Below are 57,671 nucleotides of genomic sequence, written 5' to 3'. Positions count from 1 at the left end.
GGTCCGGGCGCTGGCGAAGCTGGAACAGGTGCTGCCGTCACGGCTGCGGCGCCGGGTCTCCACCCTCCAGAACGCGACGATCCCGCTGACCCGCGGCGACGGCGCGACGGTCGCGCCGCAGACCCTGACGACGCTGGCGGGGGCGGTGACCGGGCAGGAACGGCTGCGGTTCGGCTACCGGGCGGGGGACGGCACGGAGAGCCGGCGCCTGGTGGAGCCGTACCGGCTCGTGTCGACCGGGATGCGCTGGTACCTCGTGGCGTACGACATGGAACGCGAGGACTGGCGGACGTTCCGGGTGGACCGGGTGAGCGAGCCGTTCGCGACGGGCGCGCGGTTCAGCCCGCGGGAGCTGCCGGCCGGGGGCGCGGTCGCCTACATGTCCCGTTCGATGGCGCGGGCCACCGCCGAGCTGGACCTCGACGTCGAGTTCGAGGCACCGGCCGAGTTCGTGACCGCCCGGCTCCCCGCGCACCTCGCGCCGGAGGCGACCGGGCCGGGGACCTGTCGACTGCGCACCCGTTCCGCGGACTCGCTGGAATGGGTCGCCGTCCGGCTGGCGCTGGTCGACTGCCCCTTCAGGATCCATGCGCCGGATCCCCTGATCGCCTACGTCCGGGCGCTCTCGGCCCGGCTGGGCGCGGCGGCCTCCACCTGACGGACGGCGGAAGGGGCGCGCCCGGGGAACGAACCCCGTGCGCGCCCCTGCGCCCTGTTCCCCTCGATCCGCAGCCTCCGGCGGACGACCGCGGACGCCCCTCAGGCGACCGCGTCGAAGCCGGTGTCCCGCGCCATCTTCTTCAGTTCCAGCAGCGCGTGCTTCTCGATCTGGCGGATGCGCTCGCGCGTCAGGCCGTGCTCCTTGCCCACCTCCGTGAGGGTCCGCTCCCGGCCGTCCTCGATGCCGTACCGCATCCGGATGATCGACGCCGTGCGGTGGTCCAGCTTGTCGATCAGGTCGTCGAGCTCCTCGCTGCGCAGCAGCGTCAGGACGGACTGCTCGGGCGACACCGCCGACGTGTCCTCCAGCAGGTCGCCGAACTGCGTCTCACCCTGGTCGTCGACCGACATGTTCAGCGAGACCGGGTCGCGCGCCCAGTCCAGGACGTCCACCACCCGCTCCGGCTTCGTGTCCAGCTCGGCGGCGATCTCCGCGGGCTCGGGCTCACGGCCGTTCTCGCGGTTGAACTCGCGCTGGACCCGGCGGATCCGGCCGAGCTCCTCCACGAGGTGGACGGGGAGCCGGATGGTGCGGGACTGGTCGGCTATGGACCGCGTGATGGCCTGGCGGATCCACCACGTGGCGTACGTGGAGAACTTGAAGCCCTTGGCGTAGTCGAACTTCTCGACCGCGCGCACCAGGCCGGCGTTCCCCTCCTGGATCAGGTCGAGCAGCGGCAGGCCGCTGCGCGGGTAGCGCCGGGCGACCGCGACGACGAGCCGCAGGTTGGACTTGATGAAGACGTCCTTGGCCCGCTCGCTCTCGGCGACCAGCGCCTCCAGCTCCTCGCGGGTCGCGCCGCCCGCCTCGCTGTCCACCTCGCCGTCCAGGATCTGCCGGGCGTACACGCCGGCCTCGATGGTCTGCGAGAGCTCGACCTCCTTGGCGGCGTCGAGCAGGGGGGTGCGCGCGATCTCGTCGAGGTACATGCCGACCAGGTCGCGGTCGGCGATCTCCCCGCCCACGGCGCGAACGCTGCTTGCCCGGCTGCTTCCGCCACTGGCGGACGAACGACGGGCGACGGCACGGGTTGCCATGCGAGCTCCCTTACTGAGTAGGTCGCGACACCCTTTCGGGTGCCCTGCATCCGACGGAAACAACGACTGGAATCAGGACAGAATTCCCACACGACGCATTGATTTTCGCGATCATGCAGTACCCTGTGCCGCCATCGAGGGGGGTCACATGTCGGCGGATGCCACAGACGTGCAGGTCAGAGCGGGCGCGGAGGGTGACCTGGCGTCGCTGACCGAGCTGTACAACCACTATGTCCGTGAGACCGCGATCACATTCGACACCGTGCCCTTCACCGCGGAGCAGCGACTTCCCTGGCTCCGCTCCCACCCTGAAGACGGCCCGCACCGCCTCCTGGTTGCCCGGGACGCCGCCGAGGGGGCACCGGACCGGGTCCTCGGCTACGCGACCAGCAGCCCGTTCCGCCCCAAGCCCGCCTACTCCACGTCCGTGGAGGTGAGCGTGTACCTGACCCCGCACGCCGCCGGCCGGGGCATCGGCACGCTGTTGTACGAGCGGCTCTTCGCGGCCCTCGCCACCGAGGACGTCCACCGCGTCTACGCCGGCATCGCCCTGCCCAACGAGGCGTCGGTCCGTCTCCACGCCCGCTTCGGCTTCCGTCACATCGGCACGTACGGCGAGGTCGGTCGGAAGTTCGGCCGCTACTGGGACGTGGCCTGGTACGAGAAGCGGCTGGCATAGGACCGACGGGCCCGGCCGGTGACGCGGGTTCCGCGGGTCAGCCGAACTGGACCGAGCGCTTCGCCAGCCCCATCCAGAAGCCGTCGATCACGCTCCGCCCGCCGTCCAGGTCCCCGGCCGCCTCCGCCGCGCCGAGCGTCACGAACAGCGGCGCGAAGTGCTCGGTGCGCGGGTGGGCGAGCCGGCCGGCGGGCGACTTGTGCTCGAAGTCGAGGAGCGCGTCCACGTCCCGCTCCCGCAGGGCCCGGTCGCCCCAGTCGTCGAACTCGGCGGACCAGCCCGGGACGCCGCCGCCCGGGTGCCGCAGCGCGGCCAGGTTGTGGGTGAAGAAGCCGCTGCCCACGATCAGCACGCCTTCGTCCCGCAGCGGTGCGAGCCGCCGGCCGATGTCCATCAGCCGCTGGGGGTCGAGGGTGGGCATGGAGATCTGCAGGACGGGGATGTCGGCACCGGGGAACATTTCGACCAGCGGCACGTACGCGCCGTGGTCCAGCCCCCGGTCGGGGATGTCCTGGACGGGCGTGCCGGGCGCCTGGAGCAGTTTGCGCACGGAGGCGGCGAGCCCGGGCGCGCCCGGGGCCGCGTACTGGACGCGGTAGTAGTGCTCGGGGAAGCCCCAGAAGTCGTAGACAAGCGGCACGGTCTCGACCGCGCCGAGCGCGAGCGGGGCCTCCTCCCAGTGGGCGGAGACCATCAGGATGGCCTTGGGGCGGGGCAGCCCGGCGGACCAGGCGGCCAGCTCGCCGGGCCAGACCGGGTCGTCGGCGAGCGGCGGCGCACCGTGCGAGAGGTAGAGGGCGGGCATCCGTTCCAGCGTGGCGTCCATGACGACCGCCTCCGTTCCGGGTCCGAGGAAGTTCTTTGAAAGTTCAAGCTCTGCGCTCGCGCCGAGCTTAACCCCGATGTAGTTCAACTTTCAAGGATGGGTCGTACGATGGATACATGACCACGGCATCCACTGAAGGGCCCCGCTGGCTCAGCGACGAGGAACAGCACGTCTGGCGTGCCTACCTCCACGCCACCACCCTCCTCGAGGACCATCTCGACCGCCAGCTGCAGCGCGACGCCGGGATGCCCCACATCTACTACGGCCTGCTCGTACAGCTCTCCCAGGCGCCCCGCCGGCGGTTGCGGATGACAGAGCTGGCCAAGGACGCGAAGATCACCCGCTCCCGTCTCTCGCACGCCGTCGCCCGGCTGGAGAGGAACGGCTGGGTGGTGCGCGAGGACTGCCCTTCCGACAAGCGGGGCCAGTTCGCGCGGCTGACGGACGACGGCTTCGCCGTGCTGGAACGGACCGCGCCGGGACATGTGTCGGCCGTCCGGCAGGCCATGTTCGACCGGCTCACGCCCGAGCAGGTGCGGCAGCTCGGCGAGATCATGAAGGTGATGGCGGAGGGCCTCCAGCCGACGGGCCCGAACGCGGACCTGCCCTGGCTGCGCTGAGCCGAAGCCCGATCGGGCCCGGCGGCCGGTGACCCGCGCCCGGCGACCGGGGCCGGAAAGCGCCTCGCGTGCGCCACGGGCCCTCGGCTCGTGACGCACGCGAGATCGACGTGCCGTGCGGTGACCCGACGGCGGAACCGGCAACCGGTCCGCCGCCGGAACGACCGCGGGACCGGCGGCGTCGGCCGTCCGGTCCCGCGGCGGGTTCTCAGCGCCCGCAGGTGATCAGCACCCGTGGCTCCCCCGCGTCGTCAGTGCGCGACGACCGGGATCTTCACCTCGTCCTCGACACCGTCGCCGGACCCGGCCACGACGCCCGAGCCGGGCTTCCCGGTGGTGATGAGGGCGACGGCGATCGAGGCCGAGACGACCAGGATGCCGACGGCCCACCAGATGGCCGCCGAGTAGCCCTCGACCATGCCCTGGAGCTGGAGCAGCTTCTGGGCGCCGGGGGTGGTGGCACCGGCCGCGTGGTCGGCGATGTACGCGGTCGTGGCCGAGGCCGCGATCGTGTTCAGCAGCGCCGTGCCGATGGCGCCGCCGACCTGCTGCGAGGTGTTGACCATCGCGGAGGCCACACCGGCGTCCCGCGGGTCCACGCCGTGCGTCGCGAGCGACATCGCCGGCATGAAGGCCGTACCCATGCCGAGGCCGAGCAGCAGCTGCGCGGGCAGGATCAGCCCGGCGTACGAGGAGCCGATCTCCAGCTGGGTGAGCAGCAGCATCCCGACGGCGGCCGTCAGGAAGCCGGGGCCCATCAGCCAGCGCGGGGGCACCCGGGTCATCAGGCGCGTACCGATCTGGGTGGAACCGGTGATCATGCCCGCGATCATCGGGAGGAACGCGAAGCCCGTCTTGACCGGCGAGTACCCCTTCACGACCTGCAGGTAGTAGGTGAGGAAGAGGAAGAGGCCGAACATCGCGATGACGGCGAGACCGAGGGAGAGGTAGACACCGCCGCGGTTGCGTTCGGTCAGGACGCGCAGGGGCAGCAGCGGGGACTTGACCCGGGACTCGGTGATCACGAAGGCGAGCAGCAGCACGGCCGAGGCGACGAAGAGCCCGATCGTGGTGACGTCCGACCAGCCCTCGGACTCGGCGCGGGTGAAGCCGTAGACGAGGGACACCAGGCCCAGGGTGGACAGGATGACGCCGGGGATGTCGAGCGCCGAGCGGTTGCGGCCGCCGGCCGGCTCACGGATCACGAAGTACGCGCCGGCGGCGGCGACGATCGCGAACGGGATGTTGACGAAGAAGGTCCAGCGCCAGTTCAGGTACTCGGTGAGGAAGCCGCCCAGGATCAGGCCGACGGCGCCGCCGCCACCGGCGATCGCGCCGTAGATGCCGAAGGCCTTGGCGCGCTCCTTGGCGTCGGTGAACATCACCGCGAGGAGCGAGAGCGCGGCGGGCGCGAGCAGCGCGCCGAAGGCGCCCTGGAGCGCACGGGCGCCGAGCATCATCGCCTCACCGGTCGCCGCGCCACCGAGGGCGGAGGCGGCGGCGAAGCCGATCAGGCCGACGACGAAGGTGCGCTTGCGGCCCCACAGGTCGGCGATGCGGCCGCCGAAGAGCAGCAGGCCGCCGAAGGCCAGGGCGTAGGCCGTGATGACCCACTGCCGGTTGCCGTCCGAGATCCCCAGGTCCTGCTGGGCGGAGGGCAGGGCGATGTTCACGATCGTCGCGTCGAGCACGACCATCAGCTGGGCGAGGGCGATGAAGACGAGGGCCTTCCACCGACTCGGGTCGGCCTGGACCGGCGGAGCGGTCGCGGAGATTTTCGACATGGGGGTAGCCACCTCTTGGTGCGTACAAGGAGAAAACGGGCTTACTGAGCGCGCGGGGCGCGAAGGTTCGGGGTCGGGCGCGGAAGTTCAGGAAGGGGGCGCGGGCCGGGCCGGACTCACGGCCGGCCGGAGCCTCCCCGCAGGTCCTCCAGAGTGGCGGCCGAGCCGGGCAGCTCGGAGCGCGCGGGCGCTTCGAGGCCGTCCAGGAACAGCTGCAGGTGACGGTGGACGAAGCGGTCCATGTTGAGGCAGGCGGTGCCGGGCAGCGGGCGGGTGAGCTGGGAGACGGCGATCATCAGGTCGCCGACACCGACGTCGGTGCGGAGCCTGCCCGCCTGCTGCGCGCGGTCGACGAGGCCCTGCACGGCCTCCTCCAGCCGCTCGCGTTCGGCGCGCAGTTCGGGATGGTCCTTGTCGAAGGCGCCGTCGAGCATCGGGCACAGGGCTCCGATACGCTCGTCGGCCGCGGCGTGGATGAAGCGGCGAAGCGCCGCGAAGGTGTCGCCCTCCTCGGCGGCCTCCTCCGCCAGGTCCGTGGTGCGGGCCATGACGGAGACGACGACCTCCTGGACGAGGTCGGCGCGCTCGGGGAAGTTGCGGTAGAGCGTGGCGTTGCCGACTCCGGCGCGGCGCGCGATCTCGTCGAACGGGACCTGGGGTCCGAACTCGACGAACATCTCGCGGGCCGTCGTCACGATCCGCTCGCGGTTGCGCAGGGCGTCGGCCCGCGGCCGGGGTGCGCGGCGGGCGGGCGCGGTGTCGGCGGTGCTGGTCACGCCACGGCTCCTTCAGGTCGTCTCGGGTGCTCCGGGGAGCGTTCTGCGGTGCGCCGCGACGGATCGCGGCTTCCGAGGCGATCCGCGTCGTGCACGGTCCGCGCGATCCGGGGAGTGAGTCCCCGCTTCTCTCGGACACAGGCGTAAACGGGGAGCCAGTCCCCGGTTGTTCCTTCCGGTGATGTGACCTGGGTCACTCATGCGGCTTTCGTCGCGATACCCCCTGATCGGGCCAACCCCGCGCGCGCCCCCGCACCTCCCGACACAGGCTGATCGGAGCGCAGGAGACGCAGATCGATCCGCAGACCAGAAGGGCGCCGCATGGAGAAGACCCCCCGGCGGATAGGCAGACCCGTGGCCCTGGCCACGGCCTCCGCCCTCGCGCTCGCCGCCCTGGTCTCCGCCAGCACCACCCTCCCCGGACCCGCGCCTGCCTCGGCCGGCCCGGTGGCCGCCGGTCCCGGCGAGGCACCGCTCGGTCCCTGCCGCATCGCGACGACTCTGGGCGTGCAGATGTCGGAGGGACTGCCCACCGCCCCGGGGTACGCCCGCTCCACGGGCAGCGTCCGCGCCCTCAACCTGATGATCGACTTCCCGGACGCGCCCGGCGACGGCGCGGCGCTCGCACGCTACGAGGAGTTCTTCCCGCAGACCGCCGAATGGTTCCGCACCAGTTCCTACGGGCGGCTGGAGTACGCCCCCGAGGCCCCGATACCCGACTGGGTGCGGATGCCCCGGCCGTTCTCCTCGTACGGGATAGAGCGCGGCTCCCCCTACGAGCCGGGCTACCGCGGGCTCGTCGAGGACGTCGTGAAGTCGACCGACCCCCTGGTGGACTTCAGCGCGTACGACCTGGTCAACATCCTGGTCACGCCGAACGCCGGCCCCTCGGCCCTGGACACCGTGCTGTCCGTGACCTTCTCCGGCAACGACGACGCCCCGTACGCCGACGGCGTCCCCCTCGCCAACACGTCCTTCGTCTACAGCCGGCAGGACGACGGATCGGGGTCGTACTCCGAGACCGGCTACCGGGTGCTGCCGCACGAGAACGGCCATGTCTTCGGCCTGCCCGACCTCTACACCATGGACGGCGGCGGGACCGTCGGGCACTGGGACATCATGTCCGAGGACTGGGGGGCCAACAACGACTTCCTGGGCTGGCACAAGTGGAAGCTGGGCTGGCTCGACAACGACCAGGTCGGCTGCGCGTCCGGCACCGGCACCAGCGAGCACATCCTGACGCCGCTGGCCACGGCCGGCGGCCCGAAGCTGGCCTTCGTCCCGCTCGGCGAGCGCTCGGGGTACGCGGTCGAGGTCCGCACCCGGGACGGCAACGACGAGGCCGTCTGCGAGCCGGGCGTCCTGATCTACCGCGTGGAGTCGGACGTGGACACCGGCCACGGCCCGGTGACGGTCGCCGACAGCGACAGGGACAGCGGCGGCTGCACGCGCCGCCCCAACGTCCACGCGGAGCTCTCGGACGCCCCGTTCCGCCCGGGCGAGACCTTCACGGACCGGGCCAACGGCATCCGGATCTCGGTCCTGGAGGAGGACGAGAACGGCGCGTACCGCGTCCGGATCACCCGGTCGTGAGGACGCCGTCGGGGGCGTCGTGCGGGCCCTCCCCCGGGCGCCGTTCCGGTACCCGAGCGGGATTCCCGGCGGTCAGCCCGCCGTGAGCTCCGCCCTCAGCTCCCGCTTGAGGATCTTGCCGGTGGGATTGCGGGGCAGCTCGGCGTCCCGCAGGACGACCCGGGCCGGCACCTTGAAGGCGGCGAGCGTCCCGCCCACGTGCGCCCGCAGCCCGTCCACGGTCACCGTCGCCCCCGTCCGCAGCCGCACCACGGCGGCCACCTCCTCGCCGAGCACCGGGTGCGGGACGCCGAGCACGGCCGCGTCGGCGACGTCGGGATGCGCGTGCAGCGCCGCCTCGACCTCGACGCAGTACACGTTCTCGCCGCCACGGATCACCATGTCCTTGAGCCGGTCGACGACGGTGACCCGCCCGTCGCGGACATGGGCGAGATCGCCGGTACGGAACCAGCCGTCCTCCGTGAAGGCCTCCCGGGTGGCGGCCTCGTCGCCCCAGTAGCCGCGGATCAGGGCCTGCCCGCGCAGCAGCAGCTCGCCGACGCCGTCGGCGTCCGGCCGGTCGACACGGACCTCGGTGGCGGGAGTGGGACGGCCCACGGAACCGGGCCACCGGCGGTACTCGGCGCCGAAGTTGGCGAGGACACCGCCGCAGGTCTCGGTCAGCCCGTAGCCGTTGCGGGGCTCGATGCGCTCCCCGTAGCGGGCGGTGAGCCGGGCGACGATCTCGGCCGGCGCCGCCGCCCCACCGGTGTTGAACATGACGAGCGTGCTCAGCGGATCGCCGGTGCGCTCGGCGAGGTCGAGCAGCTGGAGCGCGGTGGTCGGCACGCCCGCGTAGTGGGTGACGCCGTGCTCGCGGATCAGCTCCAGCGCCCGGGCCGCGTCCCATTTGCGCATGAGGACGAGCGAACCGCCGGCGGCCATGACCGAGTAGAAGGACGTGAAGGCCGCGACGTGGAAGAAGGGGAAGGTCGTCAGCGAGACGGGGGCGGCACCCTGCCCGGGGATCGTGCCGCGCCCGAGGGCGGAGGCGGCGGCGTAGTAGCGCGGGTTCATCGCGGCCCCGGCCTGCGCGAGGTGGGTGGCGACGGCCCCCTTGGGGCGGCCGGTGGTGCCGGAGGTGTACATGAGGGTGGCGTCGTGCTCGGGCAGCACGTCGACGAAGGGCGGGCCGAGGAGGGAGTCGGTGTCACGCACGTACGCCCGGAAGCCGTCGACGGCCTCCCCCTCGGGAGCCCCGTCACCTCCCTGGCCTCCCTGGCCTCCCTGGAAGACGATGCCGGGCACCCGGTGCGCGCGGGCCCAGCTCCGGACCCGGCCGACCCGCTCGCCGTCGACCAGCAGGACGCGGGGCCGGCAGTCGTCGAGGACGTACGCGAACTCCTCCTCGGTCCACCAGGCGTTGAGCGGCACGGCGACGAGGCCGGCGAGCTGGGCGGCCCAGAAGGCGATCTGCCACTCGGGGTGGTTGCGCATGGCGACGACGGCCCGGTCGCCGGGCCGCAGACCGTAGGTGTCGACGAGGAGACGCGCGAGCCCGCAGGCCGCGTCGAAGAACTCCCGGTAGCCGAGGACCCCGTCCTCGGAGTACAGGAACGGCCGGTCGCCGTAGGCCCAGGTGGCCTCCACGAACTCGCGGAGGGTCCGCGGCCCGTCCACGTACACGCCGTCCTCGACGGCGAACGGCGCTCCCGGCGCGGACAGCCGGGCGGCCACCGCGGCGGCGGCCGCGGTCACGGCGTCCCCGCCCGGCGCGGTCACGGCTCCCGCGCCCGGGAACCGGCCGGGGACCGGGACGGCCGCGACGTGTGCCGCCCCCGGCACCGGCGCACTCGCCGGCCGCGGCTCCCCCGCCGTCTCCGGTACGTGCCCCGCCGCTCCCACAGCGGACGGATCGGTGTGCGACGCGACCACGATCGTCGTTCCCTTCCCAGCGCCTGCTCGGTCCCGGTGGGCGGGACACCCGCCCTCCCGGACCATCGATTCCGGACTGCACACATAATGCGCGAGTGAGCGACCTTCCCGTCCCCCTGGCCCTGGAGCAGATACCTCCGGGCACTCGCGCCTGGCACGCGGCGGACGCCGAGCGCTGGCGTGCCGCCGGCCCCGGGCGTTGGGCAGAACCCCTGTGGCCCTTCCTCGCCCTGCTGGCGACGGCCGTCTGGTCCATCGCGGAGGCCCCCTACCCCGTCTGCACCACCGCCATCCCCTGCACCACGGACTGGCCGGGTGTGTCCCTCGCCACGATCCAGGTGCTCACCCTGGTACTGCTGCGCCGCCACCCGGCGCTCGCCCTCCCCGGCCTGGTGGTGTCCGTCGGCGGGCTGCTCCTCGAGGACGCCCCGGACGGTTCGCCGGGCCTGCTGGCCGCGTCGAGCGTGGCGCTGCTGCTGGCCGCCCTCTACGCCGCCGCCACCCTGATCCACCGCCTGGTCTGCGCGAGGCAGCAGCAGCTGGTGGCCCTGGAGGCCGCCGACGCGGCACGCGCCCCGCTGCCCGGACCCGCCGGGACGTTCCGCCGCGCCCGGGCCTCGTTCGCCCTGGCCTCCCTGCTGCTCGCGGTGTCGGTCTTCGCCGTCTGGCAGGGGGAACGAGACGCGTCCGCGTTCGACGAGCGGGTGGCACGGGCGACGCCGGCGACCGCACGCGTCACGGGAAGCGACGTCGACGGCGGCACGCTGACCGTCCGCTCGGAGGCGCTCGGCACGCGCACGGTCGAGGTGCTCTTCCCCGAGAACCACCCCATCGGCTCGCACCTGGACCTCCTCGTCGACGGCGACTGGATCCGGCCGGCCGCCGAGCCCTACGACACCTTCGGCTGGGAGCTCCTCCTGCTCGTGTCCTCCGTGCCCGGTCTGGCCTTCCTCACCGGCGGCCTGGTGGCGCGCGGCCGCGCGGCGCGGCTGCGCGCCGAGCCGGCGCCGGTCCTGCGGGTCCTGCTCGCCTCGCGGCGGAACGACGCCCGGACGTGGCTGCACGCGGCGGACGACAGGGCCGCCGAACGACCGCTGCTCTCCTTCCACACGCGGTACGTCTCCGAGGGGGGACACCCGGAGGACGGCTTCGACGACGCCGACCGCTCGGAGGACGAGGACGACGACTTCGACGAGGACGACTTCGACGAGGCGGGAGAGGCTCCGCGGCTGCGCGAGGCGGTGCTCTACGGCCTACCGCACGCCGGCGCCGAGCTGGTGTTCGTCTCCGCCCTGGAGGAGGGCGGGCCCCTGACGGAGTGCACCGCCTCCCCCGCGCGCCCGGCAGCGCCCCTGCCGCCCGACACGACCTCGCAGCGGCGCCCCACCGCGGACGTCGTCGCGGCGCTCCCCCTCACCCGGGAGCCCCTCGCGTGGTCGGCGGACACCGGCGCGCGGATCAAGGGGCTCGGCTTCCTCCTGATGGGGGTGTTCGGCCTCGGGATCGCGTTCGACGAGGGCCTCTCCTGGCGCTCGATCGTCACCGCCCTCGGGCTGCCCTTGTACGCCTCCATGGTCGCCACCGCCCTGAACTGGCGCGTCGTCGCGGACGACAAGGGCCTCTGGCTGTGCGGCGCCTGGCGCGTCCGGCACGTCCCGTGGGACGCGGTCAAGGCGGTCTCCCACGTCGACGACGCCATCCGGGTCGGCGTCCCGGACGACGAGCTGCGCCTGTACCCCACCGGCTGGTCCTGGCTCGACCGCCGCCTGGGCCGCCGCTCCACGGCCCGGTACGCGGCGGAGACCCTCCGCGTCCTCGTCCACCACCCCGAGCTCCGCCCCCGGACCTCGGCCACCCACCACGGCCTCCCCCTGGGCCCGTACCTCGTCGCCGCCGCCGTCCTCTGGGCGGGCACCGTGCTGTTCCTCCTCTGACACCGCCGAGGCGGCGCCTCCTCGTGCGGAGCCCGCCCGACCCGGACGCTCCGCGACGGGGAGGAAGCGGCCCGGGCACCGGATCGGGACCCGTCCCGGACGGCGTGCGGAATCCGGTGCGCCTCCTGTCGGACACTCGTGCGATCATGCGGCGAACTCCGCGACGAAGATCGCGACGACACCGCTCCTGGGGGGACCGGGAATGCCAAGACCGCCGGTTACTGCGCCGAGATCCGCGCCGTACACCGCTCTGCTCGCCGCACTCACGCTGGTGCTGTCCCTTTTGCTTCCGATCCTGCCGGTCGGTCCGGCCGGAACGGCACACGCCGAGGAACTGCCGGCCCTCGCCGACTGCGTGACCGTGCCGGTGAACGAGTACGGCACCGCGCCGACGGCCACGACGTCGGCCGAGACCTGCAAGGCGTTCACCGCGGCCACCACCGGCCCGTACGACGTGTTCGGCGTCGCGCCGGTGGAGGGACGACGCGCCCGCCTGGCGGTGTACGACGCTGCCGGTGCCGCCGTCTGCGCCCCCGAGGGCGCCTGCCGGCTGACAGCAGGCGGCACCTACCGGGTGATCACCGATCAGCCGACACTGATCCTCGACCGCTCGTCGACGCAGGGCTGCTCCCCGATGGCACCCGGCCGCCACACGGGTGCTCTCGAGGCACCCGGTGCGATCGACTGCCTCACGCTGTCCCTGCCCGCGGAAGCCCACGTGGAAGCCCTCACGCCGCTGAAATCGCCGCACACGGTGGAGGTCGTCGACGGAACGGGCACGAAGATCTGCGCGGCGGGCGGGCTGGCCGCCCGCACCTGCGAGCTGACCGGCCCCGCCCCGCACCGCGCGCTGGTGTCCACCACCGACGCCGTGGCGCCGACCGGCACCTACCACCTCGCGCTGCATCGCACGGACGTGCCCGACGAGTGCCAGGCCGTCCCCGCGGGCGACTTCACGTCGTCGACCCCCAAGGCGACCGTCGCCCTGGCGGCCGACGTCTTCTCGTACTGCTTCACGATTCCGGCGGACGACCACTCCGCCCACGAGTTCATCCGGCCCGAGGCCCTCGACGGCACGTGGATCAGCACGGGGCCCGCCACGGGCGAGCCCACCCGTTGGTCCCAGGCCGAGCACACGGTCCTGGACGCGGAAGGCGTGCGTGTCTGCGACACCGACTGCGCCCTCGCGCCGGGCACCGCCTACACGGTGCTCGTCCGTACCGCCCTCCGGGACAAGTTCTCCGTCGTGCGCCGCGACGTGACCGGCACCGCCCGGGGCTGCCCGGCGCAGTCCGCCGTCCCGGCGGGCGGTTCCTCCCAGAGCGGCCCGCTCGGCTTCTCGGGCACCGTCTCCTGCCGCCAGGTGACCACCGACGACGCCGGGGACGTGGTGTACCTCGACGCCACGGCACAGGCGACCGCGTACGACGGGTCGGGCCGAGGGACCCCGTGTGCCGGGGGGTGCACCGTCACCGGCGCGACGCGCTACCAGGTGGTCATGACCGCCCCCTACCGCCCGTCACCCACGTACCGGCTGGACGCGATGCGTATCGCCACACCGGCGGGCCCGGCGCCGCAGTGTGCGAGGGTGCTGAACCTACGCGACGGCTACGGACCGGTCACGGGGACGCTGGACGACGGGCACGTCGCCGACTGCGTCTCGTTGCCCACCGCCTCGAACGACGACCTCTGGGTATGGGTCAAGGACCCCGAGGGAACGGCGTACACGGCCGTCGCCTCGCTGTGGGACGCGGAGCTGAACGACACCTGCCGCTCCGAGCGGGGCGGCTCACGCTGCACGCTCGGCGGCGACTCCGGCACGACGGCACCTTCCCCGAGCATCCTGGTGCTGGGACGGAGCGCGACCCGGACCTCCTACCGGGCCGAGGTCGAATGCAACGCGTACACCACACGCCTCTGCGGCGGGGTGCCGGTGTCCGTCTCCTCCGTCTCCCCGACGTCCGCGCCGCGCGGCTCGCTCGCGACGCTCACCGTGCACGGCAGCGCTCTGAGCATCAAGGACACGGTGCAGCTGACCAAGGACGCCAGGACACTGACGGCCAAGCCGGTCGCAGTCTCTCCCGACGGCCGGTCCCTGACCGTGACCGTGGGCCTGAGCGTCGCCGTCCCCGGCGACTGGAACGTGCGCGTCGCCGCTTTCGGCAAGGTGTATCCCGCCGGCACGTTCACCGTGACGCCGGCCGTCTCGGGCCTCGGCAGCTACGTGCCGCTCCCTCCGACCCGCGTGATGGACACGCGCTACGGCATCAACACGCACCGGGCCAAGGTCGGCCCGGGTGAGACCGTCCCGCTGCTCGTCACCCAGGGCTACGTGCCGAACGGCGTCAGCGCGGTCGTGCTGAACGTCACGGCGACCGGTCCGAGCACCGCCGGCTTCGTCTCCGTCTATCCGGACGGCACGCCCCGGACATCGGCCTCCAACCTCAACTTCAAGGCGGGGCAGACCATCCCCAACCTGGTGGTCGTGCCGGTGATCAACGGCTACGTGAACTTCTACAACAAGGCGGGCTACGTCGACCTCGTCGCCGACGTGGCCGGCTACTACGTCACGGACGGCTCGGGAGCCACCTTCAAGCCGACGGCACCGACCCGGCTGATGGACACCCGAGACGGAACGGGCGTGGCCAAGGCGAAGGTGGGGGCTCAGGGGTCGGTCACCCTGAAGGTGACGGGCACCGGCGGGATTCCCAGCACCGACGTCAAGGCGGTCGTCCTCAACGTCACGGCGACGTCGGCCACCGCGGCGAGCTTCGTCTCCGTCCATCCCGGCGACCAGATCCGCTCGTCCGCGTCGAACCTGAACTTCAGCGCCGGACAGACGATCCCGAACCTCGTCGTCGTCCCGGTCGGGAAGGACGGTGACGTGACCTTCTACAACCACGCCGGATCGGTGGACCTGATCGCCGACCTGGCCGGTTACTTCACGATGGACGCGACCGGGTCCGGGTACCGGCCGCTGGCTCCGACACGGTTGATGGACACACGGGACGGGACCGGCGTGGCCAAGGCGAAGGTCGGAGCTCAGGAGACGGTCACCCTCGAAGTCGCCGGCAGGCCCGGCATCCCGGCCACCGGGGTCACGGCAGTGATCATGAACGTGACCGCCGTCGCGCCGACCGCGGGCAGCTTCGTCTCCGTGTTCCCCGACGGAGTGGCACGCTCCTCCGCGTCGAACCTGAACTTCACCGCCGGGACGACCATCCCCAACCTGGTCGTCGTACCCGTCGTGAACGGGAAGGTGAACTTCTACAACCACGCCGGGTCCGTGGACCTGCTCGCGGACGTCGCCGGGTACTACACCTCGTAGAACCGGTACGGGGCCGCGGCCGCCGCCCGGCGGCTGCGGTCCGGCCCCGGCGACGCCACCATCCGCTCCCGGTGGTGATCACCCCAGCGGATCACCACACGCGTCCGCTAGGCTGTCCCCGGTACCTCTCCTGGCTTTCCCGCAGGAGGGGCCGGGGACACGCGCCCCGCCCCACCTGACGCCAGGGACCAGGCACCACCGACGTGTAGTCGTCTTGGGTGGAGAATCCTCGCCGGAACCTCCACACGGATTTCCACACACCCCGCCTTCGTAGCTCAGGGGATAGAGCACCGCTCTCCTAAAGCGGGTGTCGCAGGTTCGAATCCTGCCGGGGGCACAGCAAGAAGGGCCGGCACACAGGGATCTTTCCCCGGTGCCGGCCCTTCCGCATGATCGCGACCGTGCCACCTACGTGCCAGGAGGCGGCGGATCGCTCGCCTCCCGGGCCTGGCGGGCCGCCCTGAGGGCTCCTGCCGACAGGCTGGTGGGGCGCCCGCTCCGCAGATGGGTGACGTCGGCGAGTTCGGAAAGCACCGGCACTCCTGGTGGGGCAGCATCAGGTGTCGGCGACGATCGCACGAGGTGAAAGGAATCCGTTGCTCAGCCAGGCAATGGGGGCCATGCTGCCGGCTGCGTTGGCGGTCGCGCTCAGTCCCTTCCCCCTGATCGCAATCGTCCTGATCCTTTCCGGCTCGCAGGGCCGCCGCAACGGCCTGCTGTTCGCGGCCGGGTGGATCACCGGCCTCAGCATCGCGGCGACGCTCGTCGCGGTGCTCTTCGGCGGGGCCGACGACCCTGACAGCACGTCGTCGGCGATCGCGGACTGGGGACGGGTACTGGCCGGAGCAGCCCTCATTGTGCTGGGGGGACGCAAGTGGTGGAATCGCCCGCGCGCCGGTGAGCAGGTGGAGGCACCCCGCTGGATGGCCCGGCTCGACGAAGCCACGGCCGGACGGGCGCTGCTCCTCGGGGCACTGTTGTCCGGCGCCAACCCCAAGAACCTCATGCTGACGGCGTCGGCCACCGCCTCGATCGTCGAGACCGGCGTCCACGACGTCGGCCTCGCCGCAGCAGTCGCAGTCTTCGTACTGATTGCCTCATGCACCGTGGTGGGGGCCGTCGGTGTTCATCTCGTCGGCGGACAGCGCGCCGCGTCGTTCCTGGACAGCGTCAGACAGTTCATGGTCGCCAACAGCACCGTGATCACCGTGATCGTGCTGCTCCTTCTGGGAGCGAGCGTCCTCGGCGACGGACTGTCCGGTCTCGGCCGCTGAGTCCCTGCGCGCCCGCCGTCGGAGTCCGGACAGCACCCACTGAGATCCCCGGCACCTTCAGGAGCGTCCAGAAATGCCGAGGAGACCAGACGATCCACTCCTCAGACAGTCGCCCGAGCCGTAGTGAGCACCCGCGGGACGGCCGAGGCCCTTCCGTGATTTGCCGTGAACATCCAGCTCCTCCCGACCGTCCTCCGTGCGACGGCGCCGACATGCAAGGATGCGCACCGTACTGGTGATGATCTTGCAGGGGGCTTCCACACCTATGACCATTCGTTCCGCCCGTATACCGTGCCGCAGCGCGTCGAAGGTCGCGCGGCCCGGCGGCGAAGAGCACTCGACATGTCGCTGACTCGCCGCACCGTCCTGACCGCCGCTGCGGCCGCGGCCGCCGCTCCCGCCCTCGCCCCCGCGGGGGCCGAGACGGCGACCGGCCCCGGGGTCGCCCTCGCGGCCGAGCCCGTCGCCGAGAGCCTGCCGACGGCCGGAGCGGACGCGCAGCACAGGTTCGATCTGCGAGCCGAGCCCGTCGACCTGTTCGGCAAGGAGATCCGGCTCACCCAGGGCAGGGTGCACCAGCAGGTCGCTTTCGATCCGGTGACCGGCCTGGCCTACGTGACGCAGGTCATCAGTGACGGCCGCCAACTCACCGACGAGCCCGCTCCGGTGCCCGGCAGCGAGCGCGATCGCCGGGGCGATCTCTGCGTCAACGAGGTCACTCCCGACGGCACCGTCCGCGCCGTCATGTACCTGAGGAGCGTCGGCCACGGCGGCGGACTCGGCGTCGAGCACGTCGACGGCCGCCCCTGGCTGTGGCTGGAGACCGACGCGGACCCCGTCACCAGCGGCTTCGCCCACGGCAAGCGCATCGGCCGTGTCGCGTTCACTCCCGACGCCGTCGTCGACGCGGGAAGCAGCCTGATCGAGGTGTTCGACCCCGTCCCGGAGCACTCCGCCGTCACCCCGTCCCTGGACGTCGTCCACGGCCGGATAGGGGTGCGGACCGGGACGTCCGGCGCCGGGGAGTACCGCGTCTACGACCTCGACGCCTTCAGGCGCCGCGTCTTCACCCCGCTGTACCGCTTCCCGGCCCTCTACCGCACCCAGTCCTGGTGTCTGTACGGGGACCTCGTCCATCAGAACGAGGGCGCCGCCTACGGCGTCGACAACCCGCGTCCCGGCAACTCCTGGTGGAACGTCTACGACGTCACCACCGGCCGGATGATCGAGCGTCGCTTCAACGCCACCGCTCTCGATCTCTCCCACCGCGAGACCGAATCCCTCACCGTCCGCCAGACGCCCGACGGGCCACAGCTCGTCTTCGGCTTCGCCACCCAAGAACCAGGACCGCGCCGCATGGCTCTCTACGGCATCACCAGCACCACCGACGGCACCGGCGACCACGTGCCGTGGACCAACCTGGACTACGACTCCACCCTCTACACCCCCAACTCCGGCAACTACGTTCCTCAGTACCGCCAGCTGGGCAACCGCATCGACCTCCACCTCCGGCTGTCCCGCGCCGACGGCACCCCGTGGACCAACGGCGAGAAGATCCTGACCCTCCCGCCGCACATCCGCCCCAACCGCACCCAGGGCATGGTCGGCCAAGTCAGCGGCGCCGGGGTCTCCGACTCCCTCACCGCCCGCTGGGAGGTCCTCACCGACGGCTCGCTGGTCCTCTTCGACCAGCGCAAGCTCACCGGCTGGATCGGGCTCGACGCCGGATTCTTCACCAGCTGAACCCACACGGGGGCCCACACCGAGGCGCAGCAACTCGGCCGGACCGAGGCCGACTTGGCGGAGAAGGACGACCCGGCCGACGCCCGGCGTTCTGCCCGGGGAACGGGGCCGCTCGCGACCGCACGGGTAACATCGGTGGCTCCAGTGGGCCGGGCGTGGGGACGGGACATGGTCGCGAGGTACGTCGTCTCGCCGCACGGCGGTCGTCGCGCCTACCCTGACATCACGTCCGCGCTGGCGGCCGCGGCCGGACGCGGCCGCGCGGCGCTGATCGAGATCGCGCCCGGTCGCTACGAGGAGGCGCTCACCGTTCGGGGCGACGTCCGGTTGGCCGCGCTCGGCGATCCGGGCTCCGTGGTGGTGAGCCCGCCGCGCGGTGCCGTCCTCGACACCCTCGGGTCGGTTCGTGTGCACGGCCTCGTGCTGATCGGCCGCGACGCCGACGTCGTCGGCTGCCATGCGGGAACGCTCACGCTCGAACGCGCGGACATCCGGGCGTACAACGGCGTCAGCGTGCACGCGAGGCCGAACACCTCCGTAACGCTGAGGGACAGCGTGATCCTGCACGGCAGAGCCCTCTTCAGCGGGTCCGACGGGCTCGTCGAACGGTGCCGGTTCACCGACGCCACCGACAACGCGGTCGCCGTGATCGAAGGCGCTCGCGTCGCGGTACGGGACAGCTGGATCGGGGGAAGCATGATCCACGGCGTGCGGGTCAGCGGTGCACGGGCCCAGGTCACCGGGTGCAGGCTGACGGGCACCGGAAAGGCGGCCGTCATGGCCGACTCCCAGGCGGAGCTCATCGTCACCGGCTGCGCGATCGACGCCGTGCACACGGAAGCGATCATGTTCATCGAGCAGTCCCGGGGCTCCGTGGACGGTACGCGCGTCACCGATGCGCAACACGGGATCGCGGTGGCGAGTGGTGCCGACCCGGTGGTGCGGAACTGCGTGTTCACCGACTGCCGCGACACCGGCATCAACGTCCAGACGTCGGGGCGTGGCAGGTTCGAGGACTGCGAGGTCCACGCCGCGGGCAACGTCGGGGTCTTCTCGACCAAGGGCGGGGCTCCTGAGGTCCACGGCTGTCGCATCTCGGGAGGCAACGTCGGCATCGCCGTCACGGATGCCGCCAGAGGCCGCTTCACCCGGGTCGAGATCGGTGACCTGACGAGCGTCGCACTGCGGGTCTGGGACGAGGCCCGGGCCCTGTTCGAACACGTCCGGGTGGAGCGCTGCCCGTCGGGACTGGAGACCCGAGGCAACGGAGGCACCACGGCCGATGTCACCGACGCCGAGTTCCATGACTTCGGCATGTCCGCGGTGGAGGTCCTCGGCCAGTCCCGGGTCACGCTCAAGGGCGTGGTGGCGAAGCGCGGGCCGCTGGGCTTCGGCGTGGGCGAGGACGCTCAGCTGTTCGCGTACGACTGCCGGGTCGAAGCGGTGAGCTCCGGCGGGGTCGTCGGATTCGGCAAGGGGAGGCTCGTCGCGAAGAACCTCACCGTGACCGGCTCGGAGGCGTTCGGCCTCTACGGGACGGGTTCCGCCCGCCTGGACGTCGTGAACGGCGAGTTCGCCGACTGCGCGGCCGGAGGTGCGTACTTCGACGGCACGTGCGGCGGCAGGATGGTGGACTGTTCCGTGACCGGGACACAGGGTGTTGCCGTGCAGAACAACGGTCGCGTCGACCTCGTCGCGCTCCGCACGTCGCTGCCGGTCGTCGAGCAGATCCCACAGTCCGCCGAAAGTCCGCCGACCATCGTCAACCACTACGAAGGTCCGGTCTTCAACGCACCGGTCCACGGCGCTCAGCTGGCGTGGAACAACATCCACGCCAACCAGCAGCAGACGAATGAGGACGGTTCCCACACATGAACGACCCGCAGCACGGCGACCACCACGACGGGCCGGTGTTCAACGGCGCGGTCTCCGGCGCCCAGTTCGCCTGGAACAACGACACCGTCACCCAGAACCAGCAGAACAACGGCGCTGTGGCCCCGGGCTTCGAGGCGCTCGCCACGTTGGTCACCACCTTGCTCCGAGAGCTGCCCCAGGCCGGCCTCGCCGATCCGGACCGCGAGGACGCCGAGTCCGCTGCCAGGGAAGTGCTGGCGACGATCTCCGGGCCGGACGCCCCCGAGAGCGGCCGGCTCCGCCGCGCGCTCACCATGCTGAGAGGAGCGCTGGCCCCGGTCGCGACCGGGGTGGTGGCCGGTACGGCGGTGGGGGCGCAGGAGTGGGCACGGACGGCGATCGAGGGTCTGACCGGCATCCTCTGATCAGCGACTGTCGACGGCCGCGACCGGCCGGGTGTTCTCCTCCAGGGCGATCAGGTCCCCGATGGTCTGTCGGCGGCGGATCAGACGGAGCGTGTCGTCCTCCGCGAGCACCTCCGGGGCCAGGGGGCGGGAGTTGTAGGTGGAGGACATGCTCGCGCCGTAGGCGCCCGTGTCGTGGAAGACCGCGAGGTCGCCGATCGTCACCGGCGGGAGGGGGATCGGTTCCACCGTGCCGTCGGCCGCCTGGGTGAAGACGTCGCCCGATTCGCACAGCGGGCCGGCCAGCAGGGTGTCCGTGGGCGTGCCCTCGCGCGGGGCGCCGTCAGGGGACAGGACCGATACGCGGTGGCTGCTGCCGTACAGGGCCGGCCGCATCAGGTCGTTGAAGCCCGCGTCGACCAGGACGAAGCGGTTGGGGCCCATCCGCTTCTCGGCCCGGACCTCGCAGACCAGCGAGCCGGAGTCCGCCGTCAGGTAGCGGCCCGGCTCGATCTCCAGCTGGACGGCGTGGCCGAGGTCCGACTCCAGTTCCTTCCGGGTCGCGTCCCAGACCCGGAAGTAGCGGTCCACGTCGACCTCGGGCGCACCCGGCCCGTACGGGACGGACAGGCCGCCGCCCGCCGAGAGGGCCCGGAGGTCGCGGCCGGCGAGGCGCGCCTGCTTCAGCATGGCCTCGCAGACGCTCTCCAGGTGGGAGTAGTCGACGCCGGAACCGATGTGCATGTGGAGGCCGACCAGGTCGAGGCCGTACGCGTCGACCAGACGCAGGCTCTCGCGGAGGTCCTCGTGCCAGATGCCGTGCTTGCTGTGCGGGCCGCCGGTGTTGGTCTTGTTGCTGTGCCCGTGCCCGAAGCCCGGATTGATCCGGATCCAGACCGGATGTCCCGGTGAGACCCGGCCGAGCTGTTCGAGCATGTCCGGCGAGCCGGCGTTGACCGGCACCCGCAGCTCGGTGACGCGTCGCAGGGTCGCACGGTCGAGCAGGTCGGCGGTGAAGACGACGGGCGAGGGATCGCCGCCCGGGCGGTAGCCGGCCGCGAGGGCGCGTTCGAGCTCCCCCAGGGAGACCGAGTCGACGCAGACGCCCTCCTCCCGCATGAGGCGCAGAAGGTGGATGTTGGAGTTGGCCTTCTGGGCGTAGCGGATCACGTCGAACCGCGACAGCCGTGCGATCCGGCGGCGGACGGCGGCCGCGTCGTAGACCCAGACGGGGGTGCCGAACTCGGCCGCGGCGCGGGCCAGCAGCTCAGACATCGGCGGCCGCCTGGAAGACACAGCCGGCGTACGCCTGGTTGCCGTACGAGATGACGTCGGCCCGGTCGGCGGGCAGCGCGCGCAGGAAGGCGCCGGCGTACGCGCGTCCGATGAGGAACGCGCCCCAGTTGACGACCCAGGGGGCGGGCTCCCCGGTCGCCGGATCGTGGCACATCTCGGGCTGCGGGCGTACGAGTTCCTGGACGATGTAGCGTCCCCGCGCCGCCTGGGAGAGCGCGTCGGTCCACTCCTCGTCGGTGACGCCGCGGCCGAGGACGGTGCCGACGCCGCCCAGGCCGTGCGAGGGCTTCAGGACGAGATCGCGGCGGTTGCGCACACAGTGGGCGATCAGGTCGGTCTCCTCGCCGCGGATCCGGGTGGTGCCGGGCCGCAGCGGATGGCTCCACGGCAGGAAGCGTTCGACCAGTTCGCGTTCGGCGTGGTCGTAGGTGGCCAGGCAGCGGTCCTCCCAGAGCATGGACAGGGCGCGCTTGTTTCCGTGCGGCGACGTCCGCAGCGGGGAGAGTACGGGGACGCCGCAGCGGGCGAAGGCGTCCAGGAGTTCTTCGGCGCGCCGGAGCGAGCCGGCGTCGGCGGTCAGTTCGCCGAGTGTGAAGAAGCGGTGCACCAGGTCGACGGGGAGGCCGTCGACGGTGATCGTGCCGTTCGTCTCGCGCACCTGGTCGGTGTGGCAGGCGACGGCCTCGATGCCGTAACGGGCCAGGAGCCGTGCCACCGCGCGGAGTTCGGGCTCCGTCGTGGCGTATCCGGCGGGCCAGTCCATGACGGCGATCCGGGGTGCGGCGGCGCGGCGTCCGGAGGCCGCGGCGGTCTCGGTGAGGAGCCGGGCGAGGTGGCCGAGGGTGTCCGGGAAGTCGAGACGTTCCGCTTCCGCGAACGCGGCCAGCGTGGGGTCGCCGAGCAGCAGGTGGTTGAGTTCCGGGGTCTCCAGGCCGCCGAGCGCGCTGCTGAGGTTGAACTCCAGCAGCCGGAAGCCGGAGCCGTCGTGGTACAGGTCGGCGCGGCCGATCCGGGCGGGCTCCTGGCCGGGGACGCGCAGGGCGAGCGCCGCCTGTTCGGGGCGCAGGCCCACGGCGGCGGCGAAGGCGTGCGCGTCGCCGCCGAAGAGCCGGTCGGGGAGCGAGAACAGCAGGTCCATCGTGCCGTTCAGGTCATGTTCGAGGCGGGTGACCTCGTCCGCCTCCAGGAAGACCGGACGGGTCAGGAAGCGGTCCTCCAGACCGTCGTGCACGGCGGCCAGCCGGTCCTGGTCGGGTGCGTCGGGCCAGACCGCGCGGGTGCCGGCCGGGGAGGCGAGGTAGCGCGCGGTGAGGGCGTTCCGGACCACGGGATCGGGGGGCGCGGGAGCCGGGGCCGCGGTCCGCCCGGGGGCCGGGGAGTCCGTCGCGGTGGAGGACGGGGGGACCGCGGTCGCGGCGGAGGGCAGGGGGTGGCCTGCGGGCCGGGCGTCGGTCGGCGCGCCGGTGGGCGAGGGCGTCGTGGTCATCGGGTCGCTCGGCTTTCGGGGACGTGCGGATGGGCGGGCACCGGCTCGGTGCGGACGGAGACCAGGGCGAGGGCTCCGCGGGCGCGGTCGAGGGCGTCGTCGGCCGTGGCGGCCACCGCGGTCACCGAGCCGCAACGGTCGTCGGAGCCGCGCAGCTCGGTGACCGTGTCGCCCGGCCGTGTGCCCGGGAGGGCCGCCACCACGCCGGGCCGGCCGGCGGCCTCCTCCCAGCCGGACACCGCGGTGGCGAGGCCGGGGGCGGCGGTCAGGAACCAGGTGGCCGCGGCGCCGGCGCGCTCGCCGGCGGCCTCGGGCAGCGGGGCTCCGGCGATCTGGGCGGCCAGGAGGTCGCGGATGTCGAGTCCGGTCACGTGCCGGACGAGGTCGACGATGCCGTCGCCGCCCGGCCGGTTGTGCGACTCGACGATGCGGGGGCCGCGGGGGGTCAGGATGACCTCGGTGTGGGCGGGACCTTCGGTGAGCCCGACGGCGTCGAGGAAGCGCCGGGTGGCCCCTTCCAGCGCGGCACGGTCGCCGGCTCCGACGCGCGCCGGTACGACGTGCCCGATCTCGACGGCGTTGTCGCCGGTGAACTTCTCCGTGACGGCGAGGAGCCGGTGGTGGCCGCCGTGGGTGAACGTCTCGACGCTGAACTCCGGTCCGGCCAGGAACTCCTCGGCGAGGAGCACGCCCGGCCGTGCCGCGACGCGGTGGCGCGCGGCGGCCACGTCCTCGGCATCGCGGAGGACGGCGATTCCCTCGCTGCCCGAGCCGTCGCGCGGCTTGAGGACGACGGGCAGACCGACCCGCGCCACGAACGCGTCGACGTCGTCCGGCGTGTCCATCACCCGCGCGCGGACCGCGCTCTCGTCCTGCTCCGGGTCGAAGGCCTCCCGCATGGCGGACTTGTCCTTGAGCATCAGGACGGTGTCCAGCGGGTTGCCCTCCAGCCCCAGGGCGTGGGTGATCCGGGCCGCCGCGGTCAGGAACCTCTCGCGTACGGTCACCACGCGGGCGAACGGCACCTGCCGGTGCAGGGCCACGGCCCGGCGCACCCAGGTGTCCTCGTCGCCGGTCAGCAGCAGTGCCTCGTCGCAGGAGTCGTGGTGCGACGGGGTGAACTCGGCGGGCGCCCCGCCGTAGACGACGTGGAGGCCGTGGTCGCGCAGGGCCTTCGGCAGCCGGGTGCCACCGCCCAGGACCAGCACGGCCGGTGCGGTGGGCGTGGGGGCGAGGGCGGTCATCGTGACTCCTGGAGGGGAAGTCCCGCGGTGGGGACGGGCGTACGGTCGGGACCGGCGCCGCTCGCGGCCGGGGCGGCGACGGGCGCGGCGGCGGCCGGGGCGGCGACGACCTGCGGGGCGTCGGTGAGCGCGGCCGCCTCCGCCGGAGCGGCGCGTTCGGCCCAGCGGGTCGCCACGGGCACCGCCCAGGCGGCCGCGGCGACGACGAGGCCGAGCAGGAACCAGCCGGTGGCGGGCCGCCGGTCGGAGCCTTCGGCCAGGCACACGGTGGTGACCACCACGGGCGCCAGCGCCGCGGTGGCCCCGCGGCCCAGGGAGAAGAAGCCCTGGTACTCGCCGTGCGATCCGGCCGGGGCCAGTTCGTAGCTGAGCCCGTAGCTGCCCGCCGAGTGCCACAGCTCGCCGGCCGTGTGGCACACCATGCCCACCACGAGCAGCCCGACGGCGACGGCGGGCGAACCGGCGAACGCGGCGCCGGCGATCACGGCCCACCCGGCCCACAGCACCCAGCCCGAGCGGCGCACCGCGCCGGCGGCGGTGGCCGCGGTGCCGGTGCCCCGGGAGAACGGCACCTGCAGCAGGACCACCAGGACGGTGTTCGCCAGGATCACCGCGGAGATGCTCCACTGCGGGGCGTCGCTGTGCCCGGCGATCCACAGCGGCAGGGCGAGGGACAGCACGTCGTAGTGGATGCTGGTGAGCCCGCACAGCAGGGTGACCAGGGTGTAGGGGCGGTTGCGCAGGACGGCGCGGCGCGGTGGGGCGTCGGGGCCGCGGCCGGCGGGAGGGACGGCCGGCACCCGGAGCAGCGGCAGGGCGGCGCCGACGTAGGTGGCGGCGTTGACGAACACGACGGCGAGGTAGGCGGCCCGGGTGTCGGCCGCGAGGGCCAGCGCGGCGAGCGCCGTGCCGATGCTCAGACCGGCGTTGGTCACCGACTTGAGCAGGGCCCGCAGCCGTACCCGGGCCTCGCCCTCGCCCATGGCTCCGATGACGGCGCCGCGGGCGGCGCTGCCGCCGCGTTCGGCGAGCGCGGCGACCGTGGAGACCAGGACGAACGTCCACAGCGAGTGGACCAGCGCGAAGGAGGCCGTCGCCGCCGCCTGGCCGAGCAGCGCGACCGCGTACGTGCCGCGGGCGCCGACCCGGTCCGCCAGGCGTCCGATGGGCACCGCGGCCGCCAGCCCGGTCAGCCCGGCGACGGCGAGGCCCAGACCGACCTGGGTGGGGGCGAGCCCCACCGAGCGGGTGAAGAACAGCGCGCTCACGGGCAGGAAGAGCCCGCTGCCGGTCTGGCCGACGAAGGTGGACAGGGCGAGGGCCCGGGGTGCCCCCGCGGCCGGGATCAGGGCCCGTATCCGGCCGGCTCGCGTGGTGCTCCCGTCAGGCACGGCCGGCCTCGTCCGCTTCCAGCTCCGCGATCGCGTCCAGGACGAGTTCCGCGTGACGCTCGGGCTCGGGTACGGGGTGCAGCAGGGCCCGCACCTCACCCGCGGCGTCGAGGACCACCGCGGCACGGGCGAACAGCGTTCGGCCGCCGGCCGTCACCTCGGGCACGCCCAGGGCCCTCCCGAGGGCCAGTTCCCCGTCGCCGACGAGCGGATAGCCCAGGGCGCGGGAGGCGGCGAACTCGGCCAGCCGGCCCGGGGCGTGGGCGCTGACGCCGAGTACCCGTACTCCGGCGCGGGCGAACCGGGCGGCGTCGTCGCGCACGGAGCACAGACCGGTCGTGCAGCCCGCCAGCTCCGGAATGATCTCGCCGATGCCCGGCTCGGTGATGAAGAACAGCGCGGTCCAGCGGTGCTCGGGGGACGGGACGTCGAGCGGGCCCTCGGTGCTGTCGACGGTGATGTGCATGGGAGTTCCTTGCTGCCTCGGGGCGGACGGACGGGTGGCGCGGGCGGACGGCCGGGGTGGACCGGCCGCACGGCGGGGCGCTCAGACGGTCTGGGCGTACCGGCCGATCTCCCAGGGGGTGACGATCCGGTGCCACGCGGCCCAGTCGGAACGGGAGTTGCGGACGACGGCGCCGGCGGCGAGCTCGCCCAGGGCGCCGTGGACGACGGCGTCCTGCTCCAGGGCCCGGAGTGCCGACGGGAGGTCCGTGGGCAGTTCGGCGATGCCCCGGGTGGCGAGGTCGCCGGCGGCCAGCGCGTCCGCCGCCTCCTCGCACGCCTCCGGCAGCTTCAGGGCGCGGTCCTGGCCGTCGGCGAACGCGGCGAGCACGCCGGCGAACAGCAGGTGCGGGTGGGCCGCGGGGTCGGGGCTGCGCATCTCCAGGCGCAGCGAGCGCGGTGCCGCGGTGTCGCCGGCGACCTTGAACGCGGTGGATCGGTTGTGCCGCGCCCAACTGGCGTGCACCGGGGTGCCGGAGGCGGGGACCAGCCGCTTGTACGAGTTGACGGTCGGGTTGCCCAGGGCGGTGAGGGCGGGCGCGTGGTCGAGGACGCCGGCGAGCGAGTGGCGGAAGAGCTCGGACATGCCGTGCGGGTCCGCCGCGTCGTGGAACAGCGGCCCGGTGCCGGTGGCCGCGCCGGTGCCGTCGAGGGAGACGTGGACGTGCAGGGCGTTGCCGTAGAGGTGGGCCAGCGGCTTGGGCATGAAGACGGCCGACATGTTGCGGCGGCGGGCCATGACCCGGGCGGTGTGCTTGAGGAGCAGGAGCCGGTCCGCCGTGGCCAGCGCGTCGCCGTGCCGGAAGACGAGCTCCCGCTGCCCGGAGCACACCTCGTGGTGGTGGCCGTCGACGGTGAGGCCCATGAGCTCCAGCGCCTCGGCGATGTCCCGGCAGACCTCGTCGGCCTGCTCGTCGACGCTCAGGTCCCAGTAGCCCGCGCCGTCGGCCGGGTGGCCGGCGGCGCCGGTGCCGGTGTCGGTGTCGCGCAGCAGGTAGAACTCGGCCTCGACGCCGAAGACGGGGCGCTGCCCGCGCGCCTCGGACGCCTCGACGGCCCGGCGCAGGACGGCCCGCGGGTCGGCGGCGAAGGGCCGGCCCGCGGAGTCGAGGACGTCGCAGAAGACCATGCCGACCGTGCGCCCGGAGGGGGTGCTCCAGGGCCGGTGGACGAAGGTGGACGGGTCGGGCATCAGGCGCAGGTCGCTGTGCTCGGGGTCGCCGTATCCGAGGAGTACGGCTCCGTCCAGGGTCCAGCCGCCGTCGCGCACCTCGGCCCAGCGGGCCGAGGGCACTTCCAGCGTCTTGAGACGTCCCGCGACGTCGGTGAAGAGCAGCTGGACGAAGTCGACGTCCTCGGCCTGCTCGTTCGGCGGGGTGCTTCGGCTCATCGGTGCAGGGCTCCTTGGTCGGCGAGGGAGGCGGCGGCCGGGACACCGGCTTCGTGGGCCGCTGCGGGCGAGCCGTTCTCCGTGCGGGCGAACGGCACGTACGCCGAGAGCACCCGGTCCGAGAGCAGCCCGAGGGAGCTGAGGTTGGGGAATCCGGGGCCTTGGGCGAAGGCGGCGAGGTTGGGCAGATGGAGCGGCGCGGGCAGGCCGTCGACCGCGAGGGTGGTGCCGATGGCGCGCTCGACGCCGCGAAGGCTGGCGGCACCGCCGAGCGCGGATCGCAGGGCCTCGTCGGCACGGGGGCCGAGGATGTCGGTGAACCACAGCGGGTCGCCCCCGGTGGCGTCGACGACGAGGTCGGCGTGCAGGGTCCGCTGCCGCCCGCCGTAGGAGACGTCCACCGATACCGGCCCGGTGCCGGACGGGCGCGTGCCGACGACCCGGCCGGGTTCCCAGGAGACCTCGGCGGACTCGGCGAGGTCGTTCTGGACGTCCTGCGAGAAGACGGCGCGGTCGGTGCGCCGGATGAACTCCAGCCGGTCCGCCTCGGTGAGATCGGTCCAGCTGGTGGGGTCGCTGTAGTAGCGGTTCTCGAAGGGGCTCTCGCCGCGGCTGTAGAGGGTGGCCCGGGGGGTGACGACGGTGACCCTGCGGTCGTGGCCGAGGGCGAGTTCGCGGACGATCGAGCCGGCCGTCTCGCCGGCCCCGATCACGACGACGTGCTGGGCCCAGACGGGCAGTTCGCGGGTGGCGAGCCGCCAGAAGTCGCCGGTGTCCAGGACGCGGGTGCCGTCGGCGGTCACGACGCCGGCGGTCGGGCCGGGGCCGGAGACCACCAGGCCGCAGCCGCGGACGACGGTGTCCGAGCCGCCGTCCTCGACGGTCAGCTCCCAGCCGCCGCCGTCGAGTTCGGCCCGCCGCACCTCACCGGTGACGGTGCGCAGGTCCGCCCGGCGGGCGGCCCACTCCAGGTAGGCCGCCCATTCCCGGTGGCTGGGCTGCGGGCGGCCGCGGTCGATCCAGCGGGCGTAGGTGCCGAGGTCGAGGAGGTGGCCGGTCCAGCCGAACCCGGTCATCCGCTGCGCGAGTTCGGCGACGAGCGGGTCGCCGGAGTCTCCCCAGGTGGTGCAGTCGTACGGGAAGCCGAGATCCTTCTCGGGGAGGGTGCCGAGCCGCTGGCGGCCGTTGGTCCAGCCCCGGCCTTCGCGCCAGTTGGCGGCGGTGCAGTCGCGCTCGACGGCGACGACCTCGGGGACGTCGAAGCCGGCGGCGCGCAGTACACGGGACTTCACGGCGAGGGCGATGGCCTTGGGGCCGGCGCCGATCACGAGCAGCGGGGCGCCGTCGTGTCCGCCGGTGGCCCAGGAACCGGCCGTGGCGGCCGGGAACAGCGTGGAAGTGTGCGACATGGTTGCTCCCGCTCAGAGGAAGCGGGCGGGATCGAAGGCGGCGGGGATGCCGGAGCCCCGGCCGCCGCGGATCCGCTCCGCGAGTTGTTCGGGCATGACCTGCGCGTACGGCATGCCGTGGCCGTTGAAGGCGGCCATCACCCAGAGGCCTTCGGCGCCCGGCCAGGCGCCGACCAGCGGGCAGCGGTCGGGGGTGAAGGCCATGACCCCGCTCCACGCCCTGACCACGGGGACGCCGGCGGCCTCCGGCAGGAGCGTGGGAAGCGCCTCGGCCAGCCGCTCGGCGAGGTCGGGGGCGAAGTCGGGGGTGTTGCTGCCCTCCGGCACCTCGATGCCCTCGTCGCGGCCCGGGACCGTGTTGCGCAGGCCGCCGATCAGCAGCGAGCCGTCGGGGGTCTGGCCGCCGTACATGAGGCCGCGGTCGAGTCCCCACTGCGGGATGCGGAAGGGCACCGGCGCGGTCTGCACCAGCTGCCCTCGCACGGGGGTGATGACCGGCGCGAGCTCCGGAAGGAGTCGGGGCGTCCAGGCGTTGAGGGCGACGACCACCTGGTCGGCGATCACCGTGCCCGCGTCGGTGGTGACGAGCCAGCCGCCGTCGGTGCCGTACGGCTCCACGGAGGCGACGGTGACACCGCAGGCGAAGTCGGCGCCGCCGCGGGCGGCGGCCTCCGCCATGCCGCGGACGTAGGCGACCGAGTGGACCGCGTCCTGGTCGGGCCGGTACAGGCCGCCGAGGACGGTGTCGGGCAGGTCGGTGCCGAACGCCTCGCGCGCTCCGGGCAGATCGAGCCAGGTGGCCTCGATGCCGTCGGCCCGCAGGGCTTCGGCGGTCCGCTTGAGTTCGAGGGCCTCGTCCTCCTCGACGGCGAGGTCGAGTTTGGCCGTGGGGAACCGGCTGGCCGCGATGCCCTCCCGCTCGGTCACCTCGCGCACCAGGTCGCGGTTGACCAGGGTGGCGCGGTAGATGGCCAGTGCCTCGGCGTGGCCGTACCGGTCGACGGCGACGGCGTGCTGGGCGTTGCCGCCCTGGATGAGACGGCCGGCGTTGCGGCCGGACGAGCCCATGGCCGGGGCGGGGTTGCGCTCGATCACCAGGGGGCGCAGGCCCGCCCGGGTGAGCCAGTAGGCGAGGGTCGAGCCCATCACGCCGGCGCCGAGCACGCAGACTCCGGCGCGCTCCGGCAGGGCCGAACCGCCGCGGGCCCAGGCGGGGCCCGTGGCGAGCCAGTAGGAGTCGGGGGATCGCATGGGGGTCCTTGTCGGCATGGTGGCGTAGGTCGTGGGGGTGCCGGTCATCAGGTCCAGCACTCCGCGCTCGGCAGGCGGCGGGCGGGCTGTTCGCCCTCGGCGGCCGGAGACGTGACGACGGAGACGAGCGCGGCGACGGACTCGGCCCGGGCGACCGCGGTCGCGGTGTCCTCGCCGGCCGTGACGACGTAGCCGAGGCGGTGCAGGTTGCTGGTGACGGATTCGACGACGTCGCCGGGCCGGGTCAGCAGGACCAGCCGTTCACGTGCGGGGTCGAGCCGGGCGGCCGCCTCCGCGACGCCGTCGACGCGGCGGACGACTCCGGGCTCGCCGGTCAGGAAGCGGATCGCCGCGCCGCCGGAGGGAGTCCGGCCGGACGCTTCGAGGGCGTCGAGGTCGACGGGCAGGCCGAGGGCCAGGTCCGCGGCGATGCCGTAGACGTCCACGCCCGTGGTGAGGCGGACGAGGTCGGCGATGCAGTCGCCCGCCGGCCGCGGGTTGACCTCGATGATCCGGGGTCCGTCGGCGGTCAGGATCATCTCGGTGTGCGCGATGCCGTGGTCGTAGCCGACGGCCTTGAGCGCGGCGCCGGCGACGTCACGGACCTCGGCGTCCAGGGCCGCCGGCAGGCGGGCCGGTGACGCCTGGCCCAGCTCCACGAACGACGTGCCGCGGGTGCTCAGCTTCTCGGTGCAGGCGAGGACGACCGTGCGGCCGTCGACGGTGACGGTCTCGACGCTGATCTCGTCGCCGATCAGCTCCTCCTCGGCGAGGAGGCTGCCGGTCCTGGTGAAGCGCGCCGCCGTCTCCCAGGCCGCGTCGAGTTCCGCCGGGCCGTCGGCGCGGACGACTCCCCGTCCGGCCGAGGAGTCGGCGGGCTTGAGGATGAGGGGGTAGGACAGTCCCCCGACCGCCCCTTGCCGGTCGTCGGGGGCGGTGTCCGCCCGCAGGACCCGGAACCGCGGCCCCGGCACGCCGGATTCGGCGAAGCGCTCGCGCGCCCAGGTCTTGTCGGTGAGCGACTGCAGGGTCCGCGGCGAGCAGCCGGGCAGTCCGAACTCCTCGGCGAGCCGGGCCACCAGGGGGAGCGTCGAGTCGAGGAAGCCGATGACGCCCTTGGGGCCGGGCGCCGCGGCCAGTGCCGCGCGGCAGGCCTCGTACACCTCGTCGGCGGGGCGCTCGGGAGAGAGGGGGATCTGACGGTCGGCCAGCCGGAGGTAGGCGGCGGTGGCGCTCTCGGCCACCGCCAGCTCGATGTCCGGACGGGCGGTCCACGAGGTCAGTGCCTGCTCGCGCAGGCAGCCCACGCGGACCAGCAGGAGGAGGGCCTTCGCGTCCATTGCGTCTTCTTTCGTTCGGGGAGAGGTGAGGCCGGCGTCCGTGGACACCGGCCCCGGGTACCGGAGGGGAGGTCAGCCCCAGCCGGTGTCCCCGGCGGCGGCGCTGAGCGGCACCGTCCGGCCCTCGTGCGCCCCGGTGGCCGCGAGCTCGGCCGTGGACAGAGCGGCGGTCACGGCGACCGCGGCGGTGAGCACGAGCATCCAGCGCTTGATCTTGTTCATCTGGTCTTCCACCCCGTTTTGTTCTCAGAAGTACCTGCCGGTCCGGCACGTGGCCCGTGCCCTCCGGCGCACTTCGATCATCACGCTGTCCTGATAGCGGACACCACAGCCGTCAGGGATCATGAAGATGCAATGGCAGAACATGAAGGCAGAACAAATGGGACCTGAACATCAGGTAAACGGACATAGCGAAGACTTCCCGAACTCCTCCGACCTGCAGCGGATGTACGACGCGGCGGTGCGGCGGGGTCCCGTGACGCTGCCGGAACTGACCTCACTCCTGGGCATGCCTCCCGCGGCGGCCGAGTCCGCCTTCGCGCGGCTGTGCGCCCTGAACCTGCTGCACCCCGCAGAGGAGCGGCCGGGCGCCTACCAGTCCTGCACTCCCCAGGTGGCCGAGGCCCGCACGCTCGGCCCGCTGCGCCACCGCCTCCAGGAGGTGCAGGAGGACATCGACGGCGCGGTGGTCACACTCGACGCCCTGCGGGAGGTGTACGCGGCCGCCGCGGGCCCGGGGACGGACGACCGGAACGTGATCCGGCTCGAACCGGCGGACGTCAACGTCATGCTCGACAAGGCGGCGGCGGAGTGCGCGACGGACCTGCTGACCGCCCAGCCCGGTGGCCCCCGGCCCGTCGAGGTGCTCGCCGAGGCCCAGGTCAGGGACTCCGAACTGCTGGAGCGCGGTGTCCGGATGCGGACCATCTACCAGCACAGCGCCCGCTTCAGCCCCGCGACCGAGGCCTACGCCGAACGCCTCACCGAGGCGGGCGCCGAGATCCGCACGCTGAACACCCTCTTCCCGCGGCTCCTCGTCTTCGACCACACCGTCGCCTTCGTCCAGGCCGGTGACGGTTCGGGCGCCCTGAAGGTCCGTCAGCCGGATCTGGTCGCCTTCATGGTGAGCACCTTCGAGACCGCCTGGCGCAACGCCATCCCGTTCGCCTCCGCCTACGAGACCCGCCGCCAGAAGCTCATCGTCTCGGACATCCAGAGCGCCGTGGCCCGGCTCCTGCTCCGCGAGGACAAGGACGCCGCCGTCGCCCGCCAGCTCGGCATCAGCGAACGGACCTGCCGTCAGCACATCGCCAAGCTCATGGCCAAGCTCGGCGCCCGCAACCGCACCCACCTGGGCTATCTGCTGGCGGCGGAGATGGGGATCGCCCACGAACCCGGGCTGCGGGGCGAGACCGGCCGGCCTGCGGGCGGCGCGCCCTGAGCCACCCGCTCCCGGCCGGCGGACCGGGAGGGCAGCGGCCCCGTTCCCGTCGGTAGGACCGGGATCCCGGCCCTACCGACGGCACGTCAGGCGCATCTGGCCCGCCGCGTGGTGGGCCTGCTCGAGCGACGGGCTGCCCCAGTCCTGGCCGCGGTCGAGGAGGCGGACGGTGAAGACCGTGGTGCGCAGGGTGTAGTTGCCCGCCCGGAGCAACTCCCCGTGGTGCGTGGTCTGGTCGAGGGTGAAGGCGGCGTACGGCGTGCCGTGGTCGAGGAGTTGGTAGACCGAGGGGTCGCCGGCCGCGTCCGCGGGGCGGGGCGGGTACGGGATGTGGACCGAGAGTTCGCAGCTCGTGTAGCCCGGGCTGACCTGCCAGCTCCAGGTGGCGGAGTTGTCGTGGTCCTCCGTCGGAGAGCCCGACATCGGCATCGCCGAGAAGCGGCCGTCGCAGCCCCCGCCCCGGTAGCCGCCTCTGGTGACGGTGTACCAGCCCTCGAAGCCGTCCGCGTAGCGACCCGTCTCGTGGTAGTCGCCGCCCGTGCAGCCCGGTCCCGCCCACACGGTGTAGGAGGGCGGGCCGGAGGAGTCCGAGGGGTCCCGCGACGGATGGGTGGGCGCCGGAGCGCCGGACACGGGCGGGGAGGTCCGGGCGGGCGCCGAGGTACCGGGTGTCCCGGACGGCTCGCCGGGGAACTCGGTGGGGCCGATCCGGGTCGGCAGCGTCCGTACCGGCGGCTCACCCGCCGCCGGGGGCGGCGCCTCGCCGCCGCTCAGGGTCACCACGGCCACCAGGCAGCCCGCGCCCACGGCGAGCACCGCGAGCACGATCCACGCACGGCTTCCCCGGGACGGGGGCTCGGGGTCCACGCCGCCGCACCGGGGGCAGACCATGCCCGGCAACGGACCCCGGTGCCCGCCGACGCATTCTTCGCACGCCATAGCGGCACACCTTACGGCCGATTCCCCTGAGGGGAACCAGCTCTCAGCGAAGTTCCTCCGGGCACGCCGTGCCGCGCGGAAAGATCTTGTACGGCGCGGCGAGCCGGTAGACGCCCGACTTCGGGGCCACCAGCTCCGTCCACTCGTCGCCCTCCACGTCGGCCTCCGTCTTCAGCAGGCAGCCCTCCGCGTTGCGGAAGACCTTCGGCAGTTCGGTCGCCGACGCCTCCCGGGCCGCCTTCGACGCCTCCGTCTCCTGCGGCGGCTCGATCTTGCCGCCGTCCTCGTCGAGCAGCGCCAGCCAGGGCGAGTACGGGACGCGGATCAGCACCCGGCCCGGGGCGTCGACGCGGATGACGACCTCGTCGGCGCCCGCCCGCTCGACCTCGGCGGGCGGCGCGGCGAGCGGCGTCGGGTCGGCGACCCGGTAGAGCCGCCAGTTGGCGTCGGACCAGACCTGTTCCAGGTACGGCAGCCCGTCCCCGACGAGCTCGGCCTCCCGCTCGGCTCCCGAGTCGGGCGCCCCGGTGGGGAGCACCACGTAGTGCACGGCCCAGCGGTCGAGCCAGTCCTGGTAGTTCGCGGCGTTGAGGGTGTCGTCGTAGAAGAGCGGGTTGCGCTCCATGTCCGCCTGCCGGTTCCAGCCGCGGGCGAGGTTGATGTACGGGGTGAGGGCGGAGGACTCGCGGTGGCTGGAGGCCGGGACGACCTCGACGCGGGCCTTCTCGGCCCCGCGCACCTGGAGCTGGTTGATCAGCGGTGCGACCTCGCGGGCCCAGGAGGCGTCGGGGGCGGTGCGGATGACGTCGTCGACGCCCTTGAAGCCGATCCAGACGTTCAGGCCGGCGAAGGCGAGCAGCACCGCGTACCACTTGCGCGAGCGCGGCACCGTGTACGGGAGGGCGGCGAGCAGCACCACACCGGCGAAGAGCATGACGAGCCGCGAGACGTTGGAGCCGATCTGCGAGTCGACGGCCCAGGTCAGGAGGGTGCCCACGGAGTAGACGGCGGCGCCGGTGCGGACGGTCCGCCAGTCGCGCGGCACCAGCAGGAAGACCAGGACGCCGAAGAGGAACGGCAGCGAGGTCGAGGCCCAGGACATCGGCTGCGTCCCGGAGAAGGGGAACAGCCAGGAGGAGACGGCGACGACGAGCACCGGGGCGAGGCCGAGGGCGTAGGCACCGGGGCGCCGCCGGTTCAGGAAGAGCGCCGCCGCCGCGACGCCGAGGAAGAGTCCGGCGACCGGGCTGCAGGCGGTGGCGATGCCCGCGAGCGGCGCGGCGACGGCGGCCTTCGCCCAGCGTCTGTGGCGCCAGCGGTGCGGCCAGCAGAAGACGGCGGCGACCGCGCCGAGCGCGAACATCATGCCGAGCCCGAAGGTCACCCGCCCCGACAGCGCGTTGCACAGGAAGGCGAAGACGCCGGCGAGCGAGCACGCCAGCGGATTGCGCACGGCCCGGACCCGGACCAGGATCAGCGCCGTCAGGCCGGCCGAGACCGTGCCGGCGATCATCATCGTCGTCCGCACCCCGAGGACGGACATGAGGTACGGGGAGACCACGCTGTACGAGACCGGGTGCATCCCGCCGTACCAGGCGAGGTTGTACGCGGAGTCGGGATGACGGCCGACGAACTCGGCCCACGCGTCCTGGGCGGCGAGGTCGCCGCCACTGTTCGCGAACAGGAAGAACCAGAGCACGTGGGTGAGGGCGGCGACCCCGGTGGCGATCATCACCGGGTAGCGGCGCCGGCGCCGCGCGGGGCGCGCCGGGCGGTCGGCCGGGGGTCGTTCCGTGGCGGGGCGGGGGGCCGGGAGATCTATTCGCGCCGGTACCCGGGTACGCGGATGCGCGGCGGCCTCGTCGGCGCGTGTCGGCTCGGCGGTGGTCACTGCGGCCCTCTCCCGTGCTCCTCGTCCCCGGAACGCTAACAGGTGCCGGGCGCGCGGCGCCCCGGGAAACCGGGGCGCCGTACACGTCGGCCGCAGGTCAGCCCAGACGGGTCAGCTTCCTGTCGAAGCCGGGCTCGACGAGGTCCTTCTGCAGCGCGACGGGTGCGCTGACCGCACCGGCACCGGTGCCGATCGAGATCTCGCCGACGACGTCGCCCGCCTCGGCGGCGTGCGGCACGGCCTTGCCGCCGTCGGTCAGCCGCAGCTGCACCTTCAGGCCCGGCCAGCCGATCGCCTTCAGTTCCTTGGTCGCGACGACCGGGGTCGTCCCGCCGAGCCCGTCGTCGACATGGCCGACGACCTGGCCCTTGCGGACCACGGCGGCGGAGGTCACGTCCGCCTGCGCCTTCTGGATGATCTTGAGGCTGTAGTCGATGGCCAGCTGGAGCTTCTGGTAGAGCTGGTCGGCGTCCTTGGCCCCCATCACCACACCGAGGATGCGGCGGTTCTTGCCGTCGACGACGGTGTTCGCGGACCAGAGCAGGTTGCCGCCCGCGGGGGTGGAGGAACCGGTCTTGATGCCGCCGACACCCGGCTTCAGCAGGATGTTGTTGTTGTTCTCGATCTGGCCGGGGATGCCTTCGACGGTCAGGTTCGGCATGTTCACGATCTCGCGGAACACGTCGTTCTGCATGACCGCCTTCGCCAGCTTCAGCTGGTCGAGCGGGGTGGAGACGGTGGTCGACTGCAGACCGGACGGGTCGGTGTAGACCGAGTCGGTCATGCCGAGGTCCTTGGCCGCGGCGTTCATCTTCTCGACGAAGGCCGCCTCGGAGCCGGCGTCCCAGCGGGCGAGGAGCCGGGCCACGTTGTTGCCGGAGGGGATCATGAGGAGCTGGAGCAGCTCCTTCTCCGAGTACTCCTGCCCCTCCTTGATCGGCGCGGTCGACTCGTTCGGGGCCTTGGCCTGCTCCCCGGCCTTCTTGTCGACCGGGATCTCCGGACCGGTCTGGTTCCCCTTGATGGGGTGGTCGCGGAGGATCACGTACGCCGTCATCGTCTTGGCGACGCTCGCGATCGGCGCGGGCTTCTGCGCGCCGTACGTGCCCAGCGAACCGACGCCCTCCACCTCGGCGGCACCCTGGCCCTCGGTGGGCCACGGCATCTGCAGCTCGCCGCCCTCGAAGGTGAAGGTGGGCTCGGCGGTGAGGCCGAGCACCGGGGCGGGCAGCGGCCGGACGAACTGCACGATCGCAAAGACGATCAGCAGCAGCACGACGAGCGGCGTCCAGATCCGCACGCGCCGCGCGGCGGTGCGGAGCGGGGTCCGGGGCGGGGGCGGGGTGTTGGTGAGCTCCGCGAGGAGGTCGAGGGGCGGCAGCGGCGGCATGGGCTGCTGCCTGGTCCGCTCGGCCTCGGCGAGGGACGCCGGCGGCACGGGCGCGGGCGCCGGCACCTGGACGCGCGGGGCGGCGGGCGCGGCGGCGTCCTCCGCCGGGGCCTCGGGGAGGTCCTTGCGCAGCGGCACGAAGGTGCTGGGGCGCTCGGCGGCGGGCTTCGGGGCGTCCGGGGCCGGGGCGGGCTTGGGGGCGGCCGGGGTCGGCGGGAGCTTCAGCGCGGTCGTCGGCTGGTCCACCGGGGCCGGGCGGACGGTCTTGAAGACGGCCGTGGGCTGGTCGACGGGCTTGGCGACGGGCTTCGCGGGCGCGGTGGCCTGGGCGGGCTCGGCGTCCGCGTCGGCGCCGGACTCGTCGGTGCCCGTGCCGGACTCCGCGGCGGGCGCGGCGGCGTCCGACGGCTCGTCCTCGGCCTCGGCGGGCGCTGCGGCGGGCTTGCGCGAGGCGAACCAGGACTCCGGCGAGGAGGCCGGCTCGGCGGAATCGGTGCCGGCGGGCTCGGCCTCGGCGGAGTCGGCGGAGTCGGAAGCGGGTGCGTCGGCGGCGGAAGCGTCCGGCTCGGCGTCGGCCGTGTCGGCCTGCTCCGCCTCGGGCTCGGCGGGCTCGGCGGGCTCGGCGGTGGTTTCGGCCGCCGCACCGCCCTCGGCCTCGGCGGTCGGCCGGTCCGCCGCGGCGGGCTCCTCGGCCGTCTCGGGCTCGGCGGGCCGGGCAGCGGGGGCGTCGGCAGCGGCCTCGCCGGAGGCGTCTGCCGCGCCCTCGGCGTCCTCGGCGCGCTCCTCGGTCTGCGTGTCGTCACCGGAGGCGACCCAGGCTGCCACTGCCGCCCTCAGACGGTCGCCGTTCTCCTCGGGAGCGGTGTCGCCCCCGGACCCGTCACCGGCCTCCGCCTCGTCGTCCTCGGTGGACGCGGCGGCCTCGGAGTCGGTCTCGAAGTCGGTCTCGGAGTCGGTCTCGGCCGTGGGCGTGTCCGCCTCGGCCTCCGGCTCGGGGACGGCCGCACCGTCCGCCTCCGCGGCCTCGGACGCGGTCGCGGCGTCCTTCTCCGCCGCCGGGGCGTCGTCCTCGGGCATCCGCGGGGCCGGCGAGCGGAAGACGGCGGTCGGCTGGTCCACCCGGACCGCGCCCGGGGCCTCCGCCGTCGTGGACGGGCCCTCGGCCTCACGGAGGACGGAAAGCCTCGGATCCCGGGCACCGCCGCCCGGAGCCGCCCCCTGCGAGGACTCCTTCTGCTCCGCCTTGTCGGGGGACTCGCCCGCCACCGTGCCTCCTCCATGCGTCATGCGTACGTCCGAACCATGTACCAGTGTCCTGTGTGAACCCCTTGGCTCCCGTGCTAGACGAGAACGACATACCTACTGGTTCCCGTACGAACCACCCAGGCACTCTCGACAGATGAATGTGAGAGGGGTCACCCTGTGACTCATCCACGCGGGGAGGCATGGATGGGCAGGAGCCGCAGAACAATTCCGGAGGAGCTTCTGCTGCTCGCTCTGGACCCGGCCACGGGTACCACAGCGCAGCCGCAGTCGCTCGACCTCGGCCTCGCCGGAGCACAGCTAGTGGAGCTGGCTCTGGCAGGACGGATAGCCCCTGACGGGGATCGTATCGCCGTGGTGATGCCACGGCCGACCGGAGATCCGACTCTGGACTCCGCACTGGAACTGCTGCGCAGGCGCGGCAGCCCGGTTCGGGCCGTCCACTGGATTGGCGGGCCCCGACTGGGGCTGCGCCAGATTTACCTCGCTCATCTGGAGCGGTGCGGCATGGTGCATGCCGTCGAGGGCCAGATGTGCGGGGTGCTGCCGACGACTCGCTACCAGGCGACGGACACGGCGATCAGCCGGGACATCAGGAACCGGCTGGACAGTGCGATCCGCACCGGCGTACCGCCGGACCCGCGGACCGCGGCGCTCGCCGCGCTGGCCCACGCGGTCGGTCTCGGCAAGCACTTGTACCCGGGGAACGAAGGACGGTCGTCGCGGTCCCGGCTGCGCGACCTGATCCGGCACGACCCCATGGGCGGCCTCGTGGCGCATGCCGTGATGGACGTCCAGAACGGTGTGGCCGCCCAGCCGCGCCGTAACTCCGCGGCGGGAGGCGGACGTCCCTCGGGCGTTCCGGAGCAGCCCCACCGCGGCAGCATGGCCCGCGCCGCCGTGCACTGAGCACCACAGAACCGATCCGGGAGCCGCAGCCGTGTGCGGGGTGGTCACGACGACCGCCCCGCACACGCGCGCCACGGCCCTCGCCTCGGGCATCGCGCCTGCGTGACGGCTGCGTTGTCGTCATTTCCCAGCGCACACCGCACCTTTGGTGGCAGTCTGCCAAGCAGTAGATACTCACAGCTACGCAGGCCGATTGTCGGAGGTGCAGTTTCCGTGGCGTCCAGTGTCAATCCCACCGTAAGGCGACGCCGTCTGGGTCAGGAGCTGCGCCGGCTCCGGGAGCAGAAGAACATGACGGCCGAACAGGTCGCCGAGCGGCTGCTGGTCTCCCAGTCGAAGATCAGCCGCCTGGAGAACGGCCGCCGTTCGATCAGCCAGCGCGACGTCCGTGACCTCTGCGGGGTCTACGAGGTCGAGGACGAGCGGGTCGTCGAGTCCCTCATGCAGATGGCCAAGGACTCGCGCCAGCAGGGGTGGTGGCACGCCTTCGGCGACATCCCGTACAGCGTCTACATCGGCCTGGAGACCGACGCGGAGAGCCTGCGGGTGTACGAGCCGCAGGTCATCCCCGGCCTGCTGCAGACGCACTCCTACGCGGAGGCCGTGATCACCGGCGCGCTGCCCGAGTCCGCCGCGGCCGACATCGACAAGCGCGTCACCGTCCGGACCCGCCGCCAGGAGCGCATCAGGGACGCCGAGCGTCGCCTGCGGCTGTGGGCGGTCATCGACGAGGGGGCGCTGCGCCGGATCGTCGGCAACAAGCAGCTGATGATCGAGCAGCTGGAGCATCTCGTCGAGCAGTCGCACCTGCCGCACGTCACCGTCCAGGTGCTGCCCTTCGACATGGGCGCGCATCCCGGCATCAGCGGCCACTACGCGATTCTCGAATTCCCGGACACGTCGGACTCCAGCGTCGTCTACATCGAGGGCGTCACCAGCGACCTGTATCTGGAGAAGGCGCAGGATGTCGCGAAGTTCAGTGTGATGTACGAGCACTTGCGGGCACAGGCGCTGAATGTCGAGCAGACCCGGGAGTTCATCTCGGACATCGCCAAGGAGTACGCCGCGGGAAATTAGGGAGGAATCGCCGCCACAGGGAGCCACCCCCCGCGTAGGGGGCCCGCACGGTACACCCCGCCCGGGCCCCAGCGGAAGCCCGCTTGGAATATGCCATCCGGTCGAGTGAACGCCCGCCCCATATGGCGGGGCCGACGAGTAGCGTCGATCACGCCAGCAAGAACGTTGGCGCGACACCTACTGGCAGAACCGGAGTCAAGAACATGGCGATTACTCAGGGCGCTACGGACACCTGGACCAAGTCCTCCTATTCCGGCGGGAACGGGGCCTGTGTCGAAGTCAAGTCCCCCGTCGTGGCCGCGATCGCGGTGCGGGACTCCAAGGCACCCGAGGGCCCTTCCCTCGCCTTCGGCCCCGACTCCTGGAACCTCTTCGTCGGCGAAGTGAGCACCGGAACCCTCTGAGCGCGTGCGCGCCCGGGATCGCACGGTGTTAAGGAAAGAGCCCTCTCGACCGGTCCGCCGTCCTGGCCGAGGGGGCTCGGCTTCGTTCTCGGCCGTCCCTCACCTGAGCTCGTCGACGTAGCGGTCCGTCCCCGGCACGGTCGGGACGAACGGGGCCAGCAGCTCGACCCGTCCCGCCTCCCCCGCCAGGGACTCCAGGCCGGCGAAGTGCTCCTGCCAGCAGTCGCGGGGATCGCGTTCCAGGAACCAGAGCAGCGTCAGCCGGGTGTCGACGCCCTCGACCTGCTTCACGTACGTCATCCGGTCCCCGGGCAGGGGTGTCGGCCGGAAGACCGTGACCATCGCCGCCGGTGAGCCGGCGAGCCGCTTCGGGAGTTCCCGTGAGCGCAGCCGCTCCAGGAGTTCCGCCCGCTCCGCGGGCCCTTCCGCGTCGACGACCTGGAGCACCAGGCCCGCGTAGGGGTGGTCGAGGGCGTGGAAGTCGCGGGGGCCGGCCGCGCCGTCGCGGTAGACGGTGGCCATGTGGTCCTGGAAGGCCGTGAAGACATGGGTGCGGTCGTGGTAGACCCGGCCGTCGCGGTTGAGGCGCTTGTTGATGCCGACGGTCCACTTCATGTGCTCGTCGTAGCGGCCGTCGGTGATCCAGTACGTGGAGAGGTAGCAGCCGGCGGTGACCGGCTGGGCGATCGCCGACTTCTCCGGACGGCGCAGCTCCTGCAGCTCCCGGGTGGCGACCCAGCGGCGGCCCGCGTACATCCAGGGCATCGCCATCGCGCCCGCGTAGTAGTGGTCGTCCTCGTACCAGCGGTTGTACGCGAACTCGTGGCCCGGGTGCGGCTCGACCATGGTGATCAGGGCGTGCCCCGGGCGGACCCCGTAGGGACCCACGGCCGCCAGTTCCGCGTAGGTCTCGCTCCGGGTCTCCCCGCCGTCCTCCGCGCGCGTGTCCTCGCCCATTCCCGACCCCTTCCCAAGTCCGGTGGAGCCCCCTACTCTGACGGGCCGTCAGATAATTGGCCAGACTCGGGAGGCGCCCGGATGCTGCTCCAGGGAAAGACCGTGGTCGTGTCGGGCGTCGGCGCCGGACTCGGTCATCAGATCGCCGCCGCGGTCGTCGCGGACGGGGGCAACGCCGTCCTCGGCGCGCGCACGGAGGCCAACCTCGCCAAGTCGGCGGCCGAGATCGACCCGGCCGGGCACCGTACGGCCCACCTGCCCACCGACATCACCGACGAGGCGCAGTGCGAGGCCCTCGCGGCCCTCGCGGTCGAGCGCTTCGGCGGGATCGACGGCGTGGTCCACGTGGCCGCCTGGGACAGCTACTTCGGCGGGCTGGAGGACGCCGACTTCGCCACCTGGCAGGGCGTCCTGGACGTGAACCTGCTGGGCACGCTGCGGATGACCCGGGCCTGCCTGCCGGCGCTCAAGGAGCGGGGCGGGGCGGTCGTCCTGATCGGTACGCAGTCGGCCGTGGCGGCGCCCTCACAGGTCCGGCAGGCGGCGTACGCGGCCTCGAAGGGCGCGCTGACGTCGGCGATGTACTCGATGGCCCGGGAGCTCGGCCCGCACCGGATCCGGGTCAACACCGTCCTGCCGGGCTGGATGTGGGGTCCGCCGGTGCAGGCGTACGTCCGGTTCACGGCGCACACCGAGGGGGTGCCGGAGAGCGAGGTGCTGTCCCGGCTCACGGAACGGATGGCACTGCCCGAGCTGGCGACCGACGCGGACGTCGCCCAGGCCGCGGCCTTCCTCGCCTCGGACCGCGCGCGGGCCATCACCGGACAGTCCCTGCTGGTCAACGCCGGTGAGCTGATGAGGTAGCGCCTCGCGGGACCGCACACACGAGAGCCGCACGGCGCGGGATGCCGTGCGGCTCTCTCGTGCCCTGAGTTGTTCACAGTCATGAACACAGGTCAATGACTCGAACGATTTTACCTGCTCTTGACCCTCCGGTGCGTTGTCGTGGGCGCGAGATTCCCCACACCATGAACGGCGTTCACAAGGCGGACCGGACCCCTGGAGGGGGCTCAATGAACAGTCTCGACTGGGCCGTGCTCATCGGCTATTTCGGCGTGATGGTCGCGATCGGCGTCTGGTCCCACAAGCGCGTGGACAACGTCTCCGACTTCTTCACGGCGGGCGGCAAGATGCCCTGGTGGCTCTCCGGCATCTCGCACCACATGTCGGGCTACAGCGCGGTGATGTTCACCGGATACGCCGGTATCGCCTACACCTACGGCGTCACCTCCTACGTGACCTGGTCCTTCCCCATCGCGGTCGGTATCGCCATCGGCGCCCACCTCTTCGCGCCCCGGCTCAACCGGCTCCGCTCCCGGCTCCATGTGGCGTCGCCGCTGGAGTACCTGAAGAACCGCTACAACCTCCCCACCCAGCAGGCCCTCGCCTGGTCCGGCGTCCTGCTGAAGATCGTCGACGTGGGCGCCAAGTGGGCCGCGATCGCCACCCTGCTCTCGGTCTTCACCGGGATCTCCCTCAACCAGGGCATCCTGATCACCGGCGTGATCACCGGCATCTACTGCACGGTGGGCGGGCTGTGGGCCGACGCGCTGACCGAACTGGGCCAGTTCGTCATCCAGTTCTTCGCCGGCATCGCGATGCTGATCGCGGTCCTGGCGAAGCTGGGCGGCGTGAGCGCGCTGTGGACGGTCTGGGACCGGCCCGAGCTCCAGGGACACACGGAGCCGACCGCCGGCCCGTACACCCTGACCTTCCTGCTGGCGTTCCTCTTCATCAAGACCTTCGAGTACAACGGCGGCATGTGGAACCAGGCGCAGCGCTACATGGCGACGCCGAACGCCCGCGAGGCCACCCGCTCCGGCCGGCTCTCGGCCGTGCTGTGGTTCGTCTGGCCGCTGGTGCTGTTCTTCCCCATGTGGGTCGCACCGCTGCTGGTCGACCCCGAGAAGCCCGACGCCTCCGACTCGTACGCGCTGATGACCGAACAGCTGCTGCCGCACGGACTCCTGGGCCTGGTCATCGTCGGCTTCTTCTCGCACACCATGGCCATGTGCTCCTCCGACGCCAACGCCATCGCCGCCGTCTTCACCCGTGACATCGCCCCGGCCCTGAGCAAGGCGGCGCGCGGCTGGACGCACCGGGCCGGGCTCATCGCGGCCCGCTGGTCGACGATCGCGTTCCTGGCGCTGTCGATGGCGATCGCCACCCAGGTCAACTCCCCCACCTTCAAGGACATCATCACCGTCGTCATCAAGTGGGTGGCCGGTCTGATGGGGCCGATCGCGATCCCGTTCATGCTCGGCCTGCTGCGGACGTTCCGGAAGTCCGGTCCGACGGCGGCGCTCGTCTCCTGGGCCGCCGGCCTGTTCGCCTTCTGGCTGACCAACTACGGGCTGGACGGCGTCGAGCTGCAGATCCAGATCGTCTCGCCGCTGGCGACCTCCCTCGTCCTGTACGTCCTGATCGGCTTCGTCAAGCCGGAGGACACCCCGGAGCGGGACGCGGTGCTCGACACGATCCACTCCGACGGCGGGGCCGCCGCCGTCCCGGCGCAGACGGCCGGCGACCGGTCCGGTCAGCCCCTCGGGTAACGGGCCAGCCAGCCCGGGGACGATTCCGAGGGGCTGTGCAGGGCGGTGCCCTGCGTCATCTCCATCGCGAAGTCGTCCGAGATCTCCAGGACCGTGGAACGGCCCTCCAGTTCGGCCAGCCAGGCCGGCGGGAGGGCCGTCTCGCCGTGCAGGGCGCCGAGCAGCGAACCGGTGAGGGCTCCGGTGGCCGCCGAGGGGCCGCCGTGGTTGACCGCGAGCCGCAGGCCGTGCCGGATGTCCTCGCCCACCAGGGCGCAGTAGACGGCCACGGCGAGCTGGTTCTCCGCCCGGTCCACGTCTGCGCCGAGCGCGATGACCCGGGCCGCGTTCGGCATCCCCTGGCGTACGGCTCCCAGGGCCTGCTGGAGCGCGGCGGTGACCGGCTCGTGGCCCGGGCGCGAGGAGAGCTGCCCGAGGGCCCGCTGGACCGAGCCGTCCACGCTCTCGCCGCGGGCGAGGCCGTGCACGACGACGGCGAGGGCGCCGGCCGAGAGGTAGGCGGACGGGTCCCCGTGGCTCTGGGCCGCGCACTCCACGGCCAGTTGGCACACCAGCTGCGGCTCCCAGCCCACGAGCAGGCCGAAGGGCGCGGAGCGGACCAGCGCGCCGGAGTCGGTCGCGTCCGGGTTCTTGGGCCGGTCGAGCGTGCCGAGGACCTCGTCGCCGAAGCCGGTCAGGCAGGCGCGGGCCGGGTCGCGACGGGTGTAGAGCCACTCCTCACACGCCAGCCAGCCGTTGTCCTTGCGCCGTTCGTCGGGACCCCAGTCGCGCTGGGTCGCGGCCCAGCGCAGATGGGCCCGGTGCACGTCGGTGGGCGGGTGCCAGGCGCCGGTGTCGCGGCGGACCTGGGCGCGGACGAGCCCGTCGACGGTGAAGAGGGTCATCTGCGTGGCGGCGGTGACGGCGCCCCGCCGCCCGTAGGCGGGCACGGGTTCGGTGAGGCCCTCGTCCCCGTGTGCCGCCCGGATCTCCTCCAGGGAGTGCGCCGCGATTCCCGCGCCGAAGGCGTCGCCGATGGCCCCGCCCAGCAGACAGCCCCGCACCCGGGCCCGGAAGTCCTGCTGTTCGGCACGGCCCCACACGGCCGCGGCGGTCGTGGTCACAACGTGCCCTCCCCCGGTGAAGCAGGTCTGCCGCAGCACTGTAATCGACCGGGTACGCACGTTCGCGGTGTGGAACGTTATGTGATCCGACGCCCTTCAGGCCGGATTTGACCGAAGTTCACCCGAGGTTCCGTCGCGTGTTCGCCCGAGGTCCCACGCGACGCCGGGAGCCCGGGGGCGGCGCCGGAGCGATGCCGGGAGCCCGGGGGCCGGCACCGGGCGGTCAGTCCTCTTCCGCCTGCGTCAGCTCGGCCAGCCGCGAGGCCAGGGGGCGCGACAGCTCGGCGAACCGGCCGGTGTCCGCGCCCCGGGACGCGGCGAGGTCGTCCAGGGCGTCACGCACGTCGACGACACCCGCCCACAGGTGCGGGAGCCGGAGCAGCCGCTCCAGCGACTCCCCGGCCCCGTCCCACCGTCCCAGGGCCGCCCGGGTCACGGTCAGGGCCCCGAGTTCGTCGACGGTGGGCTCGTCCGCGACCACGAAGGCGTGCTGTTCCTCGTACTCCCGCCACAGCCCCGCGGCGGCCTCGATCCCGGAGAGACGGCTCTCCACCCGCGCCAGCAGGAACAGTCCCTCCGGCGGCTTCGCCTCGCGCAGCCGCACCGCGGCCTCCCGGGCCTCACCCGGTCGTCCCAGCCTCAGCAGCGTCCAGGAGATGAGCTCCCACCGATCGTCGCGGTCGCCCGGTGGCAGCGCGTCGAGAAGGTGGTGCGCCTCCCGGAAGTGTCCGAGGTGGAAGAGGGCCATGGCGCGACGGCCCGTGATCCAGGCGGAGTCGCGGTCCGGGCAGTGCTCCAGATCGGCGAGCGCCTGCCGCGAACGGCCGACCGCCTGGGAGAGCCATGCCCGCTCCGCGAGCGCGGCCGTGCCCTTCAGCTCGACCAGCCGGTCCATGTCCGCCAGGCCGCCGGGCACGTCGCCGAGCAGGCACCGGACACGTGCCCGCCGCTCCCGGGCCCCACGGTGGTCCGGGGAGAGCTCCAGGGCCCGGTCGTAGTCGGTCAGGGCCTCGGTCAGACGGCCCGCGGCCGTCCGCGCGGCCGCGCGCGCCAACCGGTCCACGACGGACTCCGGGCCCGCCTCGGCCAGCGCGTCGCAGCGGGCCCGCCCCCCGGGGGTGGCCCGGACCTCCCGGAGCAGGACGGCCGCCAGTGTCCATCCGACGCCGTCGGGCGCCAGTGCCCACAGCCGCTCCAGATCGTCCAGCGCCCCCTCGGGCCACCCCCGTGCACGACGGACATGGCAGCGGACACCGAGCGCCCCGGTGTGGTCCGGATTCAGCGCGATCGCCCGGTCCAGGTCCGCCAGCGCCTCGTCGAGCCGGCCCGCCCGCTGGTACGCCTGGGCGCGGTCGACGAGCGCCGTCGCCACGTCGTCGCCGCTCGCGACCGCCCGGTCCAGCACGGCGGACTCGGCGTCGGGGTTCCCGAGTCGGCGTTGGAGCTCCGCCAGTTGCGACAGGGCCCAGCCGTAGTCCGGTCGGGCCGCCACGGCAGCCTCCAGGGCGGACAGCGCCTCCTCCAGGCGTCCCAGGCCGGCGAGGACGAGGGCCTTGCTGCCCAGGGCCCAGGCGTAGTCGGGGTCGAGTCGCAGGGCGCGGTCGAGGTCGGACAACGCCCGGTCGTGGTGGCCGGAACGCCAGTGCAGGTAGCCGCGGTTGGCGGGCAGCCAGGCCAGGTCCGGCCGCCTCTCCTCGGCGTGGTCGAGATCGGCCATGGCCCCCGCCTCGTCGCCGAGCGCGAAGCGCACGTCGGCCCTGCGCAGCAGCGCCCACCAGTAGTCCGCGTCCTTCTCGACAGCGCGGTCGAGGTCGGCCAGCGCGCCCCGGAGGTCGCCGAGCTGGAACCTCGCGTGGCCCCGCGTCGCCAGGACGACGGCCTCCTCCGGCCCCGACGCCAGCGCCCGGTCGCAGTCGGCGACCGCGTGCGCGTACCGGCCCGCCCTGCGGTGCAGTTCGCCGCGCTCCGCGAGGATCCACGGGGTGTCCGGGGCGAGTCCGTCCGCGCGGTCGAAGTGCTCCAGCCCCGCGGCCAGGTCGCCGCGCCGCTGGCCCACCATCCCGAGCTCGTAGTGCGCGCGGGCGCACTCCGGGTCCAGTGCGAGGGCACGCTCGTGGTCGGCCGTCGCGGCGTCGTACTCCTCGGCGAGGCGCCGGCGCTTGCCGCGTGCCACGAGCGCCGCCACCTGCCCGGACGCGCCGAACGCCGCCCGGGACAGCAGCAGGTCGAGCAGGGCCGCGACGGGCTCCGGCCCGGTCTCCAGGGCGTTCGTGGCGGCGCCGGCCCAATCCCGCAGGACCCGGGCGTCCGCCGCCTCGCCCGCGTCGGCGAGCGTCCAGACCCAGCGGCGGGCCGTGGCGGGTCCGTCGTCGCAGGCGTCGACGCCGTCCCGGAGCGCCTCCGCCAGCGCGGCCTCGGGCCGGGCGCAGAGCCGGTGGTACGTCTCCTCCAGGCGCGCCGCCCGCCACTCCTCGCGTTCCCACCGCTCGTCGTCCCGGACGCCCTCCGCCGCCGACCCGGCCCGCCCGGCGAACGCGTCCGCGAGGCGGTCGTGGTCCTCGGTCCACTTCCGCGGCGAGCGGGTGCGCTGGAGGTAGAGCATGGGGCCGCGGACGACGTCGTGGTACTGGAGGCGTCCCTCGTGGACGGAGACGAAGGGCAGGGTCCGCAGCCAGTCGAGGAGTCCGGGGTCCGCGTCCGCGGCAACGGCGGCGTGGAAGACGTCCTCGTCCAGCCGGCGGGGCAGGGCGCAGGCCAGGGCGGCCGCGTGCCGGTCGGGGTCCGGCTCGCCGCGCAGGAAGCGGTCCACGGCGGTGGCGCTGGGGACGCCGGCGTCACCCGGGTTCTCGGCCAGGGTGGACACCAGGACCGGAAGGCCGCCCGACAGCCGCAGGACGTCCTGGACGACGTGCTCGTCCACCACGCCCCGTCCGGTGAGGAGCCGGCGCGACTCGGCCTCGGTGAAGGGCCGCAGCGCCAGTTCCCGGGCGTAGAAGGCGCTGTCCGGCCAGGAGGCCGGGTCGAGGCGGTCGCGGCCCGCGATCACGAAGACGGTGGTGGCGGGCAGCGCGCCGTACCGCTCGGTGGTGACGAGGTCGCGCAGCCAGGTGTCGAGGTAGGGCGCGGTGCGTTCGTACGTGTCGAAGAAGAGGGTCAGCCAGGGGGCGTCGGCGGCGATCCGGTCCAGTTCGGCGACGAGGACGGGGGTGAGGCTGCGGACCGGGTCGAGGACGAGCCGCACGTCCTCCTGGTTGCGGAAGCGGGCGCTGAGGATGCCGCGCAGCCGGTCGGCGCCGTGGGCGAGCGGGCCCGGGTCGAGGGCGCCGGTCAAGGCGCCCACGACCGGGATCATGCCCGCGCCGACCAGTCCGGCCTGGGCCAGCGCCATGCTGCCCGCACTGGGCGGGCCGTCCGGTCCCGTCCCGGGTCCGGGCTCGGCCGCCGCGGACGCCGACGCGGCCTCGGCCTCGTGGCGTCGCTGCTCGTAGGTGGCGAGCTGTCTGTCGAGGGCCTTGAGCGGGTGCCCCTGCCGGGCGAAGCAGGCGCTGATCACGGCCAGCACCTCGGGGACGCTGCTCGGCTCCTCGTCGGCGTACGCGGTCACGGCGCCGTGCCCGGCGGCGACGTCCCGGAGTTCGCGCAGGAGGGTGGTCTTGCCGACGCCCGCGTTGCCGCGGACGTGGAAGAGGAACCGGTGCCGGTCGTCCTCCACGGGAAGGTCGAAGTTCGCCCGGAACGCGGTGATCTCCTCCTGGCGACCGACGAACCGGGCACGCTTGCGCCCTTCCATCAGGGCCTGCATCGACGGTCGGGCGGTGGCGGCCATGCGCCTCAGTCTGGCAGCACCGGCAGCAGCTCCGGGAGGTGTCCGTCGGACGCCTCGGCGGCCCGAACTCGCTCCTGCGGCACCTCGCCGTAGAGCGTCGTGCGGGGCCGGGCGGGCCGGCCGGCGGCCTCGGCGATGGCGACGAGGTCCTTGACGGAGCGGTACGACCCGTAACCGGATCCGGCCATCCGGGAGATGGTCTCCTCCATCAGCGTGCCGCCCAGGTCGTTCGCGCCCGAGCGCAGCATCTCCGCGGCGCCGTCCGCGCCCAGCTTCACCCAGCTGGTCTGGATGTTCGGGATGTGCGGGTGGAGCAGGAGCCGCGCCATGGCGGTGACCGCGCGGTTGTCGCGGACCGTGGGGCCGGGGCGGGCGATGCCCGCGAGGTAGACCGGCGCGTTGGTGTGGATGAAGGGGAGCGTCACGAACTCGGTGAAGCCGCCGGTCTGCTGCTGGATGCGGGCGAGCGTGCGGAAGTGGCCGAGCCAGTGCCGGGGCTGGTCCACGTGGCCGTACATCATCGTGGAGGAGGAGCGGATGCCCAGCTCGTGGGCGGTGGTGATGACCTCGATCCAGGTGGCCGTGGGCAGCTTGCCCTTGGTGAGGACCCAGCGGACCTCGTCGTCGAGGATCTCGGCCGCCGTGCCGGGGATCGAGTCGAGGCCGGCCTCCTTCGCCGCCGTCAGCCACTCCCGTATGGACAGCCCGGTGCGGGTCGCGCCGTTGACGACCTCCATCGGGGAGAAGGCGTGCACGTGCATGCCCGGGACGCGTTCCTTGACCGCGCGGGCGATGTCGAAGTAGGCGGTGCCCGGCAGGTCGGGGTGGATGCCGCCCTGCATGCAGACCTCGACCGCGCCGACCTCCCACGCCTGCTGGGCCCGGTCGGCGACCTGGTCGAGGGAGAGGGTGTAGGCGTCGGCGTCGGTGCGGCGCTGGGCGAACGCGCAGAAGCGGCAGCCGGTGTAGCAGACGTTGGTGAAGTTGATGTTCCGCGTGACCACGTACGTGACGTCGTCGCCGACGGCCGCCCGGCGGACGTCGTCGGCGATCCGGGTGAGGGCGTCGAGCGCGGGTCCGTCGGCGTGCAGGAGGGCGAGCGCCTCGTCGTCGGTGAGCCGCGTCGGGTCGTCGGCGGCGGTCGCCAGCGCGGCGCGGACGTCGGTGTCGATCCGCTGCGGGATCATGCCGGGCGCGGCGGCCTCGCGCAGCGACTCCCAGTCGCCGTAGACCTCGTCGAAGTCGTCCCGGCGGTCATGGGTGCGGCCGGTGGTGTCGATGGTCTGGTGGAGGTCGGTGCGGCCGGTGGCGGTGAACGCCTCGTCCGGCTCCTGCCAGGGCAGGCCGCGCACGACCGCGTCCGGGTCGGCGAGCCCGGTCTCCGGATCGGCCAGGGCGCGCACGTGCGGGAGCAGCCGCGGGTCGAGCCAGGGCTCGCCCCGGCCGACGAACTCCGGATAGACGCAGAGGCGCTCGCGCAGCTCGAAGCCGGCCGTGCGGGACTTCCCGGCGAGGGTGTCGATCTGCGGCCAGGGCCGCTCGGGGTTCACGTGGTCGATGGTGAGGGGGGAGACGCCGCCCCAGTCGTCGATGCCGGCGCCGATGAGCCGCCCGTACTCCTCGTCGACGAGGTTCGGCGGGGCCTGGAGGCAGGCGGAGGGGCCCATGATGTGCCGGGCGACGGCGATCGTCGCGACGAGGTCGTCGAGTTCGGCGTCGGGCATGCCGCGCATGGCCGTGTCCGGCTTGGCGCGGAAGTTCTGGATGATCAGCTCCTGGATGGAGTGGTAGGCGCGGGAGATCCGGCGCAGCGCGAACAGCGAGTCGGCGCGCTCCTCGTACGTCTCGCCGATGCCGATGAGCAGCCCGCTGGTGAAGGGGACCGAGGAGCGGCCGGCGTCCTCCAGCACCCGCAGCCGCACGGCCGGTTCCTTGTCCGGGGAGCCGTGGTGCGGGCCGCCGGGCTCGGACCACAGCCGGGTCGCGGTCGTCTCCAGCATCATGCCCATGGACGGGGCGACCGGCTTGAGCCGCTGGAAGTCCGTCCAGGACAGCACGCCCGGGTTGAGGTGGGGCAGCAGGCCCGTCTCCTCCAGGATGCGGATGGCCATGGCCCGGACGTACGCGATCGTGTCGTCGTAGCCGTGCGCGTCCAGCCACTCGCGCGCCTCGGGCCAGCGGTCCTCCGGCTTGTCCCCGAGCGTGATGAGCGCTTCCTTGCAGCCCAGTTCGGCGCCGCGGCGGGCGATGTCCAGGACCTCGTCGGGCGACATGAACATCCCGTGCCCGGCCCGGCGCAGCTTGCCCGGCACGGTCACGAAGGTGCAGTAGTGGCACTTGTCCCGGCACAGCCGGGTCAGCGGGATGAAGACGCTCTTCGAGTACGTGATGACCCCGGGCCGCCCGGCGGCCTCCAGGCCGGCGTCCCGCACCCGGCCGGCGGACGCCACGAGATCGTCGAGGTCCGCCCCCCGCGCCTGCAGCAGCACGGCGGCCTCGGCGACGTCGAGCGCCACCCCGTCCCGGGCGCGCCTGAGGGCGCGGCGCATGGCGTTCTCGGTGGGGCGTTCGGCGCGTACGGGCTGCTGATCCGTCATGCACCGAGCATACGAGCGGGCCGCGGGTTTGAGTACGCGTACTCAATCCCGCCCACCTGCGGCGACGACTACGAGCCCGAGGGCCGGGTCGTCCAGATGCGGCACAACTGGAGCGTCTAGAGACGAGGACCCGACCTCGGTACTGGCCGTCACCGTCGTCTCCCGCTGCTTCCAGGAAACCCCCGGCGCCTCCCCCGCCCCCTGAACATCTGAGTACCCGCGCACGGTCCTTCTGAGGTGCCGCCCCCATCCGGGCGGCACCCGGCCGGACGTAGCGTCCTGGTCATGACGAACGAGCTCATGGACGACGTCGCGGCGCCGCAGGCGCCGCTGCGGCGCAGCGCCCTGCGGGGCACCCTCTGCCTCCTCCTCGCGGCGGTCGGCGTCCCCGTGCTGCTCGTGGTCGGGCTCGTCGTCGTGTACGCCGTCGAGCGGGGCACCGGCGAGGGGTTTCCCGAGGTGGCTCCGGCCGTGATGGCCGAGCGGGCCACCTCGCGCACGCAGGAGCTGTACGACGTCGCGGGGCTCGGGGGCGAGCTGCCCGCCGGGCAGTCCGGCGGGGACAACCGCGCGGCCGAGAACGCCCTCTCCGCCGAGGTCTGCTACCCGGACGGACTGGAGAGCATGGCCGACGAGCCCGAGGAGGGCTCCTACCGGCTCGGGCACGACTGGCGGATCGCCGGCGTCTCCGAGGCGGAGGGCGGGGCCGCGCTGGGCCGGCTCCGCGACCACCTGGAGAAGACCGGCTGGGACGTGACCGCCTTCCGTGAGAGCGGTACCGACCGGACGCTGCGCGCCGAGCGCCGTGACGGGGCGGACGGGGGGCGCGAGCGGGTCGTCGTCACCTGGTGGTCGTACTGGCGGACCCTCGACGGGTTCACCGCGATGCCCTGCGCCTACGACCCTTCCGGGGTCGGCGGCGAGGACGCCGCAGACTCCCTGGAGCCCCCGACCCTCCGGTGACGCGGGCGGTCAGAGGAACCGCGCGTACGTGTCCAGCACCCCCAGCACCTCCGACTCGTCGCCCGGCGGCAGTTGCAGCACGACCTCCTCGCAGCCCAGCTCCGCGTAGTGCGCGAGCTTGCCGGGGCTGGGGAGGACGGCGTACGGCACCACCTGGAGCGTGGCCGGGTCCCGGCCCGCCTTCTCGAACGCCTCGCGCAGGACGGGCACGGACTCGGTCAGGCCCCGGCCGCCGATCGGCATCCAGCCGTCCGCGTACGCGGCGATGTGCGCGAAGAGCTTCGGGCCGGCCGCGCCGCCCAGCAGGATGCGGGGCGCGCCGCCGGCCGGCTTGGGGTGGACCTGCGAGGCACGCACCGAGACTCCGAACTCGCCTTCGTACGCGGTCGGTTCCTCGGCCCAGAGCGCTTTCATCAGCCCCATCCGCTCCCGGCCCAGTTCGCGCCGGGTCGCCCAACGCACGCCGTGGTCGGCGGCCTCCTCCTTGTTCCAGCCGAAGCCGACTCCCAGCGTGAACCGGCCGCCGGAGAGGTGGTCGAGCGTGGCGATCTGCTTGGCCAGCCCGATGGGGTCGTGCTGCGCGATCAGCGTGACGCCGGTGCCGAGCGCGAGCCGTTCGGTGACGGCCGCGGCCTGGCCGAGGGCGACGAAGGGGTCGAGAGTGCGGGCGTACTCCGGGGGCAGGTCACCGCCCGCCGGATACGGGGTGGCCCGCTCGACGGGGATGTGGGTGTGCTCGGGGAGGTAGAGCCCGGCGAAGCCGCGCTGCTCCAGTTCGCGCGCGATCCGCACGGGCGTGATGGTCTCGTCGGTCAGGAAGATCGTGGTCGAGATCCGCATACGGGCACGGTAGGGGGTGGGGCCGGGATTTCCGAGAGTCACGACGTGAGGGAGGGGTGCGTTGTCCGGGAGTTCACCGGCCTCGGCCATGGTGCCGGGCATGAGCGAACCGAGCAGGCGGACGCTTCTCACGACGGGCGCCACGGCCGCCCTTACCGTGGGTGGGGTGAGTTTCGCGCACGCCGGGGAACAGGACGCCGGGGAGCAGGACGCCGGCGACCGTACGGAGACGGTCGGCGGCACGCTGCCGCCCGGCTCCCCCGACTACGTGTACCTCCCGGTCGAGATCCCGCGCGGGGTCCGCGAGATCCACGTCTCGTACACGTACGACCGGCCGGCCGTGCCCGCCGGGACACAGGGCAACGCCCTGGACATCGGCCTCTTCGACCAGCGCGGCACGGCGCTCGGCGGCATGGGGTTCCGGGGCTGGTCGGGTGGGGCGCGCAAGGAGTTCTTCCTGCGCACCGACGAGGCGACGCCCGGCTATGTCGCCGGCCCGCTGCGGGCCGGGACCTGGTGGGTGGTGCTCGCCCCGTACACGGTCGCGCCGCAGGGGCTCGCGTACGCCGTGACGATCACCCTCCGCTTCGGTCCCTCGCTGCCCACGGCGCCCCCCGTGTACCCGCCGGACCGGGCCGCGGGCCGGGGCAGGTCCTGGTACCGCGGCGACAGCCACCTGCACACCGTGTACTCGGACGGGCGCCGCACGCCGGCCGAGGTCGCCGCGCTCGCGCGCGCCGCCGGCCTCGACTTCCTGACCACCACCGAGCACAACACCCATGCCGGGCACGGCGCGTGGGCCGAGGCCGCCGGGGACGACCTGCTGGTCCTCCTCGGCGAGGAGATCACCACCCGCAACGGCCACGTCCTGGCGCTCGGGACCGCACCGGGCACGTTCGTGGACTGGCGCTACCGGGCGCGGGAGAACCGCTTCGGGCACTTCGCGCGCGAGATCCGCCGGGCGGGCGGCCTCGTCGTCCCGGCGCACCCGCACGCCACCTGCATCGGCTGCAACTGGAAGTTCGGCTTCGGCGACGCCGACGCCGTCGAGGTGTGGAACGGCCCCTTCACCCAGGACGACGAGGTGTCGCTGGCGGCCTGGGACGCGGCGCTTGCCCGGGGCCGCCGGACACCGGCGATGGGCAACAGCGACGCCCACCGCGACCCGGACCGCGTCGGCACCCCGCAGACCGTGGTCCTGGCCGACGACCTGAGCCGGGAGGCGATCCTGGCGGGCCTGCGCGCGGGCCGGGCGTACGTCGCCGAGTCCTCGTCCGTCTCCCTGGACTTCGCGGTGACGGACGGCCGGGGCCGCTCGGCGGGGGTCGGCGAGCGTCTCGCGGTCCCGGCGGACGAGCCCGTCACCGTCCGTCTCGCCGTGACGGGCGCCCCGGAAGGCGGCACGGTCCGCTTCGTCACGGACCAGGGTGTCCTGCACACGGCCCGGGCCACGGACCCGGTGGAGTGGGTGACGACCGCCGCGTACGCCGGTTACGTCCGGGCGGAGGTCCGGCACCCGGCGGCGGCGCCCCCACTGCCGGGCGCGCTCGCGGCCTTCACCAACCCGGTGTTCCTGGAGGTCAGCCCTCGTACTCCGTGAGGTCGATGGCATGCACCCGCAGCGGGACGCCGAAGACCGGGTGCTCGGTCTCGCGCTCGGGGGTCATGCCGAGCTTGCGCATCACGTTCTCGGAGTCCGTGTTGCTGATGTGGGCGATGCTGACCACCCGGTCCAGGCCGCGGTCCTGCAGGGCGAACTCCAGGGCCGCGTGGGCGGCCTCGGAGGCGTAGCCCTGCCCCCAGAACGGGCGGCCGAGCCGCCAGCCGATCTCCACGGCGGGCAGCACCTCGGGCAGGAAGTCCGGCACGGACAGACCCGCGAAGCCGATGAGTTCGCCGGAGGCGATGAGTTCCACGGCGAAGAGCCCGAAGCCCTCGTCGTCCCACTCCTCCTCCCAGCGCTCGATGTCCTCGGCGGTCTCCTCCAGGTCGCGGACCGACCCGTCGCCGATCCAGCGCATGACCTCGGGGTCGGCGTTGATCTCGGCCATGGGGACGAGGTCGTCGTCGGTCCAGCGTCGGAGGATGAGGCGGGGGGTGCGGATCTCGGTCATGCCTCCATCTTCCGTCATGCGGAGCGGGTCGGTCCTAGGGGGCGTCTTGCCGATCTTGCCGGGCTCGCGGTGTCCTGAGACTCCGTCTCCCGCGTTGTCGTCGGTCGGCATGGCTCCGCCATGCCTTCTTCCTCCGCCTTGGATCCGAAGCCCCAGGACACCGCTCACTGACCCGGCCTGATCGACAAGACACCCCCTAGCGCCCGCTGCGTCGCGGCGAGGTCGCCGTACCCCCCTTCCTGCCAGACGCGCTCGCGGAACTCCTGGAAGGTCAGCGGCCGGGTGTCCTCGCCGGGCGCATCACGGAAGTGGACGGTGCCGCAGCGGTGGCAGTACCAGGCTCGCGACCAGAGGCGTTCGGCCTGCGCCCGGCCGCTCGTCAGCCGGGTGAAGGCACGGCGGCTGCGGATCCGCAGGACGAGGACCAGCACGGCCGCCGTCAGGGCGAGCGCCGAGATCACCGCGAGCCAGGCGAAGTCCGGCCACGCCGGACCGGCGGTGGGCAGCTCCTGCCCCGGCGCGTGGAAGATCCCGTTCTCGTCGAAGACCCCGCCGCCCTCGACCACGGGGACGTCGTCGAGCCAGTGGCCCGCGCCGGCTCCGGCCGCGAAGGTCCCGACCGCGACGAGGAGGGCCAGCACGCCGAGGCATCCGATCGCCCGGGACGGGGGTTCCGGCACGGGTGCCAGCGCCTCCGAGAGGGCGGTCGTCACAGGGCGGTCGACGGTGCGGTCATGGTGGTCGTCGGGGTTGCGCACTCGCACCCTGACCGTGTCCCGTCCCCCGAGGTACACGGCCGGTACGGCCTGCAGCCGGTCCTCCCGGCCGCACCCCGGGCACTGCGGTGTCCTGGTCATGATTCCCCCCTCGGACACGGCGGGCGCGTGTCGTGGGCACAGTGTCGTCGGGTACATGCCACAACTGCGTCCGGCATGTGTCACGACTTCGCATCCGCCCTGCGCGGCAGCCCGCTTGGCACCCCGCGCACGAGGAAGGGGAGGTCACCCGCGGCCGGGGCCGGCGCCGCCGCGTCACCGGAAGACGCCGAAAACCACCCGTGGACAAGGCCGTTCGGCTGCTTGGATGACCGTCATGCTGAACCGACTCGAGACGTACTACGACACCGCCCCCCGATCCGCCGCCCGTGCCGAGGAGTTCGGGCCGCTCACCCTCTTCGTCCGGGAGGGCGAGGGCTGGCCCTTCTACGCCCGGCCCGCCCTCGGGCACTCCGGCGAGGTGACGGCGGACGAGGTGGACCGGGTCCGGGCGCGGCAGCGGGAGCTGGGGGCGCCCGAGGCGTTCGAGTGGGTGGCGGAGACCACGCCGGGGCTGCGGGCGGCGGTCGAGAAGAGCGGGCTCGTGGTCCACGAGCATCCGCTGATGGTCCTGACCGACGAGGACGGGATCGTGCCCCTCCCGCTTCCCGAGGACGTCACCGTGCGGATGGTGGGCGCCGGCGATCCGGTCCTGCCGAGCGCGGTCGCCGCCCCGTACGCGGCCTTCGGCGCCGAGGCCACTCCGTCGGCCGTCGCCCAGGTCGCGGTGCG

General features: G+C 73.1%; 45 protein-coding genes and 1 tRNA gene (2 of these 46 cut by a window edge). 20 read left to right on the top strand and 26 right to left on the bottom strand.

Annotated elements, in window-relative coordinates:
* Positions 1-658: the 3' portion of a helix-turn-helix transcriptional regulator gene (locus ACGFZF_RS23660; protein ID WP_393557029.1), read on the top strand. It extends 302 nt beyond the left edge of the window; the window shows 658 of its 960 coding nt (coding positions 303-960); its start codon lies beyond the left edge, outside the window; it ends in the stop codon at positions 656-658.
* A gap of 101 nt (positions 659-759) precedes the next feature.
* On the opposite strand, the gene ACGFZF_RS23655 is transcribed toward ACGFZF_RS23660, so the two are convergent.
* Complete coding sequence (locus ACGFZF_RS23655; protein WP_393557027.1) at positions 760-1,758, bottom strand: RNA polymerase sigma factor RpoD/SigA; 999 nt, start codon at positions 1,756-1,758, stop codon at positions 760-762.
* Between the two features lie 148 nt (positions 1,759-1,906).
* Between ACGFZF_RS23655 and ACGFZF_RS23650 the strand changes: the two genes are divergently transcribed.
* The gene (locus tag ACGFZF_RS23650; protein ID WP_393557025.1) at positions 1,907-2,437 is read left to right on the top strand and encodes a GNAT family N-acetyltransferase; all 531 of its coding nucleotides are present in this window, start codon (positions 1,907-1,909) and stop codon (positions 2,435-2,437) included.
* Between the two features lie 37 nt (positions 2,438-2,474).
* Here ACGFZF_RS23650 and ACGFZF_RS23645 read toward each other — a convergent pair whose 3' ends face one another.
* Positions 2,475-3,263 carry a dioxygenase gene (locus ACGFZF_RS23645; RefSeq protein WP_393557023.1) on the bottom strand — a complete coding sequence of 263 codons (789 nt, stop codon included), beginning with the start codon at positions 3,261-3,263 and terminating at the stop codon, positions 2,475-2,477.
* A gap of 116 nt (positions 3,264-3,379) precedes the next feature.
* Here ACGFZF_RS23645 and ACGFZF_RS23640 point away from each other — a divergent pair, with 116 nt between their 5' ends.
* Positions 3,380-3,883: a MarR family winged helix-turn-helix transcriptional regulator gene (locus tag ACGFZF_RS23640; RefSeq protein WP_393557021.1), complete on the top strand. Its 504-nt coding sequence runs from the start codon at positions 3,380-3,382 to the stop codon at positions 3,881-3,883.
* A gap of 251 nt (positions 3,884-4,134) precedes the next feature.
* Here the strand turns inward: ACGFZF_RS23640 and ACGFZF_RS23635 are convergent, their stop codons facing one another.
* Positions 4,135-5,667: an MFS transporter gene (locus tag ACGFZF_RS23635; protein WP_393557019.1), complete on the bottom strand. Its 1,533-nt coding sequence runs from the start codon at positions 5,665-5,667 to the stop codon at positions 4,135-4,137.
* Positions 5,668-5,783: 116 nt separating this feature from the next.
* A complete protein-coding gene (locus tag ACGFZF_RS23630) occupies positions 5,784-6,443 on the bottom strand; it encodes a TetR/AcrR family transcriptional regulator (RefSeq protein ID WP_393557017.1) in 660 nt (219 codons plus the stop codon).
* Between the two features lie 321 nt (positions 6,444-6,764).
* Here ACGFZF_RS23630 and ACGFZF_RS23625 point away from each other — a divergent pair, with 321 nt between their 5' ends.
* A complete protein-coding gene (locus tag ACGFZF_RS23625) occupies positions 6,765-8,036 on the top strand; it encodes a M6 family metalloprotease domain-containing protein (RefSeq protein ID WP_393557015.1) in 1,272 nt (423 codons plus the stop codon).
* 72 nt (positions 8,037-8,108) lie between these two features.
* On the opposite strand, the gene ACGFZF_RS23620 is transcribed toward ACGFZF_RS23625, so the two are convergent.
* Entirely contained in the window at positions 8,109-9,797 is a 1,689-nt protein-coding gene (locus tag ACGFZF_RS23620; RefSeq protein ID WP_393557013.1) for a class I adenylate-forming enzyme family protein, read from the bottom strand.
* A 248-nt stretch (positions 9,798-10,045) separates the two neighbouring features.
* On the opposite strand from ACGFZF_RS23620, the gene ACGFZF_RS23615 reads away from it, so the two are divergent.
* From ACGFZF_RS23615 to ACGFZF_RS23605, 3 genes are all read left to right on the top strand, one after another.
* Complete coding sequence (locus tag ACGFZF_RS23615) at positions 10,046-11,884, top strand: hypothetical protein (protein WP_393557011.1); 1,839 nt, start codon at positions 10,046-10,048, stop codon at positions 11,882-11,884.
* 202 nt (positions 11,885-12,086) lie between these two features.
* Positions 12,087-15,212, top strand: coding sequence for a hypothetical protein (locus ACGFZF_RS23610; protein WP_393557009.1), 3,126 nt, complete (start codon positions 12,087-12,089; stop codon positions 15,210-15,212).
* A 264-nt stretch (positions 15,213-15,476) separates the two neighbouring features.
* Positions 15,477-15,549, top strand: a tRNA-Arg gene (locus ACGFZF_RS23605).
* 71 nt (positions 15,550-15,620) lie between these two features.
* Here ACGFZF_RS23605 and ACGFZF_RS23600 read toward each other — a convergent pair.
* On the bottom strand, positions 15,621-15,746 hold the full coding sequence (locus ACGFZF_RS23600; RefSeq protein ID WP_393557007.1) for a hypothetical protein: 126 nt from the start codon (positions 15,744-15,746) through the stop codon (positions 15,621-15,623).
* A 62-nt stretch (positions 15,747-15,808) separates the two neighbouring features.
* Between ACGFZF_RS23600 and ACGFZF_RS23595 the strand changes: the two genes are divergently transcribed.
* The 4 genes from ACGFZF_RS23595 to ACGFZF_RS23580 all read left to right on the top strand — a co-directional run bounded on the left by ACGFZF_RS23595 (position 15,809) and on the right by ACGFZF_RS23580 (position 20,508).
* Positions 15,809-16,486 carry a GAP family protein gene (locus ACGFZF_RS23595; RefSeq protein ID WP_393557005.1) on the top strand — a complete coding sequence of 226 codons (678 nt, stop codon included), beginning with the start codon at positions 15,809-15,811 and terminating at the stop codon, positions 16,484-16,486.
* 342 nt (positions 16,487-16,828) lie between these two features.
* Positions 16,829-18,229 (top strand): signaling protein, encoded by a 1,401-nt coding sequence (locus tag ACGFZF_RS23590; protein WP_393557003.1) that lies wholly within the window; start codon positions 16,829-16,831, stop codon positions 18,227-18,229.
* Positions 18,230-18,283: 54 nt separating this feature from the next.
* Complete coding sequence (locus ACGFZF_RS23585) at positions 18,284-20,104, top strand: right-handed parallel beta-helix repeat-containing protein (RefSeq protein WP_393557001.1); 1,821 nt, start codon at positions 18,284-18,286, stop codon at positions 20,102-20,104.
* Positions 20,101-20,508, top strand: coding sequence for a hypothetical protein (locus tag ACGFZF_RS23580; protein ID WP_393556999.1), 408 nt, complete (start codon positions 20,101-20,103; stop codon positions 20,506-20,508). The genes ACGFZF_RS23585 and ACGFZF_RS23580 overlap by 4 nt, the downstream gene beginning before the upstream one ends.
* On the opposite strand, the gene lysA is transcribed toward ACGFZF_RS23580, so the two are convergent.
* The 10 genes from lysA to ACGFZF_RS23530 all read right to left on the bottom strand — a co-directional run bounded on the left by lysA (position 20,509) and on the right by ACGFZF_RS23530 (position 32,020).
* On the bottom strand, positions 20,509-21,762 hold the full coding sequence (gene lysA, locus ACGFZF_RS23575) for a diaminopimelate decarboxylase (RefSeq protein ID WP_393556997.1): 1,254 nt from the start codon (positions 21,760-21,762) through the stop codon (positions 20,509-20,511).
* Positions 21,755-23,269 (bottom strand): hypothetical protein, encoded by a 1,515-nt coding sequence (locus ACGFZF_RS23570; protein WP_393556995.1) that lies wholly within the window; start codon positions 23,267-23,269, stop codon positions 21,755-21,757. The genes lysA and ACGFZF_RS23570 overlap by 8 nt, the downstream gene beginning before the upstream one ends.
* Entirely contained in the window at positions 23,266-24,513 is a 1,248-nt protein-coding gene (locus ACGFZF_RS23565; protein ID WP_393556993.1) for an ATP-grasp domain-containing protein, read from the bottom strand. Before ACGFZF_RS23565 ends, ACGFZF_RS23570 begins: the two co-directional genes overlap by 4 nt.
* Positions 24,510-25,904, bottom strand: coding sequence for an MFS transporter (locus ACGFZF_RS23560; RefSeq protein ID WP_393556991.1), 1,395 nt, complete (start codon positions 25,902-25,904; stop codon positions 24,510-24,512). Before ACGFZF_RS23560 ends, ACGFZF_RS23565 begins: the two co-directional genes overlap by 4 nt.
* Positions 25,897-26,370 carry a redoxin domain-containing protein gene (locus tag ACGFZF_RS23555; RefSeq protein WP_393556989.1) on the bottom strand — a complete coding sequence of 158 codons (474 nt, stop codon included), beginning with the start codon at positions 26,368-26,370 and terminating at the stop codon, positions 25,897-25,899. Before ACGFZF_RS23555 ends, ACGFZF_RS23560 begins: the two co-directional genes overlap by 8 nt.
* An 81-nt stretch (positions 26,371-26,451) precedes the next feature.
* A complete protein-coding gene (locus ACGFZF_RS23550; protein ID WP_393556987.1) occupies positions 26,452-27,798 on the bottom strand; it encodes a glutamine synthetase family protein in 1,347 nt (448 codons plus the stop codon).
* Complete coding sequence (locus ACGFZF_RS23545) at positions 27,795-29,207, bottom strand: SidA/IucD/PvdA family monooxygenase (RefSeq protein ID WP_393556985.1); 1,413 nt, start codon at positions 29,205-29,207, stop codon at positions 27,795-27,797. The genes ACGFZF_RS23550 and ACGFZF_RS23545 overlap by 4 nt, the downstream gene beginning before the upstream one ends.
* A 12-nt stretch (positions 29,208-29,219) precedes the next feature.
* Positions 29,220-30,506 (bottom strand): NAD(P)/FAD-dependent oxidoreductase, encoded by a 1,287-nt coding sequence (locus ACGFZF_RS23540; RefSeq protein ID WP_393556983.1) that lies wholly within the window; start codon positions 30,504-30,506, stop codon positions 29,220-29,222.
* The gene (locus ACGFZF_RS23535) at positions 30,506-31,798 is read right to left on the bottom strand and encodes an ATP-grasp domain-containing protein (protein ID WP_393556981.1); all 1,293 of its coding nucleotides are present in this window, start codon (positions 31,796-31,798) and stop codon (positions 30,506-30,508) included. Before ACGFZF_RS23535 ends, ACGFZF_RS23540 begins: the two co-directional genes overlap by 1 nt.
* Positions 31,799-31,870: 72 nt before the next feature.
* Positions 31,871-32,020: a hypothetical protein gene (locus ACGFZF_RS23530; RefSeq protein WP_356774809.1), complete on the bottom strand. Its 150-nt coding sequence runs from the start codon at positions 32,018-32,020 to the stop codon at positions 31,871-31,873.
* A gap of 157 nt (positions 32,021-32,177) precedes the next feature.
* On the opposite strand from ACGFZF_RS23530, the gene ACGFZF_RS23525 reads away from it, so the two are divergent.
* Entirely contained in the window at positions 32,178-33,239 is a 1,062-nt protein-coding gene (locus ACGFZF_RS23525) for a LuxR C-terminal-related transcriptional regulator (protein WP_393556979.1), read from the top strand.
* 72 nt (positions 33,240-33,311) lie between these two features.
* Here ACGFZF_RS23525 and ACGFZF_RS23520 read toward each other — a convergent pair whose 3' ends face one another.
* The 3 genes from ACGFZF_RS23520 to ACGFZF_RS23510 form a co-directional block, all read right to left on the bottom strand.
* Positions 33,312-34,178 carry an adhesin gene (locus ACGFZF_RS23520; protein ID WP_393556977.1) on the bottom strand — a complete coding sequence of 289 codons (867 nt, stop codon included), beginning with the start codon at positions 34,176-34,178 and terminating at the stop codon, positions 33,312-33,314.
* A gap of 43 nt (positions 34,179-34,221) precedes the next feature.
* Entirely contained in the window at positions 34,222-36,069 is a 1,848-nt protein-coding gene (locus tag ACGFZF_RS23515; RefSeq protein WP_393556975.1) for an MFS transporter, read from the bottom strand.
* A 97-nt stretch (positions 36,070-36,166) separates the two neighbouring features.
* Entirely contained in the window at positions 36,167-38,746 is a 2,580-nt protein-coding gene (locus ACGFZF_RS23510) for a D-alanyl-D-alanine carboxypeptidase (protein WP_393556973.1), read from the bottom strand.
* 162 nt (positions 38,747-38,908) lie between these two features.
* Here ACGFZF_RS23510 and ACGFZF_RS23505 point away from each other — a divergent pair, with 162 nt between their 5' ends.
* From ACGFZF_RS23505 to ACGFZF_RS23495, 3 genes are all read left to right on the top strand, one after another.
* Positions 38,909-39,631, top strand: a complete 723-nt coding sequence (locus ACGFZF_RS23505; protein ID WP_393556971.1) for a GPP34 family phosphoprotein — start codon at positions 38,909-38,911, stop codon at positions 39,629-39,631.
* Between the two features lie 213 nt (positions 39,632-39,844).
* Entirely contained in the window at positions 39,845-40,708 is an 864-nt protein-coding gene (locus ACGFZF_RS23500; RefSeq protein ID WP_393556969.1) for a helix-turn-helix domain-containing protein, read from the top strand.
* A gap of 203 nt (positions 40,709-40,911) precedes the next feature.
* Positions 40,912-41,112 (top strand): DUF397 domain-containing protein, encoded by a 201-nt coding sequence (locus ACGFZF_RS23495; RefSeq protein ID WP_147978409.1) that lies wholly within the window; start codon positions 40,912-40,914, stop codon positions 41,110-41,112.
* 99 nt (positions 41,113-41,211) lie between these two features.
* On the opposite strand, the gene ACGFZF_RS23490 is transcribed toward ACGFZF_RS23495, so the two are convergent.
* A complete protein-coding gene (locus ACGFZF_RS23490) occupies positions 41,212-42,069 on the bottom strand; it encodes a hypothetical protein (protein ID WP_393556967.1) in 858 nt (285 codons plus the stop codon).
* 81 nt (positions 42,070-42,150) lie between these two features.
* Here ACGFZF_RS23490 and ACGFZF_RS23485 point away from each other — a divergent pair, with 81 nt between their 5' ends.
* Entirely contained in the window at positions 42,151-42,933 is a 783-nt protein-coding gene (locus tag ACGFZF_RS23485) for an SDR family oxidoreductase (protein ID WP_147978411.1), read from the top strand.
* 209 nt (positions 42,934-43,142) lie between these two features.
* Positions 43,143-44,681, top strand: a complete 1,539-nt coding sequence (locus ACGFZF_RS23480; protein WP_393556964.1) for a sodium:solute symporter family protein — start codon at positions 43,143-43,145, stop codon at positions 44,679-44,681.
* Here the strand turns inward: ACGFZF_RS23480 and ACGFZF_RS23475 are convergent.
* From ACGFZF_RS23475 to ACGFZF_RS23465, 3 genes are all read right to left on the bottom strand, one after another.
* Positions 44,666-45,784 carry an ADP-ribosylglycohydrolase family protein gene (locus tag ACGFZF_RS23475; protein WP_393556962.1) on the bottom strand — a complete coding sequence of 373 codons (1,119 nt, stop codon included), beginning with the start codon at positions 45,782-45,784 and terminating at the stop codon, positions 44,666-44,668. The genes ACGFZF_RS23480 and ACGFZF_RS23475 overlap by 16 nt on opposite strands.
* Positions 45,785-46,007: 223 nt before the next feature.
* The gene (locus ACGFZF_RS23470; RefSeq protein ID WP_393556960.1) at positions 46,008-49,610 is read right to left on the bottom strand and encodes a tetratricopeptide repeat protein; all 3,603 of its coding nucleotides are present in this window, start codon (positions 49,608-49,610) and stop codon (positions 46,008-46,010) included.
* 5 nt (positions 49,611-49,615) lie between these two features.
* Positions 49,616-52,207, bottom strand: a complete 2,592-nt coding sequence (locus ACGFZF_RS23465; RefSeq protein ID WP_393556958.1) for a bifunctional FO biosynthesis protein CofGH — start codon at positions 52,205-52,207, stop codon at positions 49,616-49,618.
* A gap of 285 nt (positions 52,208-52,492) precedes the next feature.
* Here ACGFZF_RS23465 and ACGFZF_RS23460 point away from each other — a divergent pair, with 285 nt between their 5' ends.
* Positions 52,493-53,170: a hypothetical protein gene (locus ACGFZF_RS23460; protein WP_393556956.1), complete on the top strand. Its 678-nt coding sequence runs from the start codon at positions 52,493-52,495 to the stop codon at positions 53,168-53,170.
* 9 nt (positions 53,171-53,179) lie between these two features.
* Here ACGFZF_RS23460 and ACGFZF_RS23455 read toward each other — a convergent pair whose 3' ends face one another.
* Positions 53,180-54,010, bottom strand: coding sequence for an LLM class F420-dependent oxidoreductase (locus ACGFZF_RS23455; RefSeq protein ID WP_393556954.1), 831 nt, complete (start codon positions 54,008-54,010; stop codon positions 53,180-53,182).
* A gap of 88 nt (positions 54,011-54,098) precedes the next feature.
* Between ACGFZF_RS23455 and ACGFZF_RS23450 the strand changes: the two genes are divergently transcribed.
* Complete coding sequence (locus ACGFZF_RS23450) at positions 54,099-55,610, top strand: CehA/McbA family metallohydrolase (RefSeq protein WP_393557296.1); 1,512 nt, start codon at positions 54,099-54,101, stop codon at positions 55,608-55,610.
* Here ACGFZF_RS23450 and ACGFZF_RS23445 read toward each other — a convergent pair.
* A complete protein-coding gene (locus ACGFZF_RS23445) occupies positions 55,591-56,124 on the bottom strand; it encodes a GNAT family N-acetyltransferase (protein WP_393556952.1) in 534 nt (177 codons plus the stop codon). The genes ACGFZF_RS23450 and ACGFZF_RS23445 overlap by 20 nt on opposite strands.
* Before the next feature lie 164 nt (positions 56,125-56,288).
* The gene (locus ACGFZF_RS23440) at positions 56,289-56,981 is read right to left on the bottom strand and encodes a hypothetical protein (protein WP_393556950.1); all 693 of its coding nucleotides are present in this window, start codon (positions 56,979-56,981) and stop codon (positions 56,289-56,291) included.
* A 226-nt stretch (positions 56,982-57,207) separates the two neighbouring features.
* Between ACGFZF_RS23440 and ACGFZF_RS23435 the strand changes: the two genes are divergently transcribed.
* Positions 57,208-57,671, top strand: the 5' portion of a protein-coding gene (locus tag ACGFZF_RS23435) for a GNAT family N-acetyltransferase (RefSeq protein ID WP_393556948.1). 307 nt of this gene lie beyond the right edge of the window; 464 of the gene's 771 nt are visible here — the first part of the coding sequence; it begins with the start codon at positions 57,208-57,210; its stop codon lies off the right edge, out of view.

The sequence above is a fragment of the Streptomyces sp. NPDC048338 genome (genome assembly GCF_043201055.1).
Lineage (GTDB): Bacteria > Actinomycetota > Actinomycetes > Streptomycetales > Streptomycetaceae > Streptomyces.
Note: the sequence above shows the minus strand (reverse complement) of the source record. Positions and strands in the feature narration are given on the sequence as shown.

Bases quoted from the DNA above. Each gene is read 5' to 3' on its own strand.
- ACGFZF_RS23655 (WP_393557027.1), bottom strand. From the start codon at position 1,758: ATGGCAACCCGTGCCGTCGCCCGTCGTTCGTCCGCCAGTGGCGGAAGC.
- ACGFZF_RS23650 (WP_393557025.1), top strand. From the start codon at position 1,907: ATGTCGGCGGATGCCACAGACGTGCAGGTCAGAGCGGGCGCGGAGGGT.
- ACGFZF_RS23645 (WP_393557023.1), bottom strand. From the start codon at position 3,263: ATGGACGCCACGCTGGAACGGATGCCCGCCCTCTACCTCTCGCACGGT.
- ACGFZF_RS23640 (WP_393557021.1), top strand. From the start codon at position 3,380: ATGACCACGGCATCCACTGAAGGGCCCCGCTGGCTCAGCGACGAGGAA.
- ACGFZF_RS23635 (WP_393557019.1), bottom strand. From the start codon at position 5,667: ATGTCGAAAATCTCCGCGACCGCTCCGCCGGTCCAGGCCGACCCGAGT.
- ACGFZF_RS23625 (WP_393557015.1), top strand. From the start codon at position 6,765: ATGGAGAAGACCCCCCGGCGGATAGGCAGACCCGTGGCCCTGGCCACG.
- ACGFZF_RS23610 (WP_393557009.1), top strand. From the start codon at position 12,087: ATGCCAAGACCGCCGGTTACTGCGCCGAGATCCGCGCCGTACACCGCT.
- ACGFZF_RS23590 (WP_393557003.1), top strand. From the start codon at position 16,829: ATGTCGCTGACTCGCCGCACCGTCCTGACCGCCGCTGCGGCCGCGGCC.
- ACGFZF_RS23580 (WP_393556999.1), top strand. From the start codon at position 20,101: ATGAACGACCCGCAGCACGGCGACCACCACGACGGGCCGGTGTTCAAC.
- lysA (WP_393556997.1), bottom strand. From the start codon at position 21,762: ATGTCTGAGCTGCTGGCCCGCGCCGCGGCCGAGTTCGGCACCCCCGTC.
- ACGFZF_RS23570 (WP_393556995.1), bottom strand. From the start codon at position 23,269: ATGACCACGACGCCCTCGCCCACCGGCGCGCCGACCGACGCCCGGCCC.
- ACGFZF_RS23565 (WP_393556993.1), bottom strand. From the start codon at position 24,513: ATGACCGCCCTCGCCCCCACGCCCACCGCACCGGCCGTGCTGGTCCTG.
- ACGFZF_RS23555 (WP_393556989.1), bottom strand. From the start codon at position 26,370: ATGCACATCACCGTCGACAGCACCGAGGGCCCGCTCGACGTCCCGTCC.
- ACGFZF_RS23550 (WP_393556987.1), bottom strand. From the start codon at position 27,798: ATGAGCCGAAGCACCCCGCCGAACGAGCAGGCCGAGGACGTCGACTTC.
- ACGFZF_RS23545 (WP_393556985.1), bottom strand. From the start codon at position 29,207: ATGTCGCACACTTCCACGCTGTTCCCGGCCGCCACGGCCGGTTCCTGG.
- ACGFZF_RS23540 (WP_393556983.1), bottom strand. From the start codon at position 30,506: ATGACCGGCACCCCCACGACCTACGCCACCATGCCGACAAGGACCCCC.
- ACGFZF_RS23535 (WP_393556981.1), bottom strand. From the start codon at position 31,798: ATGGACGCGAAGGCCCTCCTCCTGCTGGTCCGCGTGGGCTGCCTGCGC.
- ACGFZF_RS23530 (WP_356774809.1), bottom strand. From the start codon at position 32,020: ATGAACAAGATCAAGCGCTGGATGCTCGTGCTCACCGCCGCGGTCGCC.
- ACGFZF_RS23525 (WP_393556979.1), top strand. From the start codon at position 32,178: ATGGGACCTGAACATCAGGTAAACGGACATAGCGAAGACTTCCCGAAC.
- ACGFZF_RS23520 (WP_393556977.1), bottom strand. From the start codon at position 34,178: ATGGCGTGCGAAGAATGCGTCGGCGGGCACCGGGGTCCGTTGCCGGGC.
- ACGFZF_RS23510 (WP_393556973.1), bottom strand. From the start codon at position 38,746: ATGACGCATGGAGGAGGCACGGTGGCGGGCGAGTCCCCCGACAAGGCG.
- ACGFZF_RS23505 (WP_393556971.1), top strand. From the start codon at position 38,909: ATGGGCAGGAGCCGCAGAACAATTCCGGAGGAGCTTCTGCTGCTCGCT.
- ACGFZF_RS23495 (WP_147978409.1), top strand. From the start codon at position 40,912: ATGGCGATTACTCAGGGCGCTACGGACACCTGGACCAAGTCCTCCTAT.
- ACGFZF_RS23490 (WP_393556967.1), bottom strand. From the start codon at position 42,069: ATGGGCGAGGACACGCGCGCGGAGGACGGCGGGGAGACCCGGAGCGAG.
- ACGFZF_RS23485 (WP_147978411.1), top strand. From the start codon at position 42,151: ATGCTGCTCCAGGGAAAGACCGTGGTCGTGTCGGGCGTCGGCGCCGGA.
- ACGFZF_RS23480 (WP_393556964.1), top strand. From the start codon at position 43,143: ATGAACAGTCTCGACTGGGCCGTGCTCATCGGCTATTTCGGCGTGATG.
- ACGFZF_RS23470 (WP_393556960.1), bottom strand. From the start codon at position 49,610: ATGGCCGCCACCGCCCGACCGTCGATGCAGGCCCTGATGGAAGGGCGC.
- ACGFZF_RS23465 (WP_393556958.1), bottom strand. From the start codon at position 52,207: ATGACGGATCAGCAGCCCGTACGCGCCGAACGCCCCACCGAGAACGCC.
- ACGFZF_RS23460 (WP_393556956.1), top strand. From the start codon at position 52,493: ATGACGAACGAGCTCATGGACGACGTCGCGGCGCCGCAGGCGCCGCTG.
- ACGFZF_RS23455 (WP_393556954.1), bottom strand. From the start codon at position 54,010: ATGCGGATCTCGACCACGATCTTCCTGACCGACGAGACCATCACGCCC.
- ACGFZF_RS23450 (WP_393557296.1), top strand. From the start codon at position 54,099: ATGGTGCCGGGCATGAGCGAACCGAGCAGGCGGACGCTTCTCACGACG.
- ACGFZF_RS23445 (WP_393556952.1), bottom strand. From the start codon at position 56,124: ATGACCGAGATCCGCACCCCCCGCCTCATCCTCCGACGCTGGACCGAC.
- ACGFZF_RS23440 (WP_393556950.1), bottom strand. From the start codon at position 56,981: ATGACCAGGACACCGCAGTGCCCGGGGTGCGGCCGGGAGGACCGGCTG.